This window comes from Alkalihalophilus pseudofirmus (genome assembly GCF_029094545.1).
GTDB classification, from domain to species: Bacteria; Bacillota; Bacilli; order Bacillales; family Bacillaceae_D; genus Alkalihalophilus; species Alkalihalophilus pseudofirmus.
The window spans coordinates 2,008,617-2,066,287 of the sequence record NZ_CP117835.1; the positions used below are offsets into that span (position 1 = coordinate 2,008,617).

Genomic DNA, 57,671 nt, shown 5'->3' on the forward strand with positions numbered 1-57,671 from the left:
TAGGTTTAGGAATTTAGGCGTTGATTGTAGCTTTCTACTTATTCATTAATTCAAAATAGGCTTTATATGACTCTTTCGGAATAACGCTTTTACTTACAGGTTGACCTTCCCACTTCAATATTGGTTTTCTGATTTCAATGATTTCTTCCACCTCATCAAATGAGATCTCTTTTTTAAACACAAATGGTTCATGAATTTGAAAATCGTAATGTTTAGCCTGCTCCGGATTAAAACTAATTAGTTTGACAGTATTATCTTCAGGAGATACCGAAGAGAATAACTGAAACTCTTCCCCTTTGAATACCACTAATACCTCAATTTCAAAAGCTAATTCAACGTCTTCTTCACTTAACTGCTTAATAAAGATATCATTATGTTTATTTCCCGCAATATCAATTAATTCTTTAAAGCCTTCTTCTTTGACATTACTTCTCAACCTGAGGTTACCATCGCGAACATTTAAAGGATAAACATTACCCTTATATATTGCAAACCTACTCATATATTTCTCCTCACTTTCTAGGAATCCAAGAATTTAGATCACCATCATAAATTAAGGTGGTAGATGTATCTCCAGTATTACTACTTTTTATTTTCATTAAATCGCCATCTTGAAAATTCCTTGTCCCATGAAAATACTCAGGGAGAACAACATTTTCACTTCCAGTAAACCCTCTACCTGTATAGGGGTAATTTTCTGGAGAAGTATTCCAATTCGGAATCTCGACTTTGCTATTATCATTTAACCTATATTCAATGACCCCATAGAATTTATCTGGAGCTCCATTTGAACTTGAGATTCCATCAACACCATTTGTAAGTTTATAAGGAGAATTATTGTAATCTAATCGAGCCCCCTCATAATTATCTTTTAATGTTCTAAGGTTGCTTGAATGCTCTTTAACAGCTGTAAAGCCTCTTACTCCCGTGTACTCATTATACACGTATTTATAAATATCTCTTTGTGGGATTACTTTAGCCATAGGAGTATTTTTTGACGGAATTCCTATCTGCTCTCTAACAGAATCTACTATTCTTCTTTCAGCACTTGATAAGACTCTATCTGGATGAAGTAACTGCATAAACTCATCAACAGTAAGCCCGTTTTGAGTAATGACTTTCTGAATACTTTCACTTGTTTTAGTCTGATTTACACTATTAGTTTTTAGCTCTTTTTTCGATGAACTTACTTTTTGAACTGGAGGTGTAGTCGCTGAATTTCTTAATCCCTGGCCCAAAGCTCCTCCACCTAATAAAGATGCAAGTCCTATGCTATTAAGCCAGTGTTCTGCTGAGTAGGCTTCATTTGGTTTAACTGATTGCTCAACCATGCCTGTTATTCCGGAAGAAGTCCAATTTAAGACAGAGGCCATAGAAGGGTTTTCTTTCATATCATTATAACGATCTTTATACCCACTCCAGACACCATCAACTAACCCAAATGATATATAATTCCCGAAATCAGTAAAGGAACCCCACTTCTTTTCGCTTCTTTCTTTCATACCGCTCCATGCCATAGAACCTATTTCTTTAAAACTATCTCTAGACTTTGCAATTGGATTTTTTGTAGCTTTCTCACTATCTGCTCGGTAATTATTTAATCTATTACAAGATGGATTGGTCCAATAGTTAAATTGTATTAGTTGGTGCCACTCAGCATATAAAGGTAATGCGTTATTTAAATAGCTGTTGGAGCTAAATGGCAGGTTCATATTCCTTTGGGCCAGCTTATTCATTAAAAGCATATGAGAGGAATGATTGATCATCAGATTGATCGGCCCTTGGTTCAGACCAGCTCCTCCCTTAAATATAGCCTGAATCTCCTTGATATAGGATTGCATCACATGGGTATCAGCTTCAACTGAACTTAGTGCTACAGACTGCTCATAATCAAATTGATGCAGCTGCTCAAGCGTTTGGTCTTTTTCTTGCTTGGCTTTTTGTACATATTGCCTGACTTCATCGTCTTGCAGCGGCTTTAAGTAGACGATGTCTTGTACCTTTTGCATGGTCGCATTCGTTTGGTTGGTGAGTGCGGTTGTGACGAGCTCAAGCTGCTTTAGGCCGTTGTCGACTTCTTGTTCAAGGAAGCTCTCTTGAATTCTTCCGTTTGATGCTGGTTCAAGTGCTTGCAGCGAGGACTTCATTTGCATAAGAAGCTGCTCATATTGTGCGAGGGTTCCGGTTAAGTAATGGATAAACGGGAGATGGCATTCCTGATAGAAACGACGAATGGCCGTCCCTCCCTCTCCTTTTAAGGAGTCACTTAAACGGACGATACCCATTACGGATGTTTCAATTTGTTTAAGCTGTTCTTGCTGGTGTTCGATCTTTGTTTTTATTTCATCTATTCCACTATGTAAGCCAGACACGTCTAATGTTTTCATACATCACCTCTATTAAGCCAATAGGAATTCTTTACCTATTATCTTAGTACATTCGACATCTGGATAAAATAGGAATATATGAGGATATTGGTAGAATGAGAAGTTAACAGACGTCACCTTATATGTAGACTACACAGTCACCTATACTTGAACCTTTCAATACCCCCAGTCATCAACTCTCCACTTATCATCTTTGTCATCCCTTATTAATATCCACTTCCAATTCGTTTCGGTTGAGTTCGGCTCGAAACTGCCATCACCCCCGAATGCATTCACATTAAAGTTAGACAAAAGCACAATCACATTTTCTGCCTCAATACCGTTTGAAGAACCATTACCATATGTCAAATAGTCTTGAATAAATTCATTTGATTTATTTTCTTCATACCATAGTTCTGTCAACTCACATCCTCTAAATCCCTTGAACTTTCACTGGACAGTGACTGATGCATCAGTTATTTCCTCATCAGTAAACTTGACCGACGCTTCGATGATTACTTGCACATTTTTGGTCTTACCAGATTGGGTGTTATATAGTAATGAAAATGCAAAGACGACGACGCTAATAATAAAGATTGTTTTTTTCATGTTCAATCCCCTTAAATTTTATTCTAGACTTGACGATTACCTAGCGACGTTTATTAAACCACACAGCAAGATTCAACTTAAGAGGAAATTTGCTATGGGAGTTCATGTAGGAATACAACCTTAATAATTCTCGCATTGATAAATGGTTGGGGGTTCCTTAAATCACCAAAATATTCCAATTCCCATTTCTGTGTTTCGATTACCTGTTTGCTTAGGGGTTTTTCCCATCCAGGGTATACTCTAATCGCCATTTTTCCTTTTGTAGTTGGTGTTTTAATGATATTTTGTTCTATAAGGACTTCTTTTGGGAAAACAAATTGTCCGAAGTTATTCTCTTTAGTGAAGGTATTGATAACCAATAAGTCAGTAGCCTTTTCATTTGAAAAAGCTTGGTTTTTTGATTCCTATCTTTTTGCCAAAAAGCAACAAACTGCCCTAGCTTATTAGGTGTTATCTTTGCGACTCTAAATCTAACCGATTTCGAGTTGAGTTGAAATCTGCCTGCCCCTTAATCTGGATTTTTGCTGACATATGTTAGCGCCTCATAAAATTCATTCACTGATTCTACCTCTCCCTCATTTCTTAATAGTATCCTTCCTTCTAAAGAGGAATGTTTGGAACCTCATAGCCAGCATAGATTATTTGATAAGCAACCTCTTAGCAAGGACCCATCCGTTTAATCCGTATGAAGCTTGAACTTGGTAGTAGGTATAGTTGTTTTGTTTAATATATCTTACTAATTCTTTGATATTCTCATAATTCATAGGCCACGAATAATCTTTCGACCTATGTAACAATTCTTTATTCTTACTGGCAAATAAATGAACGTCTTCTTCAACGATATCTAACAGTATGCTGTTTGGAAGTTGGTCTTCAAAATGAAAAGTAAAAAGATCTTCGAATATAATTTTCACATTCTTTTCTTCTTCATCTAAAACGTTTATTTCTAGCCTAGAACGTTCAAAGTCTACTTGGTAATTTAATAACTTACAATCATGAACAGTGCTCATTAGTTATACTCCTTCATCCTACTTAAGCATAAATTCTAATTTATCTAATTCTACTAGGAAAGGATCTTTGTAACTTTCAACAAGGTTGGTCTCCAGATCTGCACGAAGAGCTCCTTTGATTGATGTTTTTTTATTGTATCTAGCTCTTGTATTTGTAAGTCTTCTAGTAGCTCCTCTAAACGTTTGATGAGAGTATCAAGGTAGCCATTGTCGTTCTTTACCCTCTTCTTCTTGGCTAAGTTGAGGACAATATTCGTTCGGACATGTACATCTTTTGTTTTACTAATAGGATTACTCATTTATTATCACCACGATTAAGTTGTTTAGTATGTATATGTTATATTTGAAAATTCTCTTCAAAGTGTCATTCTCCATCTATCTTATAACACTTACTAAGATTTAATAGATATGTTAGAGTTTACTAATAGGAAGTGATAAGATGTTTCAAAAGATAAATCATAACGGGCGTGGATTTAAGGTCGCTTTCAGTATCCAAACGGTGTTAATCGTTCTGCTATTTGTCAATCATTTTACAGGAGCGGAAGGTTTTATTGAAGCCGTGGTTTTTTATGGAGTTGTACTTATGTTCTTTGTACTGGCCTACCTAACCTATAAAGATCAATCGAAGGCTGGCAAGCAGGGGTAATAAACTCATCCTAGTTAAATGATTAGTTACTAGTCATTTATAAGTTATTACTTTTAATACATATTGCTTTTCTAGCTTATATACATTTATAAGTAATTTAATTACTTAATTACATGTCAAGTAAGGTGTGATTGTATGAGCATACCATCTAAAAAAGATTTTATTATAGGTAGTTTGATTTGGGCTGTACTCCTTATCTTCATTTGGATTCTTTATCGTTCTCTATTTGTTGACTTTAGTATGGTGGGAGTTATAGGAATGGTTATTATCATAAGCTTATTTTGTGCTAAATGGTTTAATACACGCTATATAATTACCCATAGAACATTAAAAATAATCTCAGGCATTTCGCACAATTCAATAGATATTGAAGATATTAACTCAATTTCTCATACCAAAAATATTTTGATAGCGCCAGCACTCTCCATTGAACGAATTGAAATTAAGTACAAACAATACGAAACAGTATATATTTCACCAAAACACACGGACAATTTTATGCAAGAATTGCTGAAAAGGAAACCCTCTATTAAAGTAGGTGTGAAGTAAAATTTTTACAATTTCATTTGAATTATTAATTAGCTGGATGCTTCAACAAATTTACTAATTGACAAAACCTCCCCGATTGGAAGGCTATGTTAAGTACTTATTCTACTGCTAGAATACCTTCTAAAGTACTTCACTAAGCCAAACTTAGCAGTCAATATTCCAATGAGTAAAACGCTTGTTTGGTACTAACAAGAACTCCTTTTTATGAATTCCCCCTTGTATACCTTTTTAATAGGTCCCCTCTCCCCTTCATTCATTTTATTCAGGATGTGGGTGATTACGTCATTAGACATCTCCTCAATTCTATTACGAATAGTAGAAATTTGAGGGCTAGTAACTAGAGTAATAGGGTGATCGTCAAAGCCGATAATAGATAGTTGATTCGGGATGTCTATGTTGTTTCTTAATGCAGAACTAATTAATCCAGCTGCTACAAAGTCACTGCCTGTCAATATGCCCTCAAATGGAAGTCCCTCCTTAAAAATTTTCTCACCTAATTCAATCCCATCCTCAATCCCACATACTTTATCAAAAACAAATTGTTCCGTGAAAGGTAAACCCTTATTATTGTGAGCTGAACGGAATCCTTTCAGTCTAGCTTGTTGCAGAGGTGAGGTAAGATTGTCTGAACAAAAAGCTAATGTTGTAAGGCCTTTATCTAAAAGATAGGTGGTTGCTTCCATCATAACTTCTTCCTCATTTATACAGAACACATCAAAATAATTACCGGAAAAATCCTCATTACAAGCAACTAGTAATCTATTTTTTGTGTATTTAGCGATTTCTTCCTCTGTTAATAAAGACGAAGCCAAGATAATCGCATCATATTCATTTTTTTGAAGTTGAATATAAATGTCTTCCTCTGTTTTTTTGTTTGCGAGAGTTTGATGTATGACTGTTTTAAATCCTTTTTTGGTACAAGCAACGGATAGGTAATGAACAAGCTGGCTGAAGTATGGATGATCTATGCTTGGAGTGATAATGGCTATACATTTTGTATGTTTATAACGGAATTGTGTAGCTAGTGAATTGGGAACAAACTGATGTTCTTGCATCACTCTTAGTACTTTTTCTCTGGTTTTTGCGGATACATGGGGATGGTTAGAAACCACTCGAGATACGGTTGATTTAGAAACCCCGCTCATCCTTGCAATATCATATATGGTAACCATTTTTCACCTCAAAAAAAGTATTGACCTGGGACCAATCCCAGCGTATATATTGAAAAAAAATAAAGGAGCTGTCTAAATGAATGTTCAATTTAATAAACCTTTCTCAAATGATTATAAAGCAAAGTATATTATCTTTTTTGATTTTGATGAAACCTATTTCCCGCATGAATGTACGGATGAACTATTATCTCATTTAAAAGAATTAGAAGAGTACTTGCAGAAGTTGGTTCATGAACACTATGTAAAAGTTGGCTGGGTAACCGGGAGTGATCTACTTCAAGTCGCTTATAAAATGAAGCGGGCTAATCTATCATTTAGTCCGCATTTCATTGCCAGCAACCTGGGTACAGAGCTTCATCATGTTAATGACAGAGACTTACTGTTTAATAAAGAATGGGGTGATAGGTTAATCAAAAGTGGCTTTTCACACTCGATCGTCACAGATATTGTAACTGAACTCTATAATGTTTATCATATAAAGCTTGTGGAGCAGACTCAATTAGGACAAAAAGGATATAAATGTAATTATTATTATTTTTGGAAGTCACATGCTCAAAGTCGATATGATTTACGGATTATCAGGCATTTAGCAGCATCTAACGGTTTAGGCATAAATATTAACCGTTGTAACCCTAAAGCTGGAGACCCAGCAGACGCTTTTGATATTGATTTTATTCCGTTAAATGCTGGAAAAAAAGAAATAGTAACATTTATGACTAGATATTATCAAGTTCCTTTCACTAACACAATTGCTTTTGGTGATAGCGGCAATGACATAGAGATGTTAAAAGCTGTCGAATATGGTTATCTTTTAGCTAACGCTACAGATGAAGCAAAGAGCTTACACGCTTCTATTACAAAGGGAACGTATTCTTTAGGTATATTAGAAACGTTGAGGACCTTATTTAGCAATGATTGATACTATAAATGGGATAATAAATTTAGAGTTCACCAACTAGTTAACGTTCAAAAGAGCACTTGATGTGAGAATAAGTGCTCTTAATAAATAGAGCCTGTCACTACCCGTATTTTGTCGATAATCTTTCGACATTCTTCGAGTAGTGACAGGTACCTGTAATCATCTCCTACTATCACCGATTGAGTATGTATATTTTATATGAGCAGACAACTCTTCTTGCTTTTTCAAACATAGTAAGTTCTATTGTCTTTTGTGATTTACCTAAACGTACTTTACAAATGATATATATAATTAATCTTTTTGTACCAAATTTATTATGGGAGAACACCTTCCTATCAGGGCCTAATACTCGTTTATTATCGAAAATATTCGCTCGACTAAATTCGATTAGGTTCGGGTGGTGCCTGTGAATTGCGCCCCCACACTCATACTTATATAAAATACTTCTCAAGAATTCAAACTTTCCATTTCCTTTATATTTATAAAAAGATTATATTTCTATCCTAATTAGTAAAATATACTTTATGAGGTGATTTTATGGATAAAGAGGATTTAAAACTCACATCTGCTGAGATAGGGACTTTGTGGGCAGAATATGTTAATGGTACAGCTGTTGATATTGTAAACAAGTATATGTTATCCATTATTGAAGATGAAAAAATAAGAACAATTTTTGAGGATGCGATAAGTACATTTGAAAAACAGAAAAATCAGATAGCAACGTTTATTAAAAATGAGGGATTTCCTGTACCAATTGGATTTACTGATTCAGACCTTAATAAAGGGACAAAAAGATTGTTTTCGGACATTTTTTGTTTACACTATTTACACGTAATGACATTACATGGTTTATTGGGACACATAACATCACTTAGTGCCTCTGTGAGAAAGGATTTGAGAATTTTTTATGATTCGTGCGATAATGACGGAAAAAGAATGTATCATCAAACGATAGAATTACTGTTAGAAAAGGGACATTTTCAAAGAGACCCTTACTTTTATCCTGAAGCAACTCCTGAATTTATTTCAGGTAGAAAATTTTTAGATGGCTACTTCGGGGACAAACGACCTTTAGCTGCGACGGAAATTATCAGTCTTTCGTTTAATTTGAAAAAGAAGGTGTTGGAGAAGACTCTTTCTATTGCATTTAGCCAAGTTGCCCAATCTAAAGAAGTAAGAAAATTTTTGGAATCATCGCAAAAGACCTCGGATAACCAAATCCAAGCACTTAGTACTATATTAAAGAAAGATAATTTGCCTGTACCAATGTCTTGGGAAACAGAAGTCACAACTTCTCAGGATTCTCCTTTTTCAGATAAGTTAATGTTGTTTCATATTGGTTTCTTGCTACAAACCGCACAAGCCTATCATGGAACTGGACTTGCTTCTGCAATGCGAACTGACCTTGCCGTAACTTATGAGAAGGTTATATTGAAAAACTTAATAGTGACAAAAGAATGGTTTAATCTAATGACGCAGTATAAATGGTTAGAAGAGCCTCCTCTATCTCCAAATAGAAAAAATCTTGCAAAAGACAAATAATCAACCAAATAACACCTCTCTTTAATGGGAGGTGTTTTATATTTGACCTTAAATAGTGCCTGTCACTACCCGTACCTTCAATATTCAATATATCAACTCCACAAATGCCACCTGAGCCATAATGTTTAACAAATTTTCTATAGTCTCTTGGGAATTTCACTTTTAAAACTTCTTCCGCCTTTTCAATAGCTTCATCTGAAACTGTTCCAATAAAATCTCCATCTTCTATATATTCATTAAGCATTTCTTCAATTTTTGGGTTCATTGGTTAATCACCTATTAAACTATTTCATTCATAAAAGCACTTGTTGTGCAAGTTGACATACAAGCGCTATCTATTTGGAATTTAAATGACATAATGGCTGATGCCTACGAACAGCAATTATAACAGAGCTGTCTCAAGTGCATGAGAGATCATAGAATCAAAACTCTCGTAAGATTGGATAACAGTCCCAGAAGGTTTATCGAGTTCTAAATAAGCACCCCCTATTGAGTCTTAACAGTACCATGCTGTATCAGAATCTCCAAAGAATATATATTGCTTTTGCCATTCATTTTCATACCAAAGTTCATTTGACTCGATAAAACCAGGCATGTCTTCATTTAATTCATTATCAAGTAGACCTTTATCAACATCATAAATTACTAATCCATTAAAATCTAATCCATCTATAGTTTTTAAAAATCTCTCATACGAATCAGGTAATACCATATTCCCGAATTTCTGCTGAATCCCTTGATTCATTTTTATTATCTCTGTATGTGATGCTCGCTTCTTAAGTGAACTTCCGTCTTTCTTTTCAATCTTTTCAATTTCTGCTAACAATTCTTTCCATGGAGTCATGACTTAATTAATCTGTAATTAAATCTAAGTAATATTGATCATTAATTTCTATCTTACTTAAAAACTCTTTAAGAGAGTCTGCAATTTTAATGTCATAATAATAAATTGAATTCGTGTTGCTTTTATTTAATTCTATAGACATTAAAGCTGATTCACTACCTTCAAAAAATATTAGTTTGTCATTTTCAAATGCATCATATATTTCAATGTCAGGATAGAACTCAAAATCATTAACTCTTAAACGGAAATCTCTTATTGAGTAAGGGTCCATAATACGATTAATATTATACTCTGACCCTTTAATAAAACCGTAACCAATCTCATTAAGAAAGTTGACTAACTCTCTTGGGAATTTTAAATTAAGTTCCTTTTCAACCTCCTTAATTTCATCTTTAGACACTGAATAGAATGTGTTTTCTTCGTTTACCTTAATAAAATCATAATTCATTATTGTTTAACTCCTTTAAAAAGTATATTAGCTGGTGACCCTGATCCATGAATTCCAGCTTGATGCTCAGTAGGGAATTTTGCAGGGTGCATATTCCACCATTCGTGTTCTCCTCCAAAAGTATTTTCAATTATATGATGAGCATCATATTTGTCTCCTTTTCTCCGAATAATTCTACCTGTTTTTTCTGAAATTACATTTTCGTTATACACTGGCCACTGTTGTCCTGTGTTTACTTCCCAATCTTTGATAACTTTGTTTTTTACTCTATCAAAAACTACCCTGTGCTTTGCTGTTTCAACTGGAGACATTTTTTTATATTCTTTATTTCTTAAAGCAGCCTTCAAATTCTCTATTTGATTTTTGGGTAATTCCCTTCCTGTTCTGCCTTCCATATCTCTTATATAATTTTTTATTGTCTGAGAATCTACCCTTTTACCACTCCGTACCCCAGCTCCTTGCTCTACCTTAATCAAGTTCGCTTGGTTCATCTCACCTAGCTGGTTTCTCATCCCGTTTGTATTGATGACGTTATGTGGGATTCCAGCTAGGGCTGGTTGTAAGCCTGCGTTTGGTGTCATTTGCTGAACCGCTGCTCCGGCTCTGTTCATTGACTGCTGGATTAGCTCTCGTATGTGGGTGAGTCCTCTTGCATTTGTCGCTGCAGTTGTGGCTTGATTTAACCTATTTTGTGCGGCTAGTTGTAATTGTAATTGATGTTGGGATGAATAACCAGGCTTGCCTCCTAGCTGACCTAGACGACTGGCTTGTGAAACTTTGCTTAATCCTTTATCACCAAGAATTGACCCGCCTATGATGGCTGATGCATAGCCGATCCATTCTCCTCTAGTTGATGCCGTTCCGTTTATCACATTCTCATCAAACGAGATCCATAAATCGTGACCGATATCAAGGAGTAGGCTTGGATCATCTGCTACATCGGTAATAAAATCAACGGTTTCATTCAGCACTTCCACCGGCTCTGTCACTAGACGCTTAATCCCATCTACTGTATCTGTGAAAGCCTTCGCAATCCCCTGCCATGCCCCTTTAAAAAATCCGCCGGTGTCTTCAGCTTCTGCGGTGGCATTTGCTGCTGCAACAGGCTTCGCACAGGAAGGATTATACCATTGGTCAAAGGTAATAGGATCCTGCCAATTCGTATGTAAGGAGTTTAGCTGATTCGTATGTAGCAAGTTAGGCGCCATATTCCTTTGAGACAGCTTATTCATTAAAAGCATATGGGAGGAATGATTGATCATCAGATTGATCGACCCTTGGTTTAGCCCTGCTCCTCCCTTAAACATTGCCTGAATCTCCTTAATATAGGATTGCATCATATGGGTATCAGTTTCAACAGGGCTTAGTGCTGCCGCCTGCTCATAATCAAATAGATGCAGCTGCTCTAGCGTTTGGTCTTTTTCTTGCTTGGCTTTTTGTACATATTGCCTGACTTCATCGTCTTGCAGCGGCTTTAGGTAGACGATATCTTGTACCTTTTGCATGGTCGCATTCGTTTGGTTGGTGAGTGCGGTTGTGACGAGCTCAACCTGCTTTAGGCCGTTTTCGACTTCTTGTTCAAGGAAACTCTCTTGAATTCTACCGTTTGATGCTGGTTCAAGTGCTTGCAGCGAGGACTTCATTTGCATAAGAAGCTGCTCATATTGTGCGAGGGTCCCGGTTAAGTATTGGATAAACGGAAGATGGCATTCCTGATAGAAACGCCGAATGGCCGTCCCTCCCTCTCCTTTTAAGGAGTCACTTAAACGGACGATACCCATTACGGATGTTTCAATTTGTTTAAGCTGTTCTTGTTGATGTTCGATCTTTGTTTTTATTTCATCTATACCACTATGTAAGCCAGGCACGTCTAATGTTTTCATACATCACCTCTATTAAGCCAAAAAGGAATACTTTACCTATTATCTTAGTACATTCGACATCTGGATAAAATAGGAATATATGAGGATATTGGTAGAACGAGTTGTTTTGAAACTATTCTGCTGCTTCATCAGTGAAGCAGAAGACATTATGGATGTTATTATGTTATTGTATTTTTTAACAAGATTAGGAGGTTTTGTATGCTCAAGCAAGCGATGAGATTTTCATTTATGTACTTTGTAATCATGAGCTTGGTTCAATATTTTCTAGATAAAGAAATGAGATGGATCGAGAATCTAACGATTGGATTCATCGTATTTATTCTTATGTCATTTATAAACTGGTGCAGGGTCCCTTACAATTGGGATAAAAAGAATTAATGAATCAATTTCTTTGTATTGATAAAGAGCAGGTGCTCTCTTTTATCTTCTGTGAATAGGATAGATAAACTTAAGATCGAGCGAGGTGGCTTATGACCCGTAATAAGAAGTTGTTTTTACTCGTCATCTGTTTGGTTGTAATTGGCTGTGTGATAGGCTTTTTCGTAAATCAACAGCTAAAAGATAATCGGTTAGTCTATATCTCTCATACCTTTGGAGTTTTCTACGTGGAGGAAAAAGATTTCTATATTGAACCAGGTGAGTACATGGAGATGTGGGTTATTGGCTATAATGATGTAGAAGAAGATCTAGAAAGTCGTGAAGAATTCAAAGTGTATATAAAAGATGCTAACGTTTACAATTTGATTGAAACAGACCAAAGCTATCTAATTAGCATTTCTTCCTTAAGTGAACCTGGTCAAGAGCGTTATTATTTAAACCAAATCCAAACGGGGAATGGGGAGCAGTTAAGAGGCGAGGGCGAGTAATGACGGATTTGTTCAACAAAGGACAACTTACTTTTAAGAGCTTTATTTTGTATCCGCTCCCTTTACTCTTATAGCTAAGATAATCATACTGATGATGATACCTACGCTTAAATCTACTTATCCAAACAAACGAAAGCCTGTAAAAATACTGATATTAGTTTTTATTGATGCATATGTCAACACGTCCAACAGTTTTTGAGTAAGGGCTGCTTCCTGTTTCCATTCCTTACTGATAAGGACACTTCCTTAATAAACAAGCCATTTTCAAAACAGCACTACCCTCTTCTATTTGTATCCATTCCAATACTATATATAAACTTCATACCCATTACTTATAAAATATTACCCCTCCTTATAGGGGAGTAAATCGTTTGAATTAACTAAAGCCAAAATAGACATCCTTCTTTAGAAACTTTATAGAAACACCATTATTTTGAAGGTGAATAGATATTGAACTTACCATTGACCTGGAACCAGCAATAAAATACCTTCCGTTGTTCTTATGAATAGTAGTAAACTTATCAATCTCTTCTTGACGGAGCTCATTTCTTTTTGAAAGGTAATGTACGCTATTAGAAGTGTTTTTAGCAATCTCCATCTTTTTTAAAATATAAATGTATAAGCTCGGTCTCTTTCTTTATATTGTACTAACAATAATAAATCCCTCTTTTTAGTACTGGTAGTATGTCATGGAAATATCTACTTTCTATTCCTCCATTTAGATAGTTATTCTTGCTTAAAGCTTTGTAAGTTTGCCTTAGCGAATTCTTCAAAAGTACGAGGTTTTCTACCTGTCAATGCCAAAAAATCCTTGGTAACTGCTTTTGCTGTTCCCATTCTCGTCATAAAATAGAGTGCTACCGTCACATCTACATACTCCTTATCCAGGCTTCTCTTTTGTATATAATACTTTCTATATTTAAGGAATCCCGGTTTAGCATACGTAATGCTTCTACCTGTCACTTTACTTAATATTTCTGCAACCTGGTAATAGCTTAAAGCTTCTCTGCCTGTAATGGTGTGGGCTGTATTCTTATATTTTTTAGGATTCGTTAGTATGGTTGCTATTGCAAGCCCAATATCCTCCCCATCAATAAAACTCGCTTTACTGTTTCCTGCAGGAATAAATATTTGCTTTAACTCTCTTATTTCTTTAGCATGAATACCCGATAAATTCTGCATAAAAAAACCTGGGCGTATATGGGCATATGGAATCTCAGATTGTTCAATATACTTTTCTATCTTATGATGCGGTGGAATTGGATTTTTCTCCACTCCCATAAGAGATAGAAATGAAACCAGCTTAATTTGATTAGCTTTCATAGCATCAATGAAAGGGTATAAATCCTCCGGTTAACCTAAATGTGGCGGTCTCATTAGGATTACCCTATCGATCTCTTCAAGAGCTGCGTTAAAAGTTTCTTTCTTGGAAAGATCAAAGAACACTGGATCTACTTTCTCAACAAACATATCTTGCAATCTTTTGACATTTGTTCCTGCAGCAACGACTTGTTCTCCCATTTTCAATAAATTTTTTGTGACAAATGTACCAACATTACCAGATGCCCCTACCACTAATACTCTCATCAAATCCATCACTTACATAAAAGTTATTTATTGATACAATAAATTAGACCGGTCTGTATAATGATGTACTTTGGTTACCAGTTTTTCGATTTAAAAAGAACTAGTATTTGTAGAGCTATGACACATAATGGTTCACTATTTCTCATGGTAAAAGATACAATCAGAGCCCCTTCTATCATCACATGAACCGCCAGCTCTCTTGCTCTATCTTAATCTTCCCCACCATTTATTAACTTTTGAGTAAAAGAATCTTGAAACTCACCATAAGTTGATTGACATGCTAGTCTCAACTTTTCACTAGATTAGACGGTGTCTAGAGCAATGGAAGCTATTGGAACCCCGCCTTTGAACCCCTCTTTATCAAGTTTGTCTGTTGTGTCTCCGATAGAAAATTGAATAGCCTTAACTGGTTCAATATATTTTTCCAAACCCTTTAAAATTTTATTCGTAAGAAGCTTTGAAGTCCTCTTTAGTGATCTAAGTGTAAGTTGTTCTTTTCTCTCTGGAAAGTGATAATACAGTGACTCTTGTTTTCATGTTATTAAAATTAATACCTTGCATAATATTATACCAGTTGGTCTACATGCCAATTACTTCGCCAGGTCGGTTGCTAAAACTAATATTGTCGACAGTCTTTTTAGTACCGTCCTAACATTACACTACATGGATGAGGTCGAGAAGTTATGTAATGATAATAAACGATACAAATGTGGTTCCGAGTTTAATAGCCTAAAGTAGAATTATTAAAAAAGTAGGAAATGTAATTTTTATGAAGGTGACTTTCGTACAGTTATGTGATAATATCTCTCAATGTTATTAATTTTAGGAGAGGTTTTGAATATCAATGAAAAGAAGAAGTATTATAAGAAGAATTAAATTGCCTGGTTGGACCATTATTCTAATACTACTACTAATTGTAACTGGTAGTACTTTAAACTTTTTTAGCTATCTAGATAAGAATGGATTAGAAGAAACGGCTAATGCCAGTGTGATAAAGGATAGTGACGATTACTCTGGAAGATTTCCAGGACTAGATGTTCTAGTTCGTACTAAACATACGGATGAATATACGTACTCAATCGCTTTGCCTGAGACAAAAAATGAATCCATTAATTCAATCTTAATGGACTGGGTGACAGAACAGGAAAAAGACTTTACAACAGCTGTTAAAGATCAGTCTCATCAAGTTAGATCAAATCTGACTATAGAACTAGATACAAAAAGAATAACGGATGATATATATAGTTTTATTTTTTCAATGTATTATTACCTCGGAGGAGCGAACGGTAAAGAAGAAATTCAAACCTTTACTGTAGACCTTTCCAATGGAAGCCTATTGGAAGTGAATGATGTCATCAATTTAAGTGCTTACTCAAAAGAAGTGCAGAAAATTATCATAAATAAACTCCATCAAGAGGAGATGCTTCAGGATGTACTGTTTGAAGATCAACTAAATACGTTGTTGAAATCGCCTGATGAGTGGATGTGGTCCTTGAATCAAGATAATTTCTCTCTCTATTTTGATGAATATGAGATTGCACCGGGTTTTGTAGGGGCTATTGAGCTAGACATACCTCTTGATGACATAACACCTTACATCTATGAAGATATTTTTTATCAGTCAGAGGCTAGTGCAGAAACTGTAAACGAGCAAATAGATATAGATGTACAAGAGTGGTCGAAGTTGGACCCGGAAGGAAAATACGTCGCCCTTACTTTTGATGATGGTCCACATCCCAGTGTGACTCCACAAGTGCTTGAGACACTAAACCGTTACGATGCGAAGGCTACTTTTTTCATGCTGGGCATTCAAGCTCAGTATTACCCTTCTCTTGTCCAAGCTGTCGCCGTGGAAGGACATGAAATTGGTAACCATTCCATGAATCATCCAGATTTGACGTCAATAAACGATGAAAAAGTTCGTGGTGAACTGGAACAGACCAACATTCATATTAAAGAGGCGGTAGGTTTCAGTCCCACTACTATGAGGCCTCCTTATGGTGCCTATAATGACCTTTTGGTAGACGTTATGAAAGATGCAGGTACCCCTATCATTCTCTGGTCAATCGACTCACTTGACTGGAAGACTCGAGACAAGGATAAGATAGCTCAAAGAGTTTTGGAAGACATTTACGATGGTGCCATCGTTTTGATGCATGATATTCATCAAGCTACGGCAGCTGCCCTTCCTATCATCTTGGAAAGCCTTAATGAGCAAGGATATGAGTTCGTTACTGTCTCAGAATTGTTGTATCAAAGAGCGGATGAAATCGGACCACATTATCAATATTAACTATTTTGATAGAGGTTGCTGATTGTCGCAAAGCTTCTGCTTAATGATTTATACTCATAAAAGTATAGTAGGCATCTGTCCAAGAGCTAGACAGCTATTATATGCCTGAATTACTAAATTAGGAATGCCTGAATTGAAGGTTAAAATTAAACTATGGCGTGCTCAAGTTTAATGAGCAAAAGGAACAGTAAAAAACTGTTCCTTTTATTTTTTCTACGCTTGTTTAACTTCAACAAGAAGAAGCGATTACCCTTTATTAAGCAATCGCACCCTTTAATGGAAGAAGCATTATTCAAACATTAAGATTTTAGGGTCCTTGTTATAACAATGGACAAGCATAGCATGTAATTGCCCTCTATGATGATAGACGTGTGCTAATATCTCTAATAACCATTCATACATCGTATAAGTTAATCCCCAATATGAAGTAGTTTGAGAATTTAGTTCTTCCGCGGATAAATTCATATAATTGTTTTTTAATGTATAAAAATTGGCTAGTAAACCGTCTTTAAGTTTATCTAAGGTTTTATATGATACTCCTGCATAAAAACTTTGCATATCTTCTTGTGTTGCTTCTCTTGAAATATGCCAATCTGCTTTACATATTAATGCTATATGTTCTAATAGCTCCCCGATAGAATGCTTATTAGGTGTCGGTCTTTTTTGTAGGTCTTCTTCCTCTATATTATCTACTATTTCAATTATTGTTTTTAACGCTACTTCAATTTGGTGTAATACACTTTCACAACTCATAAATACCCCCTTGTTAAACTCTTATGTCTGTTACTTTAAGTGAATTTTTTTGTTGTATATGGAAGTTATTCCTGATCTAGACTCCTTTTTATATTTAAATTATATTTTTATTAAATAATAGATTATAATACCATTTGGTAATTTAAAACTTAAATTGAATAGGGGTATATAAATATTAAATTATAAGAAGTACTTATGGATTGTGAGTTTCATTATCACTATGATAGTTTCATTTGTTCCTAATGTAGGTATTCAGTCATATGATGGGTATCTCTATTTTGGGTTTCCTGCACGTTAATTAGGTTATTTTAGAGGAAAGTATTTAGTTTAGTTTACAAAGAATCCGATGAGGTAAAAATTTTAGCTACATTACAGGCGATACAACGTTTTTGAAACGGCTCTATTTTAATAGGGAATCTCGAACTGTCTTATATTGCATTACATCGCTATTTTAAGCCGCAATACTAATGTTCTTTCGTTTTATCATTTACAATGTGACTTAGCTTTTGTTCAATGCGCTTTAATTGTTTACTCTTCCTTATGGATGTACTTATAACCCAGACCACTAAAAAAATTATAGAAATAGGAAATAGTATAGCTATGAGTTGATAAAATAACGTATCCATGTAGTACCTCCTTGTTTATAATGATAAAACCCAATTTCTATTTGTAAATTTTACCATTAAGGAGAGTTAATTTCCGTACTAACTGAACATTTACATTATATTTGTAATTAAGTATATAAAAGTTTTTCTCATAGAACACCTTCTATGCATATCTAGTGCGCTATATCTTTCTATCCACAAATTCTATTCATCAAAAAGGCCGTTAATCCTTTAGGAATAGCGGCCTGGCTAGGAAGAGATGTTTGAACAAATCTTCACTTCAATTTGTTTTCTTTTCCTGTAAAAAGCTTAAAGCATCCTTAACAGTGGAAAAAGTAATTAGGTTATTTAAGTTAAAGCCAAGTTCAACTGCTTGCATGGCTAATTGGGGCCTTACCCCTGTTAAAATGCACTTAACACCTATCAAATTTAGTACATTATTAAATTTGAAAAGAGAATCTACTACTAAATTATCAAGTTGATAAATCCCTGAAAAATCTATAATTAAACAGGTTACTCTCTGCTCTTGAACCTTGACTGGCACCAATTCTAAGAGGTGCGTTGCCCTCTCCTGATTGATGGCTCCAACCAAAGGAAGAATAGCAATGCCTTCTAAAATCGGGACTATATTGGAAGCTATCTCATTTATTTCTTTACTCATTTCATTTTGTACTACTTCTAGCTGTTTTCTTTCAGTGAGATCCCTTACATACGTTTGAATGGCTTTTGTTTCCCCTATCATAATAGGGTGACAATATAACTCAACCTCTACTGAAGTTCCATCCATTTTATAGATCGTTTCCTCAATCAGCTCTGCCGGTTCACTATAAGCTCCCGATATTCTTTTTATAATGGCGGGTTTAGAGGTTTCTTTGAATATATCGACAGGACTTGCCCCAATTACTTCCTCCCTCGAAGCTCTAAAAAAACTTTCTGCTGCTTCGTTAATATAGATAATCTTTAACTGTGAATGAACAATTAGCGGATCTAGTGCATATTCAATAACTTCCTTGTAATCAATACCTTCAATACTCTCATTCATAACATTCGCCCCCTTTACAAAGGGTAAACTAAACAGTCGTTATATACAAGGGTTCGCATTTATAGGGTTAGTAAAAGTTTATCTTATTACTCTTTTTTAACCAGTCACTTTGCTTCCTCTAAATCAGTATGTAACATTGCATAGACGAAGCTATCTGTCCATTCATTCTTATTCCAATAATCCTTTATGAAATGTGCTTCTTTCCTCATGCCCACTCTCTCGCAGAGCCTTTGAGATAACGTATTTCGTGCATCCATATTCGCCTGGACTCGGTGCACATTCCACTCACTAAACAGCTTGTTTAATAAAAGGCTAACTGCTTCGGTTGCATACCCTTTTCCTGCAGCTTGAGGAGAAAAACAGTATCCTATTTCAACCGTATCCCTCATATCTGTATACCATACAGTTAAGTCACCAATCACTTTTTTGTTATTCACTACTGCCAGATTAAGAGTACTTCCTTTTTCTAGCAGGGTATTTCTTACTTTCTCATTAAAGCTTTCATGCATATTCTCGGTTGTCCAGTTATCATGCAACAGATATCTACATGTCTCTTCATCTTTATAAATGTCATATACATCTTCTAAGTCATTGCTTTGAAATAGTCGTAATGTTAGTCGTTGACTGCTAAATTCCATTAAATATCCCCCATACATACTATGTCTCTTATTCATGTATAAATAAGCTTATCATGAATTTTCTATTATTTTGTAAAAATACTATGCTTTTGGTAAACTACCAATATTGACTAGATTAACTGGAGGTTTAATTTGTTGAAGGAAATGACCTATTTTCCATTTATTTATTTTATCATTCTTACTCTCTTTCAAGCGTTATTCCGTGACGAGATTACTTGGTTTGATAATATCATGGTGGCGATTATTATGTATATCATCATTAAATTTATAAATTGGTGCATGGTGCCGTATGACTGGAGTAAGAAGAAATCATAATGTGTGTGAGGTGTTATATAAAAAGTAAATATGTGCGTACCATACTAGGGTTTAGCTATTTAATTATCGTTTTATTGTTGAATTGGATTTTTGACTTGAGCTTAAGCATGCTGACCATTCTATTTGCTTGCTATATATTCATGTTATGGGTGGTTGATATTTTTGATTACTTTAAACGTACTAAGAAGATTAAGGAGACTTGATTTTGTGTTAAGGAGGTTATCTTTTGTTTAACCAACCTCTCCTCTATTCATTTACATATGTTTTATTGTTTTGCTCGTATCAATTTTTGTTTCGCGATGAGATTACTTGGATGATGAATATTTTTACAGGGATTTGGATGTTTTTATTTATCCATTTTTTAAAATTGTGTATGGTGCCGTATGATTGGAGCAAGCATAACAAAGCGAAAGAATAAAAAGCATACCAGCGGATAACCTGGTATGCTTTTGGTTTATATATATGGTTACTTAAGAGTATTTGAAATGGGACTGGCGTCTGCTTCGTTCACTTCTTCTTCTTTAGACATAAACCATCCGGTTACAACGATGGTTAAAAGAACTGACCAGAAAATGAATTTCCACGTCGTCCCCTTTGCAAATTCGTGTGAGATCACTGCCAGTGCCGGGTGAGACAAAGCATAAACAGCTAATTTCACTCCTACCCAAGCAACGACTACATACGCGGTTGTTTCTAATCCTGGTCTTCTATCAAGTAATTCAACAAACTTACTAGCTGCAAACCTCATTATGATTAATCCGATCATGCCACCGGCAAGTACGACGGTGAAATGTCCGCCATCTAAGCCCCCAATGATAGGGAGGTTTGTTGTAGGCAGGGTTGCAGCTAATGCCACAGCAACAAGAATAGAATCTACTGCAAAAGCAACGTCTGCTAACTCTACTTTTAAAACGGTCATCCAAAACCCGGACCCTTTTGATTCTTTTATCTTTTTATTTACATACGGCTTTAAGACATATTTCTTAATAAGGTGATGCACAGCAATACTTATTAGATACGCTGCACCAACCGCTTGAATTTGCCAAATTTGAATAAGGTACGAAATTAAAAACAACGATCCAAAGCGAAACACAAAGGCCCCGGCTAATCCATATAATAACGCTTTTTTCCTCTGATTCTTAGGTAAATGCTTCACCATTGTAGCCATGACCAATGCGTTATCCGCTGCTAATATACCCTCGATTGCAATTAAGATTAATAGTACCCATCCATATTCAATTAATAAAGCCGCTTCCAATTATAGCTTCTCCTCCTGTTTATGCTTTTTTAATCTCTTTGTTTTTGATAGATTGATAAAATTTAAGCCTACATTTCTATTCCTCTCCACGAAAAATGAAAAGACCTCCACCAAATAATGGTAAAGGTCTTGAATCATGTATCCCTTTACCATATTGGCAAAGGTCTCGCAAACAACATAAATGTTGCCAGTTAAGCCGGTGATGTACCATCACGTATTGTCGACCAAACTGTTAGCTACTCCCCTTTGGAGTGTAATTGTGTTTGAAAAGTAAGTTATATTTATAATATATGGTGGTTTACTTTTAGTGTCAATTGTATTTTTTGAAGAATAGGTTGCTCTAATAAATCGAGTGCATCTCTGCTTTACATATTTCAAAGAATTTATGTGATTTATATACTTTCTTCTATCCATCTTATCGTTTCATTGAGCCCCTGCTTGTAGGAGGTTCTTGGCAGCAACCCAATTGTGCTTTCGTATTTTTCTCCACTTAATATAACAGGCTGTTCTGTTAAATACATCATCTCCACAAGTTCTCCCATAAATGGTGAAAAGATTCCTAAAAAGGCTATCATGCGCTTTGAAACTGATTTTAGTGGCTTTTGGTAATTCTTGTTTTCTTTGAATATTTCCATTAGTTCGTTCCCGCTTATCGGATGCATAGCGGGTATATTCCAACTTTGATTATACGTATCCTTCCGTATGGCAAGCTCTACCAGCGCTTTTGCTCCATCTTTTGTATATAAAAATTCACGGCCTTTATTCAGATCGCCAATATAGTTTGCTTTTCTCATTTTAGCTACATTCTTTAATGTTTCATGAAGAAGGGTGTTGTTTGCGCGGGGTCCATAGAGATCTGGCATGTGAACAATAAGTGTATCAACATTACTTTCTTTTAGAATGGTTTCCATAGTAAACCTGATTTTCCCTTTAGTAGTATGAGGCTGTTTAACTGCTTCTTCTGTGACAAGATTTTCGGGTTGTTTGCCATATGCATAAATATTATCAACCAATGCAATCTTAGCTCGGTTTTTCTCCGCTGCTTTCACCATATGATTTATACAGGGGATATGAGTTTTTCCCCACTTTGGATACGGAAAGCTGACAGCATGAAAAATAATATCTACCCCTTTTGATGCTGAAATTAGGTCTTCTTGGTTTAATACGTCTCCTGATACAACCTTGACCCCGGTGTCTTTGCCAAATAGATGATTGAGCTTATCTTCATCTCTTGCTAATGCAATAACGTTTATGTTTCTTTCACGTAATTCATAAACGATAGCACTCCCTATCCCTCCACTTGCTCCTGCAACTAATACCTTTTTCATTCCCATTCACTTCCTTTGCCTTTTATTAACCGGTGGTCAATTAACTAAAAAAAGAATGTCCTTTTAAAAAGGACGCAGAGCTTTATGTATAAACTCAATATGCACCAAAGCGGCATCTTCGGCCTCTTTATACCCTTCAGCAAAACCTCTGTAATGGGAAATAAAGCCATGTAGAGAAACAAAAATTGAATATACATCTCGCATCGTTACATGATGATTAGTCAGAGTATGAATAGCATGAGCGAAGTTCTGATAACAATGATTAGCCGACTCATGGTTTAGGCCATCTACCTCATTGTTTCTAGTCATAAACATTAACTCATATGGTCTTTGATGATCTAAACCAAATTTAATAAAAGCTATAAATAATTTTTGAAGACTCTCCTTTTGATCCTCATTACTTGTGATAATCTCTTCTATCTTTTTATTTAAATGTTGGAAATAACCTTCAATTACTGCATAGAATAAGGCAGCTTTATTTTCAAAATGATAATAAATAGCACCATGGGTACAGTCTAGCTTCTTAGCTATACTTCGCATTGATACTAATTGATAATCTGTATGAGCAAATTGCTCTCTTGCTTCTTCAATTATTAATTGTTTATTGAGTTCTTTTGACGATTTTCTTGGTGTCATCATCTACTCCTTTACATTATTGACCACTGGTTAATTAATATTAACATGTTTTTCTAGGTACTTTCAACCATATCTTTACATATATCCCTTCCTTTTGTGAAAACTAACATTGTCATTTATCAGTTAAGGGGTGCAAATTGTGGAAAAGGTAATGGATCAAGAGCAGCGGACATTATATAAAAAGATACAAACGGCAAAAGTTGAGCTTTCGCAAGTAGAAATGGAATACTGGAACCTTTATTCGTCTTTTGCGACGTTTGAATTCTGGGTGATTTTTCTGCTGTTTTTTGCGGCGCCTTTAATTGTATTGTACTTTGTAATTGACAGGCGGAGAATGTTCTTATTAGGGTTTTACGGGTTTAATATTCACGTGTGGTTCGGTTACATCGACTCTGCAGGGGACAGGTTGGGATTTTGGGGATACCCTTTTGAGTTGCTTCCCTTTCTATCCGGAAATGTCTCATTAGAAGCAGCACTGGTCCCAATTCTTTTTATGCTCGTTTATCAATGGACGTTGAACCATCATAAGAATTTCTATCTCTATTCCCTTCTCTTGTCTGCTTTCTTATCATTCATTGTTAAGCCGCTTTTGATCATGCATTTATTTTTTGAGCTGCATAACGGAACAACGTATGTGCACTTGTTCCTTTTATATGTGGTCATCTTCTTATTTTCTAAATTGATTACGAATGTCTTTATTAAGATGCATCGGAACGCAAAACTTGAGAGAGAATTGGTGGAGGAATAATATTAATGCGTATGCTTCCTTGTCCATTTGCAGAAATCACTTATTAAGTCTGCAAGTCCGGGGCTTGCTTTGGATTCGATCTCATCCCATGTCTGGTATTTTGCAGAGCTGGCATAGCTATGATTGACTCCTTTTGTCACCCTGATTTCCCATGGTATGTTTACATCTTTCAGTAACTCACGTGCTAGCGGTTCATTTTTCTCTAATGGAACTAGGTGATCATTTTCTGCAAAGGCAAAGTAAGTCGGTACCTTTATGGCTTGAATGACATCTCTTGCATCATAGCTCAGTATGTTACTTATGAAACCTGTTTTAACGAATGTTGACACGTAGTGGTAAAGGGTAAGGCTCGTACTATACAGAAAAAGCAGCCTTTTCACCGACCGTCTGTATCCTTTCATAATCAATTCTGACTCCATATTATCAACCATTTGCTCACGCACACTGTAGGCTGGACCGGCGATACTGAGTGCTGACTTAATATCATTTGGGTACATTGAGGCAAGCAGCTGAACAATCCACCCTCCCTGACTATGACCAGCTACGCTGATTTGGTTCTCCGAGAGGTTAGGGCGCTTCTCCATCAATTTAATGACATCATACATATCCTCTGCTCTGTCGTAGAAGCTTTGCTTTTGCCACTTCCCTTTTGAACCACCTACTCCGCGCTTATCAACCAGTAATACAGCAAACCCCTCTGCTAAACAAACTGCCGCGAATGTCCGGCATAAATAAAACGAATCGTTTTGCCAATCCATTATGTAAGACAAGCTGCCAGAACCAGTTATAAAGATGATTAATGGCCATTTCTTGCTGCCTTCTGGTTTAAATAAATGACCGCTTAGTAAGGTCCCGTCTCTTACGGGCAGTTGTATTTCCTCAGCTTGTTCGATTTTAAGCAACTAGTTCACCCCCAATTCTTACATTATAACTGTTTTCTCATGGTGAGCTCCTATTATATTCATCGTTGCTTGACAATGCACTAAAAAAGCATCAGAACCTTTATCTGATGCTTAAATTATTATTCAATTTCCGTCTTCCATTTTCGGTTTCCTGAACCGTATCTGCCTAATTCTTTGTTTGAAATATAGATATGGAAGAAAAATTCAAATACCCCTATTACTGGAGCAGCGACAAGAGCTGTTATGGCCATCGTTCCAATTGAGTAACCATATGGTATACCCATTAGCCAAACAACGATAAATGCTAAACCCAAGTCTGAACCTGTGGCAATCTTATTATTCGTTTTAGGCAAAATGATCAAGTCGCCTGCTATATAAGACCCTATCCCTAACACAAGGGTAATAAACAGGACATATTCAAATGCCATTCCAAGTCCCAGCCCAAGTACTAAGTACAAGAGAACCAGTGTTGCAGCTCCTTTGATGAGCAGCGCTTTGACATGTTCCATTATTATCTCCTCCTTGTATTTTTCTGTGCTTACAGTTCTTTACACTCAGAGAAGAAAATTAAAACATGTTGATACTAATTGGTTCAAATGGGCTATTATGGAAGGAGTAGTCATATTTAATTTTTGAAACTTTAATTAATAAAGGCTGAGAAGTAAGTTCAATTTCTATTTGTCCATTTCAAGAAACCAATTTGTTTTTGTGTCCTTTTTAAATATTAACATTTCATAAAGCTGCTGTAGATAATGTAACCAACTTATACTAACTGCTTATCGCTTAATCAATACCGACAAATCACCTTCAAATACTTTTTCTTCTTTATGATTGTAAGTTGAAAATAGTAAAGTGATTTTTCCGAACTCTTCTTTTTTTGCTTCCTTATCCATTACCTTAACTATCGTATACAACTCATCACCTGGATACACTGGCTTTATAAATTGAATATTCTTCATTCCAGACCCTGCGATCACATCATCACCATATATACCTGTTTCCACCCAAAGTTTAGTTGTAATGGCTATCGTATGTATTCCAGAAGCAATAATTCCTTTAAATCTGCTTTGCATTGCTTTTTCCTCATTCAAATGCATATAAAGAGGATCAAATTCTCCAGCAAATTCAATCATATCCTCTTTTGTTAATTTAAAAGACTTCGTCTCAAACACCTGTTCAATTGTAAACTCATCAAATTTCATAAATACACCCCTTTTTGACATATTTATTTTCATTTTAAAGTAAGATTACCTTTTCAGTAAGTTTAAAAATTAGTACATGATATTTTCATTTTCATCTTGTACCAAATCCTTGACAATGACGCCTGAAATAAATTTGGTTGCTGCACAGTATCTGTCTACTAGAATAAGACGATCACATTTAATGCAATCGTCTCTTGAATGGTATAACCTTTAACAGTTTCCTCACCATACTCTACCTTGTTTCATTATTGGGGTGACATTATCTACTAGAGTGTCTGGCAAAAAAGATTAGACAGCCTAGAAATTAAGCCGCTTAACATTATTTTTCACTGTCCACATAACATGGTTCAGTTCATTTTGATAATCGTTTTTTTGAATTCTGTTACGTTACTCTGATACTTCCATAGACGCCTGGATTTCCGGACTAATCTCCGTATGAGGATAGTTAATTCGTTCATCAAATTCTACCCAGTCGAGATTTGCCATCATCAGCAAGTAGCGTTTACCGCTAGCAGGGTCGCTGATAATGATATGATCACGTCCAGCTGTTTCAATACGGCCTTGGTAGACCATTGCATTCCATTCGGTATTGCCTTGGTAAGTAAAGTAGAAAGTACCCACCTTGCCTTTGTTGTAGCGCAGGATATTTTCAATAAACGATTCTTCAACCCTGCCCATGCCCATCAAAAGCTGCTGTCCTGTGCCCATTGGAACCACTGGCGTTGAATAAGCAGGTCCAGAAGGCATACCCTGAAAGTTACTGAATTGTTGCTGGGTATCGCCCCCCATCATAGCAGCTTGTTGATAACCAGCCTGATTGCTCATTGGATTGTAATTTGAGTTTCCGTAATTCATGTGAAGTCCATCTCCTTTTTTGATTTATCTATAAAACTCTGGGCAATAGCCCGGTACACCGACATAGAAGCAATGATTCCTGTATGCATGATCGAACTGCGTCATCGGGGATCTTGGCATTGTAGGGGTACAAGGATCTCGGTATGCTTGCCCCGGACTTGGATTAAAAAACCATAAATTCATTCGGGCTCGAGGATTCCGATGACCTTGCAGCAAATTCCTAGCCCTCTGGAGGTCTTCTTCTGTCGGACGCTGTGTATACAAGCTTCCATTTAAAACCGGCTCGAAGTGAGGAATTCCCGTTCCCGGTATTGTTTGATAAATAGCATGACGGATATTACGTAAATTCATGAAGTCCGGCTCACAGTCAGCCTCAACTCGGTTAGCCACAACTGTTCCAACCATATCCATTCCTTCGGGGCCTTCACCTATCGCCTCCGACATCATAAGCCTTGCTAGTGCGTTGACATCATTTTCAGTATGTTTGATTCGCCTACCCATTTTCTCACCTCTTTTGCTTATACAGTAGCCTATTACTTTTAGGCAGTTTTCGTAGCTTGCCTTACCGCCCAAACCTTGAAAATTGGATATAAAAAAAGTAAATGACTTATGTCATCTACCTCGATTTTGATATCAATATGTTTATTTAACCGTTCCTCTGCCGCTAAAGATTTTCATACATTTCAATAAGAAACCCTTCAACATCTCTAAAATGAGCGACTTTAATCCCCCAATCCTCCTGCTCTTTAGGTTTCGTAACAAATTCCACTTTTTCTTTTAATTCGTTATAACTCTCTTCTACACTTTCTACTTTAAGAATTAAAGCCACTCTATCCACCCTAGGGTCATGTGGAGCATATGGAAATCCAACAGCTTCAGCCATTTGCTTTCGTTCAAACAATCCTACATTTACATCTCCTACTTTAAATTGACCATATAACGAATGTTCATCTCCCCAAGTGACTTCGAATCCTAATAAATCTCTGTAGAATAAGAAGCTTTCTTTATAATTATCAACAAGCAAACGCACGTGAGTTAAATTCAAGATGAATGCCTCCTATCATTGCAATTTGTACCTATCATACCATTTAATAGAATTAAAGTTTACATAGGCCAAAAAAAAAGCATCAGAGTATATAGGCATGGAAATAAAATTCAAATGCACCCATTACAGCAGCTGCGACAATAGCTGTGATAGCCATGGCTCCGCCTGAAAAACCCAACGTCATTCCCTTCAGCCAAATGATTACGAAAGCGTCCTATTAAATGACATGCCTTACATAATGATTTCATAATCCGCAAAGACTGATGTGGAGACTGTTTAAGGGGTGTATAGCTTGGAGAAAGTGATGGATCAAGACCAACTGACTTTATATCAAAAGATCGAATCAGCAAAAGAGCAGGTGATGCAATTAGAATGGGAGTATTGGGTGCGTTTTTCAAGTATCCATACGTTTGAATTCTGGGTCATTTTTCTGCTGTTTTTTGCAGCACCTTTGATTGCTTTGTACTTTTTAATTGATAGGCGGAAAATGTTATTGTTAGGTTTTTATGGATTTAACATTCATGTATGGTTTGGGTATGTCGATACGGCTCAAGACAAAATGGGTGTCCTCGGGTATCCATATGAGCTGCTCCCTTTTCTCTCTGGAAATGTCTCCCTTGAAGCAGCTCTTGTTCCAGTCTTGTTTATGTTAGTGTATCAATGGACATTAAATCATCGTAAGAATTTTTATCTTTACTCTTTATTACTCTCCGCATTTTTATCATTTGTTCTTAAACCAATTCTAGTTATGCATTTGTTTTTTGAACTAAGTGAGGGTCTTACCTATTTTCATCTCTTTATCGCATATATTGGCGTATTTTTATTTTCGAAATTTATTACGACTGTTTTTTTACGTATGCAAAGAAAGCATGTTTACCTTTAAAACTAACGTGGGATAAATAGAAGTCAAATTTCACATTATATATGGCAGGAGGTGAGATCATCATGGCTAACCAACAAAATCAAAATCAACAACATAATCAACAGCAAACTCAACAGAACAACCAAAACCAGCAGCAAAATCATCAAGTTGCACAAAGCATTAAGAATACGGCTGGTTCTGCATTTGAAACAATGCATAATGCATTAGAAGCAACAGAAAACATTGCAATGAGTGCGGTTGACGGTACTATAAACGCAGTTAGTAAAATGACTGGGCAAAATAAGAACCAGCAAAATCAAAAACGCAATAAACATTAAAAAAAGGAAAACGCCTTTTACTGGCGTTTTCCCTTAAGATAATATTTAATCATATTAGCCTCGGCAGTGTTATATACTGCAGGGGCTCACTTTACTTTTTAAAATAATGAAAACAAACCTAAGGCATCTAAAAATACTACGATGATCGCAAAAGGCGTCACATATTTTAGAAGGAAATACCACGTCATAAACAGTTTAGAAGCAACCGATGACCCTTGCTTCAATTCATTTAAAAGCGTTGTTTTGCTTAATTTAAGCGGGACAAAAATAGAAATTAACAGCGCCCCGAGCGGCATCAAAATATTACTCGCTAATTGATCAGCTGCATCAAAGAATGTCAGGCCGAAAATCTCGACATCTGCCATGACTCCAAAAGATAGGCAGGCAGGAATTCCACATACAAAAGCAGCTATACCGATGATCCAGCTTGCTTTTTGACGTTTGCTCATCTCTTTTTTTACACGACTTGCCACAATAATCTCAAGTAATGAGAACGCTGATGTGAGTGCTGCGATTAAGAATAAGACAAGAAAAGCAATGAGAAACAGCTGGCCAAACATCATCTGCTCAAAGATCGCCGGAAGTACCACAAAAATAAGCTGCGGCCCTTCACTTGGCTCTAGTCCGAACGTAAACACTCCAGGGAAAATGATTAACCCAGCGAGAAGTGCTACAAAGATATTCATGATTCCAATCGAACCTGCAGCTAGCGGTAAGCTCTGCGTTTTCGGAACGTATGAACTGTACGTGACCATTATCGAGATCCCCAGTGATAAAGCAAATAAAGCTTGTCCTAATGCAAATAAGATCGTTTCTGATGTGATGCTTGAGAAGTCAGGAAGCAGTAAGAATTGTACCCCTTCCATTGCCCCGTCTAAGCTGAGTGATCTAACAGCAATAATGAGTAACAAAACAAATAAAGCCGGCATCATGACTTTACTTGCACGCTCAATACCTTGCTGGATTCCTTTTGCGACAACAATGATTGTTAACAAAATAAAGACTAATTGCGCCCCTAATGTCGTCCATGGGTTTGCAATAATCTCACCCATCTCCACACCGAGCTGATCCACACTTAAGCCGGATAACTGCCCCGTGATTGCATTCATTAAATAAATTAAGATCCAGCCGCCGATTACACTGTAAAAGGTAAGAATAATAAAGCAAGTGATGACACCAATCCAGCCTGTTGCAACCCAAGCTGACTTTGGAGCGAGTTCTTTATAAGTAGAAATCGCATCTTTCCCTGTTTTGCGGCCAAGAATGAATTCTCCAATTAACAGCGGAAGTCCAATGAGAAGCGTAAATAAAATAAATAATAAGAAAAAGGCGCCTCCTCCGCTTGTTCCTGCTACATAAGGGAACTTCCAGATGGCTCCTAGTCCAATTGCTGTACCAGCCGTCGCATAAATAAATCCTAGCTTTGACGACCATTGTTCGTTTTGCGTTTCCAACTCTTTCAACTCCTACTTTTATACTTTACTGCGTTCCAACAGAAAAAATTTCAACCTCATAATAGTAACAAAGCTTTACTTACAGAACAACCGGAAATTTCTTACCATTCTAACTTTTATTTATAAAGATGAAAAAGCGGCCGCTATTAGCAGCAGCCGCTTTTTTACTCTTCCCAAAATAATTCATCTAACGTTTTATTTAGTGTCTTGCATATGGAGAGGCATAATTGCAGCGTCGGGTTGTACTTCCCTGCTTCTATCAGGCCGATCGTCTGTCTTGTGACACCGACTTTTTTCGCCAGTTCCGCTTGTGATAAATCATGTTCCGTTCGTGCGATTTTGAGCCTAACATTCTTCATCGCCTACTTTACCTCTTCTTCATCAAGGAGTTTTTGATTCACTTGGTCACTTCGTTTCTTCGCCGCATTGTGTGTAATCACAGTAAACATGATGAAAAACGGTGCGTAAATGAACAAGGAAACGAAAAAGACGAGGACGAAATAATGGATCGCTTGCTGAGTCCCTTCCGCATAATTAACCGCGCTGTTTGTTGCGAAGCTAAGAGCCAGAGCGAGCCCTATTGCGAGACCCCAGTAAAAGTTCTTTTTGTTTCTTGTTATCTTACTGTTAGTATCATGAATTTCCACCTCTTCTGAATAGATGCCAAGTGAGGTTGAGCGGATGAGATAATAGGTGGATGCGCCTAGCAAAATCAAAACCTCCGTTAGGACGACATTCAGGGATGTGCCAATTGTGATGAATTTGAATACGACTGAGGCCAGGGTGATGAGCATGACAAGGTAGTAAATTTCGCGGTAAATTTTGTTTTGAATTGTGGTTACTCGTTCATCAGCTGGCTTTTTGTTCCATAGTGCCATAGTGAACACCTCCAGATTTTGTATATCTTTATTATACACTATAGTTTACATTATGCAATGTATATATTACATTGTGACATTTATATTTTGCTGAACTAGAAAATTAAACTGATGTCTAGTTCTTAAAACAGTGCAAACAAATTGCAGATATGCGCGAATATCCCGCTCCTGAAATATGCTTCGCTTTCCGCGGTGAGCTGCTGAGCTTCCTCGGGCTTGGGCCCTGTGGGATCTCAGCCCTGCTCTAGGCACCGCTGGAGTCTACGCATATTTCATCCGCTAAGTGATTGCTCTATATGGTTATTATGTGGAGTGATGTGGTAACAGCTTCAAAGCTTCAAAGCTTTAAATGCTTTAAATTAAATGCTTTAACATGGGTTATAGCAGATTCTCCTCTCCTGAACGATACTTCGCTTTCCGTGTGGAGCTGGTGAGCTTCCTCGGGCTAAAGCCCTGTGGGATCTCACCCCTGCTCTAGTCCACACAGGAGTCTACGTATCGTTCATCCGCTAGGTTACTTGCTTCGTAAAAGTATTTAGTGGCATGATTTAATTTGAGTCATTTAATTAAAATATCATTACGGTTATCCTCTGTGTCATTTGTAAAGGTTTCTAATAAGCTAACACCTATGGGAGGAACAACTTATTAACCTACTTCCTCCGTTGATTGGAGCGGAAATCAACAACTAATGTAGGAGGACCTTTCTTCAGTTTACTTATGAGCATTATGGTAGAAGACTGACGAGGAGGCTCCCGGACCGCCCGCAGAAAGCGTGTGCCTGCAGCGGAGATCAACATTAGCTATAGGAAGACTTATTCAGCTAGTTTCCCCGGTAGTGCGTCATCTCTTTAAAAGAAAACACACCAAAAAACGACTTACCATTGGAGGATAAGTCGTTTTTTGATTGATTAAGTTATCACAATTCGGGGCTGGCGGCTACATTCTAGTTTCTTTGAATTTATTCAATGATCCAATCAACCGTGAAGTTGCCGCTTACTTTGTAGCCGGTGATAACTACTTTGTAGGTCCCTGTTTCTTCGACGTTTAATTGTAATAAGAATGGATCGTCACTTATATGGTCCATTCCGACATATTGGTTTTTATCATTCCGGATATGGAAGCCGTGCCCTGCACCGTTTGCATTGTAAAATTCGTAAGTGACGGTAAATACCTCTCCTTCTTCTAAATGAATCGGGATTTCATGTCTGCCATTCAAATAATCGAAAGATGCTGTGTAGGAAGATTCGGTTCGCTCTTCTGTCCAGCCGCTCTTCGATGTAAAGTCGATCGTTAAAAGGGTGCAGATGAATAATGGAATGAGGATAGCGAATAGATAGCGAAATGATTTTACTTGCTCTGCAGCCCTCGTACTTAAGTAAAAAATGAACGCGCTCCCTGCTCCGATCACTCCAGCGAAGATTGTAAACGGGTCTAAACCCCATATTTGAAACACGCCAAACCCGGCAATGGCATATAGACTGGCTTTTAAGTTGTCCTCTGAAATGTTTAACTTGCTTTTTAGTTTCGGTATTTTATGAACGATCAAATCAATAACGATCGAACTTAACACTCCATATATATATATAAGGAACCATATGTTTGGACTAGAAAGCTCCTCTACCAATTGATAGAGATTAAAGCCTGTAGAGAATACGAGCAAAATAATAAATAGGATAAATAATAGCAATCCAGCACCAGCTAATTTAGTCGTTATGTATTTGAAGATTTTTAGCGTGAGTGGTTGGTCAACATCCATTAGAAACCTCCTTTGCAGAGTTATTATCTTTTTCTTAACCAAATCTAAAAGAAAGGTTTTAGATAAGGGAGATATAATGCATAATCAGCCCTGTGAGTGCGAGTAAAACAGTACCTATAAAGAGTCTTTTTTTCTCAAAATGGACAAACCCCATGGAAAGGAGAGAGAGTAAACTAACGAATAGCAGGTAAGTTGGCTCCTCTGCCCCGGAAAATTGTGTTGGGAGATAAAGAAGGACGATAATAGAGAATGGAATGAGCATTTTTAATAAATTCTTTTGCTTTTTCTTCTCACCTTTACGTCTGACAAAGAGATAGGTTATGAATACTACGGCAACCATTAAAACACTGTAGCTTATTCCAGACATCGTTTAATCCCTCCTATCTATTTAATCATCTCAACGCATGTTTTTAAATCGTTTTAAATAACGCCCGTTTGTTTAAATGCAATTTTCAAAAACAATAAATTTTACCTTGTGACAGCAAGTAATAATGAGAGTATTATCAGTAGGCGATTCCTACACGTGATTGGACATGATCGTTGCTTTCTATTTGACGATAAGTAAATTCTGCTGTATCAGGAACTGTTATTTCCATGCCGCCTTCTGGCAAAAAATTACGTTCAATTCGATATTTACCTTCTCTTTCTCCATCTGGCAAATATGTAGGACATACAATCGTCCAATCGAGTGATGATTGTTTCAGAATATCGTAAACTTTATGATGTTCTTCTGCGGCACGGGTTGATTTACGTTTCGATTCACTTGACTGATAACGGAGTATTTTTGGCGTAATTCTACTTTGTAAGATCCCTGCAGTTCCTATCGTGATAATTCGTTGTATCCCTTCGTTTTCCATTGCTTTGATAATTAGTGGCATACTTTCTGATAGAGTGGTTGTGCCATCAGTATTCAGTGCACTAATAACTACATCAATCCCATCCATTGCACGTACTATATCATTTTTATTTAATACATTCCCTTGAACAATGGTTAAATTTTCACTATTTATTTGAATCTTCTCAGGAGTGCGAACTAATACAGTAACATGATGTCTATCATGAAGGGCATAAGTTACTATTTGACTTCCAACTCGTCCTGTTGCGCCTAAAATTAAAATATTCAATAATATAATCCTCCTTTTTACGAATACAAATATTACAATACACTATAAATGTATTACTTTGTCTTTTACAGTACGATCTTTTATGAGTGTGTCACTTGACATCTGTTCGCTTACAGCTTTTGATAGAGTGAACGACTAAAAAGGAGAATATCTAATATGACTCAAAAACCCCATATCGTAAGTATAATGGATTACCAACTAACAGAACACCAATCGATATTTGTCCAATTTAATGGATACGATGCCATCATAGAAAAGAAGTTTACTGGAGAGGTCAAATTTCTCGGAGGTAGACCGTACGGAGACATCATTCATCCCGAACGATCCAGCCTATCAAGTGAATGTAGGGAATACGTAAGGATGGTATTGTTGGATAAGTATGAGAGGGGCGAGTTTAGGTAGGGTTGAAATTCTTATTGAACTGCGAACCTCAAAGTGAGAGTCTTTGAGGTTTATTGTCGTTCAAAACACCATCTCGAGTGAGTAACATCTATATGAGCTTTCAAACAGACCTCTATCGATTGGTAGAGGCTGTTTATTGTTGGTTCCAGCTAACGACGTACTCAATGTTTTCGTTTAGTCTCTCTAACCCAGGTTCGTCTATAACCCAATTCCCGCTGATACCTAGCTCATCACAAGCCAATTCAAATTGGCACATCGCAATGCCCATATCTAACAGCTGCATTTGATAGCCTAATGCCTTACTGTAATTCGGTGTATGTTCGATGTAGAAATGACAAGTCTCACGGTTTTCTGAGAGAACGAGTCGCCACGGTTGTTTATTGGAGGCAGAAGGTCCTAACCTAACCATTTCTATCGGGATTTCTAATGAGCCAGCATTATCGCGTTGTAATGGAGCGGCGAAAGTCTCATCATAAAACAATTTCTCCCACGGCTTCTTATTATCGGCCCTCACGACAAAACGCAAGGCCTTATCAAAGACACGCTGCTTTTCTTTTGGGTACCCGAGTGGTGTCACGCATGGAATGAATTCGTCTTCTTCCAACTGTATTTCTTTTTCAAATGAGTTTCTGGTAAACGTCCCGCCCATCCAACACGTACCTATGCCGAGCTGTGTTGCAAATAAAGTCATTCGATGAAAAATGTAAGCATACTCGATCAGTGGATACTTAGCATTCACTGATGAACCAACTAAATACGCTTTAGGATGCTTAATAAATCCATACGTTCCAAGCTTAATTCCTTTGTCTGTCACATTTTTTTGAACCAATACCAGATCAATCCGGCCTTTTGCCCCAAAAGGTCCGATCAAGTTGCTTTCATCATTTAAATATGACGTTAATTTATTGATGTCTTCTGCTTGAAGGTCTTTATCATCAAACGTTCGAATCGACTGGCGTCTGCGCATGGTGTCAATAATTGAAGTAGAGAAAGACATGATACACCTCCTTGTTTCAAATGCATATATTTGTTTCACTAAAAGAAAATCCCTTGTTCAATAAAATCATTTTCCTCTTTAACAAACCTGCTCCTTTAGTTTAACATTATTTTCCTTTAATTTGACTTAGAAAAAGCATTCCCTGTTGAAGGAATGCTACCCGTTAGTAAAATATTTCTACACATTAATTTATCAGGTAATCTATTTTAATTTTTTTAGAAGTTTTACGTATTCACCATATTCATCTTCACCAAGATATAATACGGTTGTAAATCCTTTCTTTTCATATAGATGCCTTGCGTGTAAATTATCTGTATCTACTCCGAGTGTTATTTCCTCATATCCAAGATTTTGAGCATAATCAATCAAATAATCAACAATAATACTACCTATTCCTCGATTGCGATATTCTTCTTTAACAATCATTCGAGATAGATAAATTCGTTTATCTGTACTTGTATAATCTGGGTCATTGTTTATAAAAACTAACGAACCTTCACCTATAAACTCGTTATTTTCTAAGTATATAAAAGTAATTCTGTTTCCACTTTCTATTTCATCATTAAACAGCTTAGCCATTTTCGGGTTCTTTTCCATATCCCAAATATTGCTGCACTTATAATAATCTTCGAGTTCTAATTTCTTTATTTGATAGGAAGTCATAAATTTATTCCTCTCTTTTATATTACAAAGAAATGCAGTTGTTCCATAAACCTGCTTCTTTAGCTTAACATTAATTTCCTTTTGTGTGATTACATTGTTTATTGTATTCTTTGAAACAAAAACGTCAATAATTCCTGTAAAGACTTATACAGGAGGGGTTAAAATGCTCTTATCACAAGCGTGGAAAACCTATGAATCTGATAAACGAATTGAAGGTTTCTCTTCTCAAACGTTAAAAGCTTACCAGCTTCAATCATGCCTTCTTATCCGCTATTTTACTGATGTGGCAATTGAATCATTGTCTACAAATCAATTAAAGGAGTATTTAGCGGCATCAAGCGAACATTTAAAGCCGTCTAGCTTAGCCCATCGAATTCGATTCATGCGGTCCTTGTTTCGGTGGTCACATGAAGAGGGACACATTCCCTCAAACCCAGCTTATAAGATTAAGGAACCAAAAGTCGGGAAACGAATACCCAAGTTCCTTACAGAAAGAGAGATTGAACATCTTAGGGAAGCTTGTAAAATGCCAATGGAGAAAGCGCTGTTTGAGTTTATGTTCTCAACTGGCTGCCGTATTGGTGAAATTGTCTCTCTGAACAAGAATTGTATTAACTGGTCTAATCGTTCTGCTATTGTTAGAGGAAAAGGCGATAAAGAACGTGAGGTGTACTTTAACATCAAATGTGACATCTGGTTAAAACGATACATCAACATCCGCCAAGATAAGGACCCTGCGATCTTTGTTACAGATCGTTCACCTCATCGAATGAGCATCGCTCAAATGAGGTATATCATAAAACGTATTTCAAGCCGTGCAGGCATTAATAAAACCATACACCCTCATCAGCTTAGACACAGTTATGCCACTCATTTATTAAACAATGGAGCCCCTATTGATGTCATACAGAGTTTACTCGGCCATGAAAAAACGGAGACGACACGGATCTATGCCCAACTGAGTGGACAACTTAGACAAGACTTATATAGAAAATACTTTTAAGCATGACAAAAGAGCAGCACTAAGTACGTGTTGCTCTTTTAAATTCTCGCACCCTTTAGTTGAACAACAGAAATTTGATGCTGATCACTATAAACCTTTAAGTATTTGCAGCTTAATATAGTGTTCAATTCCCATTTATTTCATGTTTTACTAAAGAGAATATTGCAAAAAGAAGCACAATCACAGAAATTGGTACAGTAATAAAATTACTTAATGGAGAAACGACACCTAAAAATAAACTAATGATTCCGATTATAATTGCTACGAGAATTTGTCCTCTATTGTTTGTATAATTTGTGCCACTCTGATTATTATTACTTACCAAAAAACCATCACCTTTCTACAGCTGATCTTCCCCATTGGTGGACAAGCTACTGCATTTATTGAACAATCGCACCCGTTACTTTAAGAGAAAACATTTACAATACATATATTTAGCTCCATTTGATACCCAAAAAGGACTGCTTATCGCAGCCCATCTATACAAGCATTAATAACTATTTTAATTACTTACCATTATTTTTATCTCGAGAGCGAGATATTTTATCTGTGAGTATATACAAACCATGTAATGCTTGCTGTTAATAATGCTGACGAAATCAAAGCTGTAAGAACACTATATGTTTGCCAAATAAGTATCGTTGACCAATCGAAAGCAAAGCACAGTATACACAAGGCAATCGTAGTAATCAGGAAAAGAACTGTTACGATTATTCTCTTTTTTTTCATTGGCTTCCGTTCATTCGTTTTCCTTCTGTGTAATCCTAAGAGAGATAGCAGGACGGCCAATAGGCAAAGAATAATAGTGATAGACGACAAAATGATATCCAAAAGCTGTGTGCCGCTCATTTCATATGATTGAGGTATATTGCCGTCTAATATATCTTTAACTTTTAGTACCAGGTTTAGATTGGTATTTGCGCCGTTGCTCAGCAAGCAGATGGCAGTTCGTTCATTTAGCAGTATGGCTACTTTGGTTGTGAAATTTGGATTGCCCCCCGTGTGTTCTATAATCGTTTGGTCGGCGTTTATCGTCCATCCTGCCGCATAATACATATTGTTGACAGCCGAAACAGACAGATCACCCCTGTGTGATTTTTCGATAAGCGTGTGAAACATTTCGGGTATGTCCTGCACAATACCCATCTGTATGCCCATCCAACGCGCCATATCTTTTGTATTAGAAATGATGTAGCCTGCTGGTTTATTCCCAGCAAAATCCGGAGCTTCGAATGGAGTTGTCATAAAAAAGGAAGAACGGTAACCCTGCGCCAACTGTCCCGTGGCTTGAGCATCTTCTTTATAAACATACGTCTGGTGAAGCCCTAACGGCTGAAATACCTGTTCCCTCATAAATTCTTCATAGCTTTGTCGTGACACAATCTCAATAACCAAACCCAATACGTCATAATTAACGGTTCCATAGTTATACTGTTCACCGGGAGGGAACGCCAATTCAGCATCTACGAGCATTTCCACAGTCTTTTGCAACATATCCGGAGTGTCGCCTTGTGGAATATATTGACTATGCCTAAAATTTGTTAGACCACTGGTATGGTGAAGAAAGTTATTTAGTGTAAGCCTTTTCATATCGACGGGTTTACCTTGATACTTTAACGTTAACCAAGGTAAATATTTTTGGACAGGGTCAGTCATTGAGAGCATCCCTTGCTCTTCCAACAGCATAATACCCATACCTGTAAAAGCTTTACTGACCGAGGCTAACTCATAGAGTGTATTTTCAGTTGCAGACAACCCCTTTTCACGGTCAGCATACCCTGAAGAAAAGTAGAACACTTCATCATCTGCAAGTATTGAGATTGACATTCCCGGTACACCTGATATACGAGAGGCATCATCTAGTAAAGATTGTATTGCCGCAGATTTCGAATCTGACAACGCATAACTTTGTGTTGCGAATCCTGAGAATAATATAAATATCGTTAATACAAAAGCTATAATCTTTTTCATAAACTCTCCTTTTTGCCATAAGTGATATAAGCAAGATAATAAATTTTAACTTTTAATGTTATTTTATATAAACTGCCAATTCCATTTGATTTGATTACTTTATTTAAAGTTATCTATACATGCCAAACCCAAGTAAACCCTTCTGGTGCAACCTTATATCCTTATCTCTATTTCGGAGTATTCTTTTAATACGAAAAAAGACCATCTAAAAAGAGTGATCTCTTCGTATGACTATTTAATTACAAGTATCGTATTGTTGTACTATGCAGCAGAAGATCAACTGTAAAGATTAACACTTGTTCAACTAAAGCCCCCTTTAGTTGAACAAGAATTTACTCTATATAGTCAATTAGCTTTGCTGGAACTTGATCAAAAATATAAACTTCAGGGTTATTATAAGGCTTGTGCTTTAAATAGTCAGCCAGAGTATTCATACTTTTCCAATACTCTTTAATTAAATCCTCCTTTGAAGATAACCCTTTAACAAGGTACCCTCTGCCACCATCATAGATATCTTCGATATGAGCAAATAAATCACTTGATATATCCATGTTAAAAACTAAAATCTTTTCGCTGAACACAGGAAAACGAAAGTAAGGTTTTTGATATGGTTTCAAATCTGCACCGAATGCTACTTTAAAATCAATCCATTCTGGTAAATTTACAGGTTTGAAACGGTCTGTTAGTTCCGGAAAACAGTTAGCACCTCTTGAATACCATCTTGTTGCTGTTTTAAGATTTAATCCTTCTTTTAAAACCCTTTGCGGGCTTATACTTAAGTTATTGTCATCTTCAATAACGTTATGATATAAAAACAAACAATTACCTCCTATCGAACGCTCTCCTGAATCACTCCCAATTTACCGTATATTGGCAAATGAGTTTTTAACCTTAATTCAACTTACAAGCTCCTTTACTTCACCAAGAAGAAGCGATTACCCTTTATTAAGCAATCGCACCCGTTCGTAATATAAGGTTAGCCAGATAAGAAAATATTTCTGGTTGACCTTATTTTTTATGGTCATATGATAGCGGTAGTCGGGGTAGAACGTCGCACCCGTGGGACTCGATCCCGTTAGCTAAACTGTTCGCCCCCTACTTGTATGAACATGTTTCAGGCTGGTTGGGACATAGAAATGATCCCGTTTAACAAGCGAACCTATGACACTACAAGAAGCTCTAGGGGTTACCGACTAATTTATTTCTAGGAGTTGATAAACAATGAATCCAGTCATCGGTCTGGATGTCTCAAAAGGAGAAAGTCAGGTTCAAGCCTTCTTGGACAAGGGAAAGCCTTATCGTAAGAGTTTCAGTATTAAACATAATCGTGAGGGTCTCGAGACATTCTTGGCATTTCTTCAAGAAGTCGAACAAGCAGCACAAGGACAACCACCTTCTGTGGTTTTAGAGTCGACAGGTCATTATCATCTACCTGTGATTCAGTTTCTGGAGGACCAAAAGTATGTGTATATTGTCATCAACCCACTCATTTCGCATCGAGCGAAAAGTTCGAGCTTACGCAAGGTAAAAACAGATGCCGTTGATGCGTATCATTTGTGCGAGCTTTACTACAAGGAGGAGCTTGAACCCTATAAAAAACGAGGGATTCAACTCTTAAATCTTCGTAATTTAACCAGACAACAAGAGACGATCGCTGAAGTATCGGCGAATACGAAACTACAACTCCATTCCTTATTGGATCAGGTGTTTCCTGAATACAGAGGCGTATTTGGTAGTTTGTATTCGAAGGTATCGTTATTAACCCTGCAGGCTTTTCCAACTTCAGAGGCTGTCTTACAAGTGGATGAGTCTGAATTGGTCGAAAAGATCGCTTCGTTATGTAAAAGTCGTTCTGAGAGGTGGGCCATAGAAAAAGCACAAAAGCTGCGAGAGGCTGCCTTGCGTAACCCGTTTCAAAAGAATTTGTATGAGAGTCATATTTTTAATTTGGAGATGTTAACGAACATCGTTCTTCAATACCAAGAGCACCTATCCAACATCGCAACTGAAATAGATGCCCTTGCGAAAGAAATTGAAGAATATCAGATTATCCAATCTATTCCCGGAATTGGAGAAAAGATCGCCGCCACGATTATTTCTGAGATCGGTGAGATAGATCGGTTTAATCACCCAAAGAAGTTGGTTGCATTCGCTGGAGTCGACCCTAGTGTTTACTCTTCAGGAAAGTTTACAGCTTCCGTTAATCGGATAACTAAAAGAGGCTCTTCCAGACTGAGACATGCCTTATTTATGGCCGTTCAATGCGGGATTAGAGATTCTCGTAAGCAAAAGACAACCGACGAAATTATTGCACGGAACAAGAGACTCAGAGAGTTTTACGATAAAAAACGCGAAGAAGGTAAACCATTTAGAGTCGCTGTCATTGCTTGTGTCAATAAACTCTTACATTGGATTTATGCTTTACTGAAAAGCAAAACACCTTTCCAAGATGTAGCTTGATAGCTATATCTAACTAGATAGACCAAGACCTTCCAAAAAGTACAGATTGGTAGGTTATTTGGTATACTCATTTTTAGTATAGCATGTGTAATTTCATTTTTTTATTGAAATTGTTGACAAACTATTAGCTGGTTTAGTTTAAATGACATTCTTTACTTAGGACACGCCACTCTTCTTCAACTTTGAATTGTTCTCCTGTAAGTTCGAATATATAATTCTGTAGTTTTGCAGTTTTAAATAATTCCGGAAAAATTTCTTGAGTATAGTTTTCGTGTAAACATGCGCTCTCCCAACCAGTAAACACAAGAAAACCATTACTTTCCCTTTGTAAGAAAGCGATTGTTCCTCCAAGCATCCCTTCGGACTCTATCATCCCTATATTCCAAACATTTTTTTGCATATCTATAAAGTTCTTAAGTTGGTCTTCTTTCACTTGTGTCAATGTCACACGTATATATTGACAATCTTTTAAAATATTAAGAATATTATCTTCTGAGCCTGGCACCTTTAGTTTCTCATCATATAATGTCACATCTATTGATTCATAAGTGTTTTCCTGGCCGGAATTGACAAAGATTTGATCATGTTGCCCTTTCATAAACTGTTGATAATCGACTTGATTCTCCCAAAAAGAATAGATCCATGCAGTTAATGGTTGTTTGATACTCCATCCACCAATTTGGCCTAAAAAACCTTTTACCTTACTAAGATGTCCCCATTGCTTTTGATATTCTTGAAATGCTTCTCTTTGATCATCTTTAACAATACATGAAATTCTCTTTATAATCATTGACCATAACCTCCAAAAACTTATACTGAATTTATTGTATAACCCGATAACTCGAAAAACCTTATTACCACATAAGTAAAAAGGAAAGCAAGGGGAATTATATTGCCCTTATCACAAGTTAAATTTTCGCACCCTTTACTTTTATTACAACAAGAAGAAACGATCACCCTTTATTGATCAAGCGCACCCGTTTGTTTAAGTACAACATTTCACAATCTTTTCTTAAAAGTAAAAAATACGACCAGCATCAGAAGAAACTCCCTCGTTAGTAAAGTAAGTATAAAATACAATTTAAAAGATACAATTTTTGACAACGTATACTGATATGATATTATTAATTTAATGATTAGAAAAGATAACATCATATTAAACATATTTGTTGGTACTCACACTATAAAGAAAGGGAGTGTTCAAGTCATGAAAAAGAACATACTTATGTTCTTACCTAAAGGCTATGGATACTCGACTGCTGTATTTTTTTAGATATACAGGAATTGGTGAAGTCTGTCTAATTTAAGAAAATAAGCAGAAAAATTTATAGTAAGTGAGGTAATATTATGCAAAAAATCACTAGGAAAAACCCTGAGTTTATGCCAAAACCAGTGGGCAACTACAGTCATATCACTAGAGTGCCAAAAGGTGCGGGTTTATTTGTAACATCGGGACAAATAGGAACAAATATGGATGGAAGTGTTCCTTCAAATTTAAACGACCAAATCACAAATACTTTTTCAAACATGAAAAAGATTCTTGAATCAGAAGGCTTAACTGATGAGAACGTTATCAAGGTTAATATATGGGCCACTGAAGAAATCGATTGGGATTATTTAGATTCTCTGTGGGATGAGTTATTTGGAACTGCATACCCATCTATGACAGTTGCCTATATTACTGCATTAGGATTGCCTGAATTGAAAGTTGAAATTGAACTATGGTGTGCTGAAGTTTGACATAAAAGGAACAGTGATAAACTGTTCCTTTTTTTATTTCTACTCTTGTTTTAATTCAACAATCCTGCCCTTTAGTTTAACATTAATTTCCTTTTTATTGACAAAGAAAAAAGCATCCCTTATTGAAGGAATGCACCCGTTTGTTGAAAAAATAATTAATAATTCAACTAAAATCCTTAAAAATATATAGTTTTTTTCGTTATAGTATTTGTACTATAAACGCTCTACCTGACCAAACGATAAATAATGAAATATGAGTTATTCATTAAGCTTTTCGGTTAAACAGTGATTTAAGAGGATAATATTCACTTTTTATAGTAGAGTTTTTTATTAGTTTTATCCAAATTAACCATTAAAACTTTAAGTATATTAATTCTTCTTCTCTTTTCTCAATTTATTAAATCCTAATAAAGCTATAAGTATTGAAATAACAAAGGTTATTATTACATATTTCAGCCCTATCTTATCTCTAAATAAATTGAGGAACATCGCAAAAAAGTTAATAATTAACGCCAATCGGAAATAAGCCTTTGAACTAATTTGTATCACCCTCACAAACTAAAGTTAAGTTATTATACCCTTCTGACCGTTCCTTCAACAGGATAAAGGCGCTAACCTTTATTAAGCTAACGCTACCGTTAGCTTAATATCTTAAATTTCACCTTTTACAAAAGGAGAGAACACAGAATAAGCAGACCAAATAAAAACTATCCAAAAAGTAATAGAAGTTATACGTTCGGTCAATAGTGGACTTCTTTTAGATAAGATATAAGTCCGAAACAATGTATATAGACAAAATAGTAAAAAAGATAAACCAAACCAGAATACACCAACATTCCCTAAATATGCTATATCTGCACTTTCGTATATGTTACTTAATACATTTTGAGTCAAAAGGAATCCCACAACTAAGAAAATGATTATTTCAACAAATGTAATAGCATACATCTTCCAAATACCCAAAAAGTTCACCTCCCTTTCTTAAATACTACCAATACTACCATTAAAACCCACAATCATTCTTAAAGTATTCTGCTCCGTTTCTTAAACAAATGGCGATAACCTTTTATTCAACTATCGCACCCGTTCGTATTATAAGGTCAGCCAGATTTTTCTGGTTGACCTTATTTTGTTTCATCTTATCATTACGGTAGCCGGGGTAGAACGTCCGCACCCGCGGGACATAGATCCCGTCAACTAAACAGTTCACCCCCTACTTGTAGTAACATGTTTGAGGCTGGTAAGGTGAAAGTCAGGTCCAAGCATTTTTAAGTAAAGGCAAATCCTATCGTAAGAGTTTTAGTGTATTACATGATCTTGAAGGATTGGCTCTATTGCTAGAGTTTCTTCAAGAGGTAGAGGGTGTCTCAGGAATAAGACCAGTGGTGGTTCTTGAAGCTACAGGACATTACCATATACCTGTTGTTCAATTCTTAGAGACCACCAGTATCTCTTGATCATTGTTAATCCTCTGATCTCATACCGAGCTAAAAATTCAAGTCTGCGGAAGGTTAAAACAGATGCCATTGACGCCCACCACCTCTGCGAGCTGTATTATAAAGAGGATCTAGAACCATATAAGAAGCGTGGTATTCAAATATTAAATCATCGGAATCTAACGAGGCGACATGACAATATAACTTGTATGTACGTCCAAACAAAGCTCCAGTTCCAAGCTGTTTTGGACCAGATATTTCCCCAACACAGAGGAGTATTTGGTGATTTGTATTCGGTAGTTTCGCTACTCACGCTCAGGGATTTACCTTCTTCTGAGGACATATTAAACGTTAGTGAGTTGGACCTAACTAATAGAATAGCCGATTACTGTGCAAGTCGTTCCGACAAATGGGCTAGACAAAAAGCACAACAACTTAAAGCTGCGGCAGCACGAAATCCATTTACAAGAACACTTTATCAGTCTCATATTCTAAGCCTTGGGTTGTACATTAGTATGCTTCTTCAATACAAAGAGCATCTATCCAAATTAGAAACGGAAATAGATGCCCTCGCACATGAAATTAAAGAGTACCACCTACTCCAATCGATCCCTGGTGTCGGAGAGAAGATCGCTGGAACGATCATTTCCGAAATCGGAGAAATCGATCGGTTTAGTCACCCTAAAAAATTAGTAGCTTTTGCGGGTGTAGATCCGAGTGTCTTTGAATCAGGTAAGTTCTCAGCCACTATTAATTGAATTACCAAGCGTGGTTCGAGCAGGCTTCGTCACTCTTTGTATACGGCTGTTCGTTGTGCAATACGAGATAAGCGTATGCAGAAAACAACTGATGAAATACTCCCACGCAATCAAAAAATGAGAGAGTTTTACGATCGTAAACGTGAAGAAGGAAAGCCTTATAAAGTAGCTATTATTGCCTGTGTGAATAAGCTCTTACATTGGATTTTTGCCTTACTAAAAAACAAAATACCTTTCCGAGATGTAGTTTAATAGCTATATCTAACTAAATAGCCCAAAACCTTCCAAGTGATATAAAGTGGTAGGTTATTTGGTGTTCTCAATTTTAGTATATCATGTGCAAATTAAGATTCTCATTGAAAAATGTTGATAAACTATTAGCTGGTTTAGTGCAATAAGGCTACCCTTAGTCCTCCAAGACTCGCTACGAGCGAATGGCTAGTTCTTACTCGACGGGAATCCCACCCGTTATATGATACGACCTAGGCTCTGCCGCTAGCAAAACCGGCCCTCCACCCCTTGGATAGGCATGGCGATACGATGTACATCAAATTCATCAAATAACTTTATGACTAAACTACTCACGGCTTCTGTTGCATATCCCTTCCCTGAAGCTTCACGTTTATTTTCATCATACCGTAAATGGCGATGTCGTCTAATTGTGTTTCACTATATAGACAAAAACCAAACCGCCTATAATGGCTAATATTCCTTTTATGTTCAGTATCTAATGCAATCCCACGAGAACGATGATCTTCACGAACTTGTTTCATGATATGCTGCATTAACTGACCGCCAACACCATATCCTTGTCTGGATGGCATTACGCCAATCATGATGAGGTAATGCAAGGGCAGCTTCGGAACATTTCTTCTGGATACCTTCATATAACGATTCAGCTTGATGACTGTCTTCAACGATAGATTTTTCAGAAGTTGAATGACCCTACCGACTAGCTTAAGTCCACCAAAAATCTTTTGAGTTCCTTTCATATGTGGCATCTCGATGATGTACGCTCCAATGAGCTTGTCTTGATCATAGATGCCCCATATTTCTTCTAACAAGCAAAAGCTTTTATCAAAAAGAAAGGCAACAAACGCGCAAGCACGCTCCTCAAATTTTTGATCTACCTCACCATCTTTAAATAAATAATTGAATAATGGATCATTTTCAAATGATTTTGCCATGAGTTGAACAAAACATGGTTTATCCGACCTATTTAACCTTCTGATATGGTCATCTCTGCTCATCAATGACGCCCCCTACTCCCGTACCTTCTAAAATGGTTGACACTAAAACTGAACAATACTTTGACCATAAAAAGCATGCTGACAATCAGCATAAAAGCTTCCATTTCAAGCATTGGCATCCATGCTACCCCTAGCGACAATAACAAACCAGCCACAAAAACTTGGTTTCTACCTTCGATGGATTGAATGGTAAATGCACAAATAATCGTATACATCCAAACCATCAAAACTGAAAAAATAGGTATATGAAGCAGCACTGCAACGAGCAATATGTGAACATGAATAGAGATGAAGACGAAACGTTTCGTTTTTCTCTTTGCGTAGTAATCATTTGTAGATTGAGTGAAATTGGCGATACACCCTGAAAATATATCAAACACGAGAATAAAGGCTAGTATACTACGCCACAGTGGAAGGTCCATATACATGTTGGGGTACAAGTAAAACAACACTGTAGATAACGTCACTCCAAAGAGTAAGATCACGATGATGTGCAGAACACTTTGTCTTTCTCCAAAAACCTCATGAAAAAAATCCGGAATTTCTATGTCTCTCATTTATTACCCTCCCACAACAAAATTTATGTAGTATTTATACATAATAAGTATAAAACTATATATCAATATATGCAATAATTTTATAGCATGTGAATTGAAATACTCTAAAACTTGAGATAAACTGAACATGAGGTGGTATCGTATGGATGGATTTGAAAAAAGAAAAGAAAAAAAAATGAAGCAGATATTTTCTGCTTCACTTGATTTGGTTTGCCAATATGGATTTGACAAGATCAGTGTCAATGAGATCGCCGCTAAAGCCCGCGTTTCTCCCGCCACGATCTATAACTACTTTGGAACGAAGGAACAACTTTACCATTCCATGCTTCATGATTGGGTAGATTCTAAAATACATGAATATGATGTCATCCTTCAATCGGGCAAATCTTTCAATGACAAGATAAAAGACATCATGACACTGGAAGCTCATAACCTCAGACTTTTGGCTAATATGAGTCAGAGTCAGAGTCAAGATCCTGAACCTGTTCATTTTTTTCTTAGTGGTGTGGAAGAGAAGTTAGAATCCTTTTTTCATAGACTGGTTCATATAGGAAAAACAGAAGGATATATTGCAAAAGGTTTTTCGGATAAAGTCTTATTAAAACACTTCAAACTATTTTTTTATGAAATCAGTGAACACATAAGCGTTCATGGTAAACGGGAGAATGATGAAGAAATGGATCAACTACTTCAATTATTTTTCTACGGATTAACCCCCAATCAAGTAATCAAATGAGAATGAATGATCGAATAAAAAAACGCATTTCGACCTTTTTGTAATCATGTATATGGTGCACTCTCCAGGATTATTATATTCAGTTCACTTCGCTGATTAAATCGACGTTGTGTTAATCAATGGAGAATAGCTCGTTCGAACGGCTATTCTCCACACTCAGTGTAATGTTTCCCCCAAAATGGACTGCTTAATTTCCTTTTGTAAGACAAAGAAAAAAGCACTCCTTATTGAAGGGGTGCTACCCGTTAGTTGTAAGAAGAAACTCCTTCTCACAACAATTTATTTCTTCTTACTTGCACAACAAGTATTCTGATCTTTCACTTCTTCGATAACAATTTTGCAACAATCTTTTTTTTGATTAACATCACTTCCAAATAACTTCTTAAGTTTATCTAACATACGATCCCCTCCTCTCAATAATATCGATACATCTGTGTTTTAAGTCGTTCTCGATTTCTTTCGGCTTGCTGATTATACATTACTTGTTCCAATTGCTCTTTTGAATGACGGCAGCACTTGACCACCCAAAGACCTCCTTTCGCTAAGTACCGTTTCACTTTTTTAAACATCTAAATCCCTCCTCGTTAAAGTAAATAAAAGACAAAACCGCTAATCGTCGACATGGTTAAAACAGAGAGAACAAAAACAACAATTAATGATTGATGAAATTAGATTTCAATAAGACCAACTCAGGTAGACTTGCTCCAGCTGAACTAATCATCATTGCCATGACTGGACCCATTGCCATTCCATTTGCTATCAATACTTGTGAAATGGGGATCATACTAGATAAACGGATGTATAATGGGATGCAAATGACTGCTGCGATCGGAATCAACCACCAGGCTTCTCCTCCAAAATACGAGCTAATAAATTCGGTTGGCACTAATCCGTGTATGATGGCTCCAATGAATGCTCCGAGCAACAAAAACGGATACACAGACTTCATGAGAGAAATGGTTTCTTGCCAAGCTCTTTTAAATGAAAACCGTTGATCATCTTGCTTGTAACCACTCATCATTACTTGCTTTACAGACTTTTCAAATCCAAGCTTTTCTAAGGTCAACCCGATGATTAACGACAAGCTGCTTGTAATCAGGATATAAATCAGCGTGACTTCCCATCCCATAATCACGGTCATAATGGTTAAGATCGTTGGATCTAATACAGGGGAAGCAAATAAGAAGACCATGACAATCCCAAATCGAACACCGTTTTTGAGTAAATTAACTACCACAGGAATCGTTGAACAAGAACAAAATGGTGTCATGAATGCAAAGAGTAATGCGATGATTCCTCCTACGATCGGATGCGATTTTTTTAATCTGTTTTCTATCTTTTCATAAGGTATGTAGCTTTGAACGAGATTCAGTAGAAAGGAAATACCGACAAATAACACGGTTAGTTGTAATCCGATCCAGAAAAAACTTTCTAAGACTTCAACCATCCTTATCACCTCCAATTAATCAATTTTTTTTGATGTATTATGTAAAGAAGACGTCCAACTTATCCTTTGGAAGCTGGACGAAATAAGCAACATAACTGTTCAGATAGTAAATGATCGACTGTTTTCGTATTGATGGAATAGTAATTCCACGTCCCTTTCTTTTCCTTCTGAATTAGCTCTGCATCCAATAAAATTTTAAGATGATAGGATAATTTTGATTGCGGTAATTCAAGTAGATCTGTTAAATCACACACACAACTTGAGCCTTGTTGACAAAGGATCGAGAGTAACTGAAGTCTTTTTTGATCCGCTAATGCTTTGAATCGTTTTTCATAATAACTAAAATCGGTCGGGGTACTGAGGCTATCTATAATTGGTATTTCTAGTTTCATGTGATTTCCCTCCTTATTAAATCAAATTTATTTGATGAATTAATCATACATCCAAATTTTAGTAAGGTCAAGTAAATAAATCAATTTTTTTTGATTTATATCATGAGTGTACTCAGGATTGGTACACTTCACCAATTACTGCTAATTAGACCTTTACAAAATTGCAAGTATATATAGTATCTCCATCTTATAAGTCCACTTGTAGAGCAAAAATAATGAATTAAGCCTACATTTTATGTACTCGAAATCATTGGCTGTGCATTGATTCAATGTAATAATCATCACTTTTTTCCTTATGTGAATTAAAACTTTTCTTCTTAAAGTCTACTGCTCGTTACTTCAACAAGAAGAAACGATTACTCTTTATTGAGCAATCGCAACCCGTTTATGAAACAACTTAAACTCTATTTAAATGTGTATCTTTGAAATCAGTTGAATATTTAAGACCGTATCCAATGGCTCTATCCATTCCTATATGGGCTGACCATATTAACCCTATTGCCAACACCAACTGATTAGTTAGGAGTAACCCTACTAAAACAATAGTAATAGACAAACTATAAGTATGAAAAATATTATAGCAACGTGCCCCAACTTTACTGTTTACTAAATACCCTAACATAGAAATATCAGGTGCTAATAATAAGATAAAAAACATAACCCAACTGTACTCATTAACCCAATAAAAATATACACTTAACACTAAAAACGCCAGCCCTTCAATGTGTAACATACTTTTATTCAACTCTTTTACCCCTCTCTTTTTAAGGTTATGCTATTTTAATTTATAACAAAATGTACATCATCTCTTTCCTTTTACAATATTTTAGAAATAGCCTATTCTATTAAGCTCCCCTGTTAGGACAACAAGCGATAATCCATTGTTAAATGAATGCACCCTTTACTTTAAAAATACTTTAATTTTATCTGGCAAGTTTATAAACACCAAATACAAATATTGTTTGAATGAAGAGAAAGAGCAAGGCCCCAAAAATAGTAAGGGTTAAGAATCTCAACATATATATGTGGATAATAGAATTAACCCCTAAAAAGAAAACCCCAATTAGAATACCACTAATTATCCCTAGTGATATGTAAGCAGATGTCAAGGTTAAAATCCCTTTAACTCCCATCATATTAAACTTATTAAACACAATACGTTCAATAACAAAAGACAACATTACACCTAGTATAGTAAAAATAAAAAAGATCGGTACAAAATTGAAAGCGAATATACCATTGAAAGGATAGTAATAAACATCCGCTATTCTTTCAGCTACTGGAGTGTATGCTCTCCATGATACATATAAACTAAAAATTACTGATGAAACCATGGCAGCAATTATTTTAATTAAAGTAAGTTTGGAACCTCTATGCTGCATTTTATTGACCTCTTTTCTAAATCTGTATAATTTACCCAATTTCATTATTATAGATTTAACCTCTAAAAGTTTAATAAAAATAATCCAATTCCTTATTGTTCAAACCTGCCCTGTTCCTCGCATAATAAGGAAGGGCGATAACCCTTAATTAGCTATCGCACCCGTTAATTGAATAAGGTAATTACTCATTTCTAAAGTCGAATTTCTCATTTGGTACATCTAATGTATGTCCGTTTATCACTACTGTATCATTATCTGTCCAAGTAATATTTGCATTATCTTCTCTATAATTCCAATATATATTTTTAGTTTTTTTATTTCCTTCATTAAAAACTAATTCACCACGAATAGAGTGTGATGTTGTTGCACCTCCATTGGTGACATATGCTTTTAAGATATATTTTCCGTCTGATGAAGTCTCTTCTGTAAGATATTCTCCTATTGGTAACCTGTTCATATCATAAAATGCCCAATAAACTCCATAACCGACCAATGCAATAAATAATAATGAGACAATCACAAACCATTTAAATAATTTTTTCATTGAAGTCTCTCCTCATAGTTATTCAGCTAAACTGCTCCGTTACTTTAAGTGAAATCTTTAACAATATTTACATTTATTTTACCATGAAATGTCCAACTAATTTGAAAAAACAGTTGCTTACTAGAGGTCAAAATACTTTGTTTTAGCACGTAGGAAGCACCTCATAAAGTTTTATGCTGTCTTCGTGTCTGTATGGATACTGATATGCAAATTCGTATGCTTAATTTGTTAAAGGATTGCTATAGCAACAACAAAGAGGACACCAATTCGTTTGTAAATGATGTCCTCAATACGCTTGTTATTTCATTTTTTCTCTCTAGTTAAACAGAAGACATTACTGTCTAAGCCAGTCTTCTATATCATATTATTCACTTGCTAACATCTGCACTGCTGTTTCATGCATTTCTTTTAAGCCGGACACTTCAGCATACTCGGCAACGGTTAGGCCGCTTGTCGTTAATAGCTCGGTTATATGCTCCTCCATTTTTGACCACGTTCTGCCTCCTGCATTGTCGTAGGCAGCTAGGATCTGTTGGAGCCCCTCTTTACCAAACAGCATTTGGTGCGACATAAAGTCTATTGACACATCTCCTATTCCAACTTCGGTCCAGTCAATAAAGCCTGTGACACGCTGGGCTTCATCTATTAAAATATGGCCGGGATGCATATCACCATGCCTTACTCCCACATGCTTTGGCCAAAGTGAATCGTCACTAAGCCACGCCTGCCATCTTTCCCATTTGATTGAATTCACTTCATAGGTTTGCTTCACTCTCTCCATACGCTGTTTCATTGACGCTCTTAACTCACTTGCTTCAATGATCTCGATGCCGGTATTCTTAAACGGAGCTTCAGGCAAATTATGCAGGTTTGCCAAAGCTTTTCCTAGTGTCTCATAATAACTTGCAGGTACATTCTTTTCATCGAAGCTCCAGACATATACTTGTACCTCCATATCAATGGTCGCTGCTGGCATTCCTTTCAGCTGTTTATAGGCAATGAGATCATCTGAGTAAATCGACCAGTCTGGGACTTCAAAGCTTGCCTCTTTTTGCATGATGTCTAATGCTTGTTTCTCTTTCTTGGCATGTCTCATTGATTCTGGTCTTCTTGGCACTCTAAGAATCCATTTATGACCGTTTTCGTCTTTGGCGTGTGCGACCTGAAAGTCTACACCTGATTCATTGATTTTTATTGAGTCTTCTAAAATAGATAATCCATTTTGCTCGGCTAATTGTTTAAGTTTACGTGTATTCATGTTTGTTTCCTCCTAGTGGTTTATTTGATAAAGGATCTGGTCATAAAAAAACACAGACGGGCTTCTGGGCTTCTGTCTGTGCGTTAGAGTAAACGAGGCGACCACAAATAGACGACTCAATTATCAAAGCATACGAAAAAAAGACAGATAGGTATCTGCCTTCTTCACGTCAAAAATGTACATTTGTCCGTAAAGGATTATTAAAAATGTGCAGACTACTCCCGTTTACTCTGCTTTTTATGAAAACAGAGCCTTTGAACTATGAAATTACTTCGTGTTCAAAGTTTCGTGGCGTAATCTTCCTGCATGCATCATTTTTAACAACCCTCCTCTCATTAGTTACTATCTACTATACGTTAGTAGTGCAATTATTTCAACGTTAAATTCTAACGGATCCGCGGAATCCTCGTGCGCCAAAATAAGAATCAGCTCCATTATGATAGACAAAAATCGTGTCATAACGGCGGTCACAGAATAAGGCTCCGCCAAGATCTCTGATATGGCTAGGCGTCATAACCCAGCTGGATGTCTTTTTATCAAATTCTCCTAACGTTTGAAGGTAGCGGTACTCCTCTTCTGTTAAAAGGTCAATACCTAGTTCCGCAGCTAAATCGATCGCACTTGTTTCTGGCTTATATTTCTTTCTCGATTCTAATGCTTCACGGTCGTAACACACACTTCTGCGGCCTTTAGGGCTTTCTTTTGAACAGTCATAAAAGATGTATTCGTCTGCTTCCGCATCATAAGCAACAACATCCGGCTCGCCTTCTGTTTCTTCCATTTGAAACAGTGTCCAAAGTTTATCCGGGTGAGCGTCGATTTTCGCTTGGACCTCACCCCACTCAATTCCTTCATGACGGTTCATATGTTTCTCAAAGCGTTTTTTTAATTTTGTTAGTAATTCCTCACGTTGTTCAGCCGTTAATTCCTTGTTTGTTGTCGTCATTAAGAGAGCTCCTTATCTTTGTTTAATGGTGGTTACTAATAATGTAACATGAAATGGTTTCATCTACACGGTCTCTGATAAGATCATTTGTTTTGGTTCATCTTTTATAAAGGTACTCTCGTTAATTTCGTTGATTTTAGGAAGGTTTCTCGTTTGTTTGTCGATAAGCCAGCCAAGTCCGACAAATAGAACAATGATTCCGCTTAGGGCAATCACATATTGGCTGCCGATATACACCCCTAGCACCCCGCCTGCCATAGAGCCGAGTGGCAGTGCAATACCTGAGACACTATAGGCTGCAGAGAACACGCGCCCTAGCAGCTTTTTAGGGATGCCTTTTTGAAGAACGGTGTTAATGAGAATGTTGGTGATTCCGCCTGGCAGCCATGCTAAGCCGTAGAGAGTGACAACAAGCCATGTCCATGGACTGAAAATTGCAACCGACCATAGAACCCCGCTCACCATGAACGCATAGGCATATACCTTTCCCAGCCCAAAACGCTCAAGCTTCAAGTACGGGGTCAAAAGAGCACCGGTAAGGCTTCCGGCAGCTTGCGCCATAAGTAGAAATCCATATATCTCTACCCCGCCTTTATAGTCACTGAATGCGGGTAGAACGACGAAGGTTGCGCCACCGACAAGATTGATCCCGATGACACCAATCAGCAGTTTAGATAAGGTTTTGTTGAAAAGGACACTTACTCCTTCTTTTAACTCACTTGCGTACGTTCGTATGAAGGTTTGGAGACTTTTACTTTCCGTGTTCGTTTTCTTAGGAGCTGCCGGTACCCTTAAGAATGAAAACAAAATGGCTCCAATCAAAAACATCACAGAATCTAACACATAAATGGATACCGCCCCAATCGCTACAATCAACACACCAGCAATCGCGTTACAGCCGATTTCGATTCCTTGATAGGCCACGGTAAAATACGAATTTGCTTTTGTTAAATCGTCATTTTCTACAAGGGAAGGGAGTGCGGCCATTTGGGCTGGATACACAAACATATTTAACGTCGTAAGGATAGGAGAAATGATTAATACGAGCGTCACAGTCAGAAATCCATAGTAGGAAGCGACAGGTATGATGAGTAATAGAAGTGCTTGTGTGAGCTGTGTCGTGATGAGGAGTTTTCTAATAGGAAGACGGTCAATAATCGGCCCTGCGAGCAGCTGAATCATTCTAGGGAGAATCGTTAAAAAACCAGCAAGGCCGGTATAAAATGTCGAGCCGCCTAGATCATATACGAACCACATCGCGGCAACAGCATATAAGCTGTCACCTACATTCGTTAAGATACGGCCAAAAAACATGCAGGCAAAGTTGCGATTTAAGAACAGCTTCATTCCTCTTCCCCCTTTGGTTCAGTTGAGACGATTTTCACGCCGATACTGAACTCTTCTGTTTTCTCGTCTGCTTGAGTGTGGGAAGATTTCTCGACCCATGATTCCAAAAACTCCAAAAATTCTTCCTGCAGATTTTTACGCTGCTTGGCAGTCAGTTCTAAACGAATACTGATGAGCGAGGAATCACGTGAATTAAATCCATCTTGTAAAACGGGATCCATTGCGCCTCCTGGTGAATTAAACCGGCTGGCTACAGCTTGGTAGTACTTCTCCACCACTCCGCCAAATGGCTTCTCTTCCACTAGTTCAACCAGACCACCTTCATGCAGCTTCTTCAGGTGATAATGCACATTTCCTGGCGAGTGTCCAAGTTGTGTGGCTACTTGCTTCGATGTTTTCGGTGTATCTAATAGCTGCTTCATGATTTTTACACGGAGAGCGTTTCCAAGTAATTTCGCCTGTTCCACTGAGATGTCGAGTGATTTTTTTTGGTTTGACATAATCCGTTCTCCTCTCGATCTAATAAATTAGATCATCAATCTGTAAAATTAGATTATCATATGCAGGTGGAGAGTTGCAAGTGATTTTTGGAATAAACAGTAAAATAGGCAGCTTGCTTAATGCCGGCCTCCGCTTTTATGATGAGAGGTTGTTAATTGTATTATTGCGGCAGGTTATTGCGTCTGTTGCTCGAGTTATTGTGCGGCGCTTCGGCTTAATTGCGTTGGTTGAGCGACTAATTGCGTCAGTCGGCTGGATATGCGTCAGTTCAGTGAGGAAATATATAGACTTTTGATATAATTGCGTCCTCCCTGCCTGCTCTAACTCCCTCTATGGTCTCAGGCTTTATTAGTACGCTTTTAGGCGGTTCTTACTTACTTTATATGTCATAGATTTTTCACATGATTCTGTTTCGATTTTTAGTATGGTAGTTGCTGGGAGTATTAACAGAGAAAAGGAGAGAGAGAATGATGAAAAGGAAATCTATTTACCTATTAGTCGCTGCATGTTTGGCATTAGCGGCTTGCGCAGAACAAACAGAAACCGAGCCTGCAGAAACAGCACCAACAACTGACTCCACGGAACCTAGTGATGAATCTCAAGAGGAATCTACTGAGGAACTTACGGAATGGTCTTATGACGGGGAATCTGGACCTGAGCATTGGGGTCATTTACACGCTTCTTACTCGGCATGTGTTGATGGCAGTGAACAATCACCCATTAACATTGATTTAGCTGAAATGGAGGAAAGTCAACAAATAGAGGAGATTGATATTCAATACGAGCCTGCTTCTTTTTCACTCGTTAATAATGGACATACGATTCAAAAGAATGCAGTGGATGAGAATAATGCGATCACGTTAGATGGGCAAGAATATCAGCTTGTTCAATTTCATTTTCATACACCAAGTGAACACCAATTTAACGGGGAGCATTTTGACATGGAGCTGCATCTTGTACACCAAGATATTAATGGGAATCTAGCAGTCTTAGGTGTGATGATTGAAGAAGGTGCGGAAAACGAAGAATTAGCGCCTGCATGGGGAGATCTGCCGGAAGAGGAGACGGAAAATGACATTGCTTTAGTGGAGCCTATCAACCTTCAAAACCTCTTGCCTGAAGACCAATCCTCATTCCATTACAACGGATCACTAACGACCCCGCCATGTACGGAAGAAGTAAAATGGATTGTATTCAAAGAGCCGATTCAAAAATCAGCTGAACAAATTCAAGCATTCCAAGAGATTTATGAAGAGAACCACCGCCCGGTTCAGCCTTTGAATGAACGAGGGTAAACCATTATATAAGGTATTATATTTAAATCATTAAACGAGAAAGAAACCGATCTTTTTTATTTAAAAGGTCGGTTTAATTAGTTTTACGCGCTTATTCTTGTACTCGAATTTTC

Annotated in this window: 63 protein-coding genes and 7 pseudogenes (1 of these 70 only partly in view); 18 read left to right on the forward strand and 52 right to left on the reverse strand. The window is 36.8% G+C overall.

What is annotated here, in order from left to right:
* Positions 1-34: 34 nt before the first annotated feature.
* From PQ478_RS10785 to PQ478_RS10810, 6 genes and pseudogenes are all read right to left on the reverse strand, one after another.
* A complete protein-coding gene (locus tag PQ478_RS10785; protein ID WP_289236883.1) occupies positions 35-502 on the reverse strand; it encodes a UCP033725 family protein in 468 nt (155 codons plus the stop codon).
* Between the two features lie 10 nt (positions 503-512).
* Positions 513-2,387, reverse strand: a complete 1,875-nt coding sequence (locus PQ478_RS10790; RefSeq protein WP_289236884.1) for an LXG domain-containing protein — start codon at positions 2,385-2,387, stop codon at positions 513-515.
* 156 nt (positions 2,388-2,543) lie between these two features.
* Positions 2,544-2,789: a DUF4829 domain-containing protein gene (locus PQ478_RS10795; protein ID WP_289236885.1), complete on the reverse strand. Its 246-nt coding sequence runs from the start codon at positions 2,787-2,789 to the stop codon at positions 2,544-2,546.
* Positions 2,790-3,067: 278 nt separating this feature from the next.
* A pseudogene (locus PQ478_RS10800) lies at positions 3,068-3,429 on the reverse strand (MepB family protein).
* 184 nt (positions 3,430-3,613) lie between these two features.
* A complete protein-coding gene (locus PQ478_RS10805) occupies positions 3,614-3,985 on the reverse strand; it encodes a hypothetical protein (protein ID WP_289236886.1) in 372 nt (123 codons plus the stop codon).
* 53 nt (positions 3,986-4,038) lie between these two features.
* Complete coding sequence (locus PQ478_RS10810; protein WP_289236887.1) at positions 4,039-4,284, reverse strand: hypothetical protein; 246 nt, start codon at positions 4,282-4,284, stop codon at positions 4,039-4,041.
* A gap of 140 nt (positions 4,285-4,424) precedes the next feature.
* Between PQ478_RS10810 and PQ478_RS10815 the strand changes: the two genes are divergently transcribed.
* Complete coding sequence (locus tag PQ478_RS10815; protein WP_075682489.1) at positions 4,425-4,631, forward strand: hypothetical protein; 207 nt, start codon at positions 4,425-4,427, stop codon at positions 4,629-4,631.
* A gap of 135 nt (positions 4,632-4,766) precedes the next feature.
* Positions 4,767-5,180 (forward strand): PH domain-containing protein, encoded by a 414-nt coding sequence (locus tag PQ478_RS10820; RefSeq protein WP_289236888.1) that lies wholly within the window; start codon positions 4,767-4,769, stop codon positions 5,178-5,180.
* A gap of 185 nt (positions 5,181-5,365) precedes the next feature.
* On the opposite strand, the gene PQ478_RS10825 is transcribed toward PQ478_RS10820, so the two are convergent.
* The gene (locus PQ478_RS10825; protein ID WP_289236889.1) at positions 5,366-6,352 is read right to left on the reverse strand and encodes a LacI family DNA-binding transcriptional regulator; all 987 of its coding nucleotides are present in this window, start codon (positions 6,350-6,352) and stop codon (positions 5,366-5,368) included.
* Between the two features lie 76 nt (positions 6,353-6,428).
* Here PQ478_RS10825 and PQ478_RS10830 point away from each other — a divergent pair, with 76 nt between their 5' ends.
* Both PQ478_RS10830 and PQ478_RS10835 read left to right on the forward strand, forming a co-directional pair.
* Positions 6,429-7,271, forward strand: coding sequence for an HAD-IIB family hydrolase (locus PQ478_RS10830; protein ID WP_289236890.1), 843 nt, complete (start codon positions 6,429-6,431; stop codon positions 7,269-7,271).
* A gap of 537 nt (positions 7,272-7,808) precedes the next feature.
* Entirely contained in the window at positions 7,809-8,813 is a 1,005-nt protein-coding gene (locus tag PQ478_RS10835) for a DUF3231 family protein (protein WP_289236891.1), read from the forward strand.
* Here PQ478_RS10835 and PQ478_RS10840 read toward each other — a convergent pair.
* The 5 genes and pseudogenes from PQ478_RS10840 to PQ478_RS10860 all read right to left on the reverse strand — a co-directional run.
* Complete coding sequence (locus PQ478_RS10840; protein WP_289236892.1) at positions 8,734-9,078, reverse strand: SMI1/KNR4 family protein; 345 nt, start codon at positions 9,076-9,078, stop codon at positions 8,734-8,736. The two genes, PQ478_RS10835 and PQ478_RS10840, sit on opposite strands and share 80 nt — an antisense overlap.
* Positions 9,079-9,195: 117 nt before the next feature.
* A pseudogene (locus tag PQ478_RS10845) lies at positions 9,196-9,657 on the reverse strand (YrhA family protein).
* Between the two features lie 7 nt (positions 9,658-9,664).
* Complete coding sequence (locus PQ478_RS10850) at positions 9,665-10,105, reverse strand: SMI1/KNR4 family protein (protein ID WP_289236893.1); 441 nt, start codon at positions 10,103-10,105, stop codon at positions 9,665-9,667.
* Positions 10,105-10,530, reverse strand: a pseudogene (locus tag PQ478_RS10855) (T7SS effector LXG polymorphic toxin); the annotation flags it as partial. The pseudogene PQ478_RS10855 and the gene PQ478_RS10850, both read right to left, overlap by 1 nt.
* 876 nt (positions 10,531-11,406) lie before the next feature.
* Positions 11,407-11,988 (reverse strand): annotated as a pseudogene (locus PQ478_RS10860) (LXG domain-containing protein); the annotation flags it as partial.
* A 198-nt stretch (positions 11,989-12,186) separates the two neighbouring features.
* On the opposite strand from PQ478_RS10860, the gene PQ478_RS10865 reads away from it, so the two are divergent.
* Positions 12,187-12,366, forward strand: coding sequence for a hypothetical protein (locus tag PQ478_RS10865; protein ID WP_289236894.1), 180 nt, complete (start codon positions 12,187-12,189; stop codon positions 12,364-12,366).
* Between the two features lie 92 nt (positions 12,367-12,458).
* Complete coding sequence (locus tag PQ478_RS10870) at positions 12,459-12,854, forward strand: hypothetical protein (protein WP_289236895.1); 396 nt, start codon at positions 12,459-12,461, stop codon at positions 12,852-12,854.
* A gap of 726 nt (positions 12,855-13,580) precedes the next feature.
* Here the strand turns inward: PQ478_RS10870 and PQ478_RS10875 are convergent.
* Positions 13,581-14,177, reverse strand: coding sequence for an NmrA family NAD(P)-binding protein (locus PQ478_RS10875; protein WP_289236896.1), 597 nt, complete (start codon positions 14,175-14,177; stop codon positions 13,581-13,583).
* Between the two features lie 30 nt (positions 14,178-14,207).
* On the reverse strand, positions 14,208-14,441 hold the full coding sequence (locus tag PQ478_RS10880; RefSeq protein ID WP_289236897.1) for an SDR family oxidoreductase: 234 nt from the start codon (positions 14,439-14,441) through the stop codon (positions 14,208-14,210).
* An 844-nt stretch (positions 14,442-15,285) separates the two neighbouring features.
* On the opposite strand from PQ478_RS10880, the gene PQ478_RS10885 reads away from it, so the two are divergent.
* On the forward strand, positions 15,286-16,734 hold the full coding sequence (locus PQ478_RS10885; protein ID WP_289236898.1) for a polysaccharide deacetylase family protein: 1,449 nt from the start codon (positions 15,286-15,288) through the stop codon (positions 16,732-16,734).
* A 288-nt stretch (positions 16,735-17,022) separates the two neighbouring features.
* On the opposite strand, the gene PQ478_RS10890 is transcribed toward PQ478_RS10885, so the two are convergent.
* The 3 genes from PQ478_RS10890 to PQ478_RS10900 form a co-directional block, all read right to left on the reverse strand.
* Complete coding sequence (locus tag PQ478_RS10890) at positions 17,023-17,487, reverse strand: DinB family protein (protein ID WP_289236899.1); 465 nt, start codon at positions 17,485-17,487, stop codon at positions 17,023-17,025.
* A gap of 885 nt (positions 17,488-18,372) precedes the next feature.
* Complete coding sequence (locus PQ478_RS10895) at positions 18,373-19,134, reverse strand: PAS domain S-box protein (protein ID WP_289236900.1); 762 nt, start codon at positions 19,132-19,134, stop codon at positions 18,373-18,375.
* Positions 19,135-19,238: 104 nt separating this feature from the next.
* Positions 19,239-19,772, reverse strand: coding sequence for a GNAT family N-acetyltransferase (locus PQ478_RS10900; RefSeq protein WP_289236901.1), 534 nt, complete (start codon positions 19,770-19,772; stop codon positions 19,239-19,241).
* A gap of 135 nt (positions 19,773-19,907) precedes the next feature.
* On the opposite strand from PQ478_RS10900, the gene PQ478_RS10905 reads away from it, so the two are divergent.
* On the forward strand, positions 19,908-20,087 hold the full coding sequence (locus PQ478_RS10905; RefSeq protein WP_289236902.1) for a hypothetical protein: 180 nt from the start codon (positions 19,908-19,910) through the stop codon (positions 20,085-20,087).
* A gap of 226 nt (positions 20,088-20,313) precedes the next feature.
* The gene (locus PQ478_RS10910; protein ID WP_289236903.1) at positions 20,314-20,505 is read left to right on the forward strand and encodes a hypothetical protein; all 192 of its coding nucleotides are present in this window, start codon (positions 20,314-20,316) and stop codon (positions 20,503-20,505) included.
* Between the two features lie 48 nt (positions 20,506-20,553).
* Here the strand turns inward: PQ478_RS10910 and PQ478_RS10915 are convergent, their stop codons facing one another.
* From PQ478_RS10915 to PQ478_RS10925, 3 genes are all read right to left on the reverse strand, one after another.
* A complete protein-coding gene (locus PQ478_RS10915; protein WP_289236904.1) occupies positions 20,554-21,345 on the reverse strand; it encodes a TerC family protein in 792 nt (263 codons plus the stop codon).
* Positions 21,346-21,737: 392 nt separating this feature from the next.
* Positions 21,738-22,673 (reverse strand): SDR family NAD(P)-dependent oxidoreductase, encoded by a 936-nt coding sequence (locus PQ478_RS10920; protein WP_289236905.1) that lies wholly within the window; start codon positions 22,671-22,673, stop codon positions 21,738-21,740.
* 63 nt (positions 22,674-22,736) lie between these two features.
* Entirely contained in the window at positions 22,737-23,312 is a 576-nt protein-coding gene (locus PQ478_RS10925) for a TetR/AcrR family transcriptional regulator (protein ID WP_289236906.1), read from the reverse strand.
* A 136-nt stretch (positions 23,313-23,448) separates the two neighbouring features.
* Between PQ478_RS10925 and PQ478_RS10930 the strand changes: the two genes are divergently transcribed.
* A complete protein-coding gene (locus PQ478_RS10930; protein WP_289236907.1) occupies positions 23,449-24,057 on the forward strand; it encodes a CBO0543 family protein in 609 nt (202 codons plus the stop codon).
* A gap of 2 nt (positions 24,058-24,059) precedes the next feature.
* Here the strand turns inward: PQ478_RS10930 and PQ478_RS10935 are convergent, their stop codons facing one another.
* The 7 genes from PQ478_RS10935 to PQ478_RS10965 form a co-directional block, all read right to left on the reverse strand.
* Complete coding sequence (locus PQ478_RS10935; RefSeq protein WP_289236908.1) at positions 24,060-24,959, reverse strand: alpha/beta hydrolase family protein; 900 nt, start codon at positions 24,957-24,959, stop codon at positions 24,060-24,062.
* 119 nt (positions 24,960-25,078) lie between these two features.
* A complete protein-coding gene (locus PQ478_RS10940) occupies positions 25,079-25,468 on the reverse strand; it encodes a YndM family protein (RefSeq protein ID WP_289236909.1) in 390 nt (129 codons plus the stop codon).
* A 267-nt stretch (positions 25,469-25,735) separates the two neighbouring features.
* Entirely contained in the window at positions 25,736-26,161 is a 426-nt protein-coding gene (locus PQ478_RS10945) for a MaoC family dehydratase (protein WP_289236910.1), read from the reverse strand.
* A gap of 387 nt (positions 26,162-26,548) precedes the next feature.
* Entirely contained in the window at positions 26,549-27,016 is a 468-nt protein-coding gene (gerQ, locus tag PQ478_RS10950; protein ID WP_289236911.1) for a spore coat protein GerQ, read from the reverse strand.
* A gap of 24 nt (positions 27,017-27,040) precedes the next feature.
* A complete protein-coding gene (locus PQ478_RS10955; protein ID WP_289236912.1) occupies positions 27,041-27,517 on the reverse strand; it encodes a cell wall hydrolase in 477 nt (158 codons plus the stop codon).
* A 163-nt stretch (positions 27,518-27,680) separates the two neighbouring features.
* The gene (locus PQ478_RS10960; RefSeq protein ID WP_289236913.1) at positions 27,681-28,061 is read right to left on the reverse strand and encodes a VOC family protein; all 381 of its coding nucleotides are present in this window, start codon (positions 28,059-28,061) and stop codon (positions 27,681-27,683) included.
* Positions 28,062-28,143: 82 nt separating this feature from the next.
* Entirely contained in the window at positions 28,144-28,263 is a 120-nt protein-coding gene (locus tag PQ478_RS10965) for a DUF2512 family protein (RefSeq protein WP_354004548.1), read from the reverse strand.
* Between the two features lie 99 nt (positions 28,264-28,362).
* Between PQ478_RS10965 and PQ478_RS10970 the strand changes: the two genes are divergently transcribed.
* Positions 28,363-28,944, forward strand: a complete 582-nt coding sequence (locus PQ478_RS10970; protein ID WP_290428917.1) for a CBO0543 family protein — start codon at positions 28,363-28,365, stop codon at positions 28,942-28,944.
* A gap of 62 nt (positions 28,945-29,006) precedes the next feature.
* Positions 29,007-29,261: a hypothetical protein gene (locus tag PQ478_RS10975; protein ID WP_289236915.1), complete on the forward strand. Its 255-nt coding sequence runs from the start codon at positions 29,007-29,009 to the stop codon at positions 29,259-29,261.
* A gap of 98 nt (positions 29,262-29,359) precedes the next feature.
* On the opposite strand, the gene PQ478_RS10980 is transcribed toward PQ478_RS10975, so the two are convergent.
* The 8 genes from PQ478_RS10980 to PQ478_RS11015 all read right to left on the reverse strand — a co-directional run bounded on the left by PQ478_RS10980 (position 29,360) and on the right by PQ478_RS11015 (position 36,535).
* A complete protein-coding gene (locus PQ478_RS10980) occupies positions 29,360-30,715 on the reverse strand; it encodes a sodium-dependent transporter (protein ID WP_289236916.1) in 1,356 nt (451 codons plus the stop codon).
* Between the two features lie 164 nt (positions 30,716-30,879).
* Positions 30,880-31,074: a helix-turn-helix transcriptional regulator gene (locus PQ478_RS10985; RefSeq protein ID WP_022627629.1), complete on the reverse strand. Its 195-nt coding sequence runs from the start codon at positions 31,072-31,074 to the stop codon at positions 30,880-30,882.
* Positions 31,075-31,077: 3 nt separating this feature from the next.
* Positions 31,078-31,593, reverse strand: coding sequence for a DUF6773 family protein (locus PQ478_RS10990; RefSeq protein WP_289236917.1), 516 nt, complete (start codon positions 31,591-31,593; stop codon positions 31,078-31,080).
* A 958-nt stretch (positions 31,594-32,551) separates the two neighbouring features.
* Positions 32,552-33,349 (reverse strand): hypothetical protein, encoded by a 798-nt coding sequence (locus tag PQ478_RS10995; RefSeq protein WP_289234212.1) that lies wholly within the window; start codon positions 33,347-33,349, stop codon positions 32,552-32,554.
* Between the two features lie 58 nt (positions 33,350-33,407).
* Entirely contained in the window at positions 33,408-33,716 is a 309-nt protein-coding gene (locus PQ478_RS11000; RefSeq protein ID WP_289234213.1) for a hypothetical protein, read from the reverse strand.
* Positions 33,717-33,852: 136 nt separating this feature from the next.
* Complete coding sequence (locus PQ478_RS11005) at positions 33,853-34,473, reverse strand: NAD(P)-dependent oxidoreductase (protein WP_289234214.1); 621 nt, start codon at positions 34,471-34,473, stop codon at positions 33,853-33,855.
* 535 nt (positions 34,474-35,008) lie between these two features.
* The gene (locus PQ478_RS11010) at positions 35,009-35,872 is read right to left on the reverse strand and encodes a nitroreductase family protein (RefSeq protein WP_289234215.1); all 864 of its coding nucleotides are present in this window, start codon (positions 35,870-35,872) and stop codon (positions 35,009-35,011) included.
* A gap of 201 nt (positions 35,873-36,073) precedes the next feature.
* Complete coding sequence (locus tag PQ478_RS11015; protein ID WP_289234216.1) at positions 36,074-36,535, reverse strand: GNAT family N-acetyltransferase; 462 nt, start codon at positions 36,533-36,535, stop codon at positions 36,074-36,076.
* 163 nt (positions 36,536-36,698) lie between these two features.
* Between PQ478_RS11015 and PQ478_RS11020 the strand changes: the two genes are divergently transcribed.
* Entirely contained in the window at positions 36,699-37,538 is an 840-nt protein-coding gene (locus tag PQ478_RS11020; RefSeq protein WP_289234217.1) for a tyrosine-type recombinase/integrase, read from the forward strand.
* A 543-nt stretch (positions 37,539-38,081) separates the two neighbouring features.
* Here PQ478_RS11020 and PQ478_RS11025 read toward each other — a convergent pair.
* Both PQ478_RS11025 and PQ478_RS11030 read right to left on the reverse strand, forming a co-directional pair.
* Complete coding sequence (locus PQ478_RS11025; protein ID WP_289234218.1) at positions 38,082-39,509, reverse strand: serine hydrolase domain-containing protein; 1,428 nt, start codon at positions 39,507-39,509, stop codon at positions 38,082-38,084.
* A gap of 332 nt (positions 39,510-39,841) precedes the next feature.
* Positions 39,842-40,327 carry a hypothetical protein gene (locus PQ478_RS11030; RefSeq protein ID WP_289234219.1) on the reverse strand — a complete coding sequence of 162 codons (486 nt, stop codon included), beginning with the start codon at positions 40,325-40,327 and terminating at the stop codon, positions 39,842-39,844.
* A gap of 403 nt (positions 40,328-40,730) precedes the next feature.
* Between PQ478_RS11030 and PQ478_RS11035 the strand changes: the two genes are divergently transcribed.
* A complete protein-coding gene (locus PQ478_RS11035) occupies positions 40,731-41,969 on the forward strand; it encodes an IS110 family RNA-guided transposase (protein WP_289234220.1) in 1,239 nt (412 codons plus the stop codon).
* 133 nt (positions 41,970-42,102) lie between these two features.
* Here the strand turns inward: PQ478_RS11035 and PQ478_RS11040 are convergent, their stop codons facing one another.
* Positions 42,103-42,759, reverse strand: a complete 657-nt coding sequence (locus tag PQ478_RS11040; RefSeq protein ID WP_289234221.1) for a YdbC family protein — start codon at positions 42,757-42,759, stop codon at positions 42,103-42,105.
* Positions 42,760-43,316: 557 nt separating this feature from the next.
* On the opposite strand from PQ478_RS11040, the gene PQ478_RS11045 reads away from it, so the two are divergent.
* Entirely contained in the window at positions 43,317-43,709 is a 393-nt protein-coding gene (locus PQ478_RS11045; protein WP_289234222.1) for a RidA family protein, read from the forward strand.
* 651 nt (positions 43,710-44,360) lie between these two features.
* On the opposite strand, the gene PQ478_RS11050 is transcribed toward PQ478_RS11045, so the two are convergent.
* Complete coding sequence (locus PQ478_RS11050) at positions 44,361-44,672, reverse strand: hypothetical protein (protein WP_289234223.1); 312 nt, start codon at positions 44,670-44,672, stop codon at positions 44,361-44,363.
* Positions 44,673-44,953: 281 nt separating this feature from the next.
* Between PQ478_RS11050 and PQ478_RS11055 the strand changes: the two are divergent.
* Positions 44,954-46,155 (forward strand): annotated as a pseudogene (locus PQ478_RS11055) (IS110 family RNA-guided transposase); the annotation flags it as partial.
* 282 nt (positions 46,156-46,437) lie between these two features.
* Here PQ478_RS11055 and PQ478_RS11060 read toward each other — a convergent pair.
* From PQ478_RS11060 to PQ478_RS11070, 3 genes and pseudogenes are all read right to left on the reverse strand, one after another.
* Positions 46,438-46,521, reverse strand: a pseudogene (locus PQ478_RS11060) (GNAT family N-acetyltransferase); the annotation flags it as partial.
* Positions 46,485-47,153, reverse strand: a complete 669-nt coding sequence (locus tag PQ478_RS11065) for a GNAT family N-acetyltransferase (RefSeq protein WP_354004537.1) — start codon at positions 47,151-47,153, stop codon at positions 46,485-46,487. The gene PQ478_RS11065 and the pseudogene PQ478_RS11060, both read right to left, overlap by 37 nt.
* Positions 47,153-47,710, reverse strand: coding sequence for a hypothetical protein (locus PQ478_RS11070; protein ID WP_289234224.1), 558 nt, complete (start codon positions 47,708-47,710; stop codon positions 47,153-47,155). The genes PQ478_RS11065 and PQ478_RS11070 overlap by 1 nt, the downstream gene beginning before the upstream one ends.
* Before the next feature lie 142 nt (positions 47,711-47,852).
* Between PQ478_RS11070 and PQ478_RS11075 the strand changes: the two genes are divergently transcribed.
* A complete protein-coding gene (locus PQ478_RS11075) occupies positions 47,853-48,446 on the forward strand; it encodes a TetR/AcrR family transcriptional regulator (RefSeq protein WP_289234225.1) in 594 nt (197 codons plus the stop codon).
* Positions 48,447-49,030: 584 nt separating this feature from the next.
* Here PQ478_RS11075 and PQ478_RS11080 read toward each other — a convergent pair.
* The 9 genes and pseudogenes from PQ478_RS11080 to PQ478_RS11120 form a co-directional block, all read right to left on the reverse strand.
* Positions 49,031-49,893, reverse strand: a pseudogene (locus PQ478_RS11080) (permease).
* 59 nt (positions 49,894-49,952) lie between these two features.
* Complete coding sequence (locus PQ478_RS11085) at positions 49,953-50,285, reverse strand: ArsR/SmtB family transcription factor (protein WP_289234226.1); 333 nt, start codon at positions 50,283-50,285, stop codon at positions 49,953-49,955.
* 397 nt (positions 50,286-50,682) lie between these two features.
* The gene (locus PQ478_RS11090) at positions 50,683-51,030 is read right to left on the reverse strand and encodes a DUF4260 domain-containing protein (RefSeq protein ID WP_289234227.1); all 348 of its coding nucleotides are present in this window, start codon (positions 51,028-51,030) and stop codon (positions 50,683-50,685) included.
* Between the two features lie 178 nt (positions 51,031-51,208).
* Positions 51,209-51,667: a hypothetical protein gene (locus PQ478_RS11095; RefSeq protein WP_289234228.1), complete on the reverse strand. Its 459-nt coding sequence runs from the start codon at positions 51,665-51,667 to the stop codon at positions 51,209-51,211.
* Between the two features lie 181 nt (positions 51,668-51,848).
* The gene (locus PQ478_RS11100; RefSeq protein WP_289234229.1) at positions 51,849-52,211 is read right to left on the reverse strand and encodes a DUF5412 domain-containing protein; all 363 of its coding nucleotides are present in this window, start codon (positions 52,209-52,211) and stop codon (positions 51,849-51,851) included.
* Between the two features lie 364 nt (positions 52,212-52,575).
* On the reverse strand, positions 52,576-53,469 hold the full coding sequence (locus PQ478_RS11105) for a macrolide 2'-phosphotransferase (protein ID WP_289234230.1): 894 nt from the start codon (positions 53,467-53,469) through the stop codon (positions 52,576-52,578).
* A gap of 379 nt (positions 53,470-53,848) precedes the next feature.
* A complete protein-coding gene (locus PQ478_RS11110; RefSeq protein ID WP_289234231.1) occupies positions 53,849-54,415 on the reverse strand; it encodes a DUF4256 domain-containing protein in 567 nt (188 codons plus the stop codon).
* A gap of 63 nt (positions 54,416-54,478) precedes the next feature.
* Complete coding sequence (locus PQ478_RS11115; protein ID WP_289234232.1) at positions 54,479-55,762, reverse strand: MFS transporter; 1,284 nt, start codon at positions 55,760-55,762, stop codon at positions 54,479-54,481.
* Positions 55,759-56,262, reverse strand: a complete 504-nt coding sequence (locus tag PQ478_RS11120; RefSeq protein ID WP_289234233.1) for an ArsR/SmtB family transcription factor — start codon at positions 56,260-56,262, stop codon at positions 55,759-55,761. The genes PQ478_RS11115 and PQ478_RS11120 overlap by 4 nt, the downstream gene beginning before the upstream one ends.
* Positions 56,263-56,730: 468 nt before the next feature.
* Here PQ478_RS11120 and PQ478_RS11125 point away from each other — a divergent pair, with 468 nt between their 5' ends.
* Positions 56,731-57,558, forward strand: a complete 828-nt coding sequence (locus PQ478_RS11125; protein ID WP_289234234.1) for a carbonic anhydrase — start codon at positions 56,731-56,733, stop codon at positions 57,556-57,558.
* An 83-nt stretch (positions 57,559-57,641) separates the two neighbouring features.
* Here PQ478_RS11125 and PQ478_RS11130 read toward each other — a convergent pair whose 3' ends face one another.
* Positions 57,642-57,671: the final stretch of a DoxX family protein gene (locus tag PQ478_RS11130; RefSeq protein ID WP_289234235.1), read on the reverse strand. Its footprint extends 399 nt past the window's final position; 30 of the gene's 429 nt are visible here — the last part of the coding sequence; its start codon lies beyond the right edge, outside the window; the stop codon is at positions 57,642-57,644.

What these genes read in the sequence shown, in the direction of transcription:
- PQ478_RS10805 (WP_289236886.1), bottom strand. Translation starts at nt 3,985, where the DNA reads ATGAGCACTGTTCATGATTGTAAGTTATTAAATTACCAAGTAGACTTT.
- PQ478_RS10785 (WP_289236883.1), bottom strand. Translation starts at nt 502, where the DNA reads ATGAGTAGGTTTGCAATATATAAGGGTAATGTTTATCCTTTAAATGTT.
- PQ478_RS11000 (WP_289234213.1), bottom strand. Translation starts at nt 33,716, where the DNA reads ATGTCTGGAATAAGCTACAGTGTTTTAATGGTTGCCGTAGTATTCATA.
- PQ478_RS10955 (WP_289236912.1), bottom strand. Translation starts at nt 27,517, where the DNA reads ATGGGTAGGCGAATCAAACATACTGAAAATGATGTCAACGCACTAGCA.
- PQ478_RS11125 (WP_289234234.1), top strand. Translation starts at nt 56,731, where the DNA reads ATGATGAAAAGGAAATCTATTTACCTATTAGTCGCTGCATGTTTGGCA.
- PQ478_RS11065 (WP_354004537.1), bottom strand. Translation starts at nt 47,153, where the DNA reads ATGAGCAGAGATGACCATATCAGAAGGTTAAATAGGTCGGATAAACCA.
- PQ478_RS10985 (WP_022627629.1), bottom strand. Translation starts at nt 31,074, where the DNA reads ATGAAGAATGTTAGGCTCAAAATCGCACGAACGGAACATGATTTATCA.
- PQ478_RS11110 (WP_289234231.1), bottom strand. Translation starts at nt 54,415, where the DNA reads ATGACGACAACAAACAAGGAATTAACGGCTGAACAACGTGAGGAATTA.
- PQ478_RS10890 (WP_289236899.1), bottom strand. Translation starts at nt 17,487, where the DNA reads ATGAGTTGTGAAAGTGTATTACACCAAATTGAAGTAGCGTTAAAAACA.
- PQ478_RS10975 (WP_289236915.1), top strand. Translation starts at nt 29,007, where the DNA reads ATGGCTAACCAACAAAATCAAAATCAACAACATAATCAACAGCAAACT.
- PQ478_RS11010 (WP_289234215.1), bottom strand. Translation starts at nt 35,872, where the DNA reads ATGTCTTTCTCTACTTCAATTATTGACACCATGCGCAGACGCCAGTCG.
- PQ478_RS10850 (WP_289236893.1), bottom strand. Translation starts at nt 10,105, where the DNA reads ATGAATTATGATTTTATTAAGGTAAACGAAGAAAACACATTCTATTCA.
- PQ478_RS10945 (WP_289236910.1), bottom strand. Translation starts at nt 26,161, where the DNA reads ATGAAATTTGATGAGTTTACAATTGAACAGGTGTTTGAGACGAAGTCT.
- PQ478_RS10820 (WP_289236888.1), top strand. Translation starts at nt 4,767, where the DNA reads ATGAGCATACCATCTAAAAAAGATTTTATTATAGGTAGTTTGATTTGG.
- PQ478_RS11120 (WP_289234233.1), bottom strand. Translation starts at nt 56,262, where the DNA reads ATGTCAAACCAAAAAAAATCACTCGACATCTCAGTGGAACAGGCGAAA.
- PQ478_RS11075 (WP_289234225.1), top strand. Translation starts at nt 47,853, where the DNA reads ATGGATGGATTTGAAAAAAGAAAAGAAAAAAAAATGAAGCAGATATTT.
- PQ478_RS10810 (WP_289236887.1), bottom strand. Translation starts at nt 4,284, where the DNA reads ATGAGTAATCCTATTAGTAAAACAAAAGATGTACATGTCCGAACGAAT.
- PQ478_RS10870 (WP_289236895.1), top strand. Translation starts at nt 12,459, where the DNA reads ATGACCCGTAATAAGAAGTTGTTTTTACTCGTCATCTGTTTGGTTGTA.
- PQ478_RS10925 (WP_289236906.1), bottom strand. Translation starts at nt 23,312, where the DNA reads ATGATGACACCAAGAAAATCGTCAAAAGAACTCAATAAACAATTAATA.
- PQ478_RS10825 (WP_289236889.1), bottom strand. Translation starts at nt 6,352, where the DNA reads ATGGTTACCATATATGATATTGCAAGGATGAGCGGGGTTTCTAAATCA.
- PQ478_RS11100 (WP_289234229.1), bottom strand. Translation starts at nt 52,211, where the DNA reads ATGAAAAAATTATTTAAATGGTTTGTGATTGTCTCATTATTATTTATT.
- PQ478_RS10995 (WP_289234212.1), bottom strand. Translation starts at nt 33,349, where the DNA reads ATGGATGTTGACCAACCACTCACGCTAAAAATCTTCAAATACATAACG.
- PQ478_RS10895 (WP_289236900.1), bottom strand. Translation starts at nt 19,134, where the DNA reads ATGAATGAGAGTATTGAAGGTATTGATTACAAGGAAGTTATTGAATAT.
- PQ478_RS10875 (WP_289236896.1), bottom strand. Translation starts at nt 14,177, where the DNA reads ATGAAAGCTAATCAAATTAAGCTGGTTTCATTTCTATCTCTTATGGGA.
- PQ478_RS11070 (WP_289234224.1), bottom strand. Translation starts at nt 47,710, where the DNA reads ATGAGAGACATAGAAATTCCGGATTTTTTTCATGAGGTTTTTGGAGAA.
- PQ478_RS10900 (WP_289236901.1), bottom strand. Translation starts at nt 19,772, where the DNA reads ATGGAATTTAGCAGTCAACGACTAACATTACGACTATTTCAAAGCAAT.
- PQ478_RS11020 (WP_289234217.1), top strand. Translation starts at nt 36,699, where the DNA reads ATGCTCTTATCACAAGCGTGGAAAACCTATGAATCTGATAAACGAATT.
- PQ478_RS10790 (WP_289236884.1), bottom strand. Translation starts at nt 2,387, where the DNA reads ATGAAAACATTAGACGTGTCTGGCTTACATAGTGGAATAGATGAAATA.
- PQ478_RS11035 (WP_289234220.1), top strand. Translation starts at nt 40,731, where the DNA reads ATGAATCCAGTCATCGGTCTGGATGTCTCAAAAGGAGAAAGTCAGGTT.
- PQ478_RS10835 (WP_289236891.1), top strand. Translation starts at nt 7,809, where the DNA reads ATGGATAAAGAGGATTTAAAACTCACATCTGCTGAGATAGGGACTTTG.
- PQ478_RS11040 (WP_289234221.1), bottom strand. Translation starts at nt 42,759, where the DNA reads ATGATTATAAAGAGAATTTCATGTATTGTTAAAGATGATCAAAGAGAA.
- PQ478_RS11015 (WP_289234216.1), bottom strand. Translation starts at nt 36,535, where the DNA reads ATGACTTCCTATCAAATAAAGAAATTAGAACTCGAAGATTATTATAAG.
- PQ478_RS11095 (WP_289234228.1), bottom strand. Translation starts at nt 51,667, where the DNA reads ATGCAGCATAGAGGTTCCAAACTTACTTTAATTAAAATAATTGCTGCC.
- PQ478_RS11115 (WP_289234232.1), bottom strand. Translation starts at nt 55,762, where the DNA reads ATGAAGCTGTTCTTAAATCGCAACTTTGCCTGCATGTTTTTTGGCCGT.
- PQ478_RS10885 (WP_289236898.1), top strand. Translation starts at nt 15,286, where the DNA reads ATGAAAAGAAGAAGTATTATAAGAAGAATTAAATTGCCTGGTTGGACC.
- PQ478_RS11045 (WP_289234222.1), top strand. Translation starts at nt 43,317, where the DNA reads ATGCAAAAAATCACTAGGAAAAACCCTGAGTTTATGCCAAAACCAGTG.
- PQ478_RS10940 (WP_289236909.1), bottom strand. Translation starts at nt 25,468, where the DNA reads ATGGAACATGTCAAAGCGCTGCTCATCAAAGGAGCTGCAACACTGGTT.
- PQ478_RS10920 (WP_289236905.1), bottom strand. Translation starts at nt 22,673, where the DNA reads ATGAAAAAGGTATTAGTTGCAGGAGCAAGTGGAGGGATAGGGAGTGCT.
- PQ478_RS10815 (WP_075682489.1), top strand. Translation starts at nt 4,425, where the DNA reads ATGTTTCAAAAGATAAATCATAACGGGCGTGGATTTAAGGTCGCTTTC.
- PQ478_RS11105 (WP_289234230.1), bottom strand. Translation starts at nt 53,469, where the DNA reads ATGAATACACGTAAACTTAAACAATTAGCCGAGCAAAATGGATTATCT.
- PQ478_RS10840 (WP_289236892.1), bottom strand. Translation starts at nt 9,078, where the DNA reads ATGAACCCAAAAATTGAAGAAATGCTTAATGAATATATAGAAGATGGA.
- PQ478_RS11025 (WP_289234218.1), bottom strand. Translation starts at nt 39,509, where the DNA reads ATGAAAAAGATTATAGCTTTTGTATTAACGATATTTATATTATTCTCA.
- gerQ (WP_289236911.1), bottom strand. Translation starts at nt 27,016, where the DNA reads ATGAATTACGGAAACTCAAATTACAATCCAATGAGCAATCAGGCTGGT.
- PQ478_RS10880 (WP_289236897.1), bottom strand. Translation starts at nt 14,441, where the DNA reads ATGAGAGTATTAGTGGTAGGGGCATCTGGTAATGTTGGTACATTTGTC.
- PQ478_RS10865 (WP_289236894.1), top strand. Translation starts at nt 12,187, where the DNA reads ATGCTCAAGCAAGCGATGAGATTTTCATTTATGTACTTTGTAATCATG.
- PQ478_RS10830 (WP_289236890.1), top strand. Translation starts at nt 6,429, where the DNA reads ATGAATGTTCAATTTAATAAACCTTTCTCAAATGATTATAAAGCAAAG.
- PQ478_RS10990 (WP_289236917.1), bottom strand. Translation starts at nt 31,593, where the DNA reads ATGGCACTATGGAACAAAAAGCCAGCTGATGAACGAGTAACCACAATT.
- PQ478_RS11085 (WP_289234226.1), bottom strand. Translation starts at nt 50,285, where the DNA reads ATGAAACTAGAAATACCAATTATAGATAGCCTCAGTACCCCGACCGAT.